General features: G+C 72.5%; 49 protein-coding genes. 29 read left to right on the top strand and 20 right to left on the bottom strand.

What is annotated here, in order from left to right; genetic code table 11:
• Positions 1 to 252: 252 nt before the first annotated feature.
• The 3 genes from AB0G35_RS03625 to AB0G35_RS03615 all read right to left on the bottom strand — a co-directional run bounded on the left by AB0G35_RS03625 (position 253) and on the right by AB0G35_RS03615 (position 2623).
• Positions 253 to 720: a cupin domain-containing protein gene (locus AB0G35_RS03625; protein ID WP_360943034.1), complete on the bottom strand. Its 468-nt coding sequence runs from the start codon at positions 718 to 720 to the stop codon at positions 253 to 255.
• Positions 717 to 1631, bottom strand: a complete 915-nt coding sequence (locus AB0G35_RS03620) for an alpha/beta hydrolase (protein ID WP_360943031.1) — start codon at positions 1629 to 1631, stop codon at positions 717 to 719. The genes AB0G35_RS03625 and AB0G35_RS03620 overlap by 4 nt, the downstream gene beginning before the upstream one ends.
• A gap of 236 nt (positions 1632 to 1867) precedes the next feature.
• The gene (locus AB0G35_RS03615; RefSeq protein WP_360943028.1) at positions 1868 to 2623 is read right to left on the bottom strand and encodes an SDR family oxidoreductase; all 756 of its coding nucleotides are present in this window, start codon (positions 2621 to 2623) and stop codon (positions 1868 to 1870) included.
• A 190-nt stretch (positions 2624 to 2813) separates the two neighbouring features.
• On the opposite strand from AB0G35_RS03615, the gene AB0G35_RS03610 reads away from it, so the two are divergent.
• Complete coding sequence (locus tag AB0G35_RS03610) at positions 2814 to 3191, top strand: helix-turn-helix domain-containing protein (RefSeq protein ID WP_360943025.1); 378 nt, start codon at positions 2814 to 2816, stop codon at positions 3189 to 3191.
• 819 nt (positions 3192 to 4010) lie between these two features.
• On the opposite strand, the gene AB0G35_RS03605 is transcribed toward AB0G35_RS03610, so the two are convergent.
• The 4 genes from AB0G35_RS03605 to AB0G35_RS03590 all read right to left on the bottom strand — a co-directional run bounded on the left by AB0G35_RS03605 (position 4011) and on the right by AB0G35_RS03590 (position 7442).
• Positions 4011 to 5081, bottom strand: a complete 1071-nt coding sequence (locus tag AB0G35_RS03605; RefSeq protein ID WP_360943022.1) for an alkene reductase — start codon at positions 5079 to 5081, stop codon at positions 4011 to 4013.
• A 248-nt stretch (positions 5082 to 5329) separates the two neighbouring features.
• Positions 5330 to 6121, bottom strand: a complete 792-nt coding sequence (locus tag AB0G35_RS03600) for an alpha/beta fold hydrolase (protein WP_360943019.1) — start codon at positions 6119 to 6121, stop codon at positions 5330 to 5332.
• A gap of 80 nt (positions 6122 to 6201) precedes the next feature.
• Positions 6202 to 6525, bottom strand: a complete 324-nt coding sequence (locus tag AB0G35_RS03595; protein WP_360943016.1) for a helix-turn-helix domain-containing protein — start codon at positions 6523 to 6525, stop codon at positions 6202 to 6204.
• 14 nt (positions 6526 to 6539) lie between these two features.
• A complete protein-coding gene (locus tag AB0G35_RS03590) occupies positions 6540 to 7442 on the bottom strand; it encodes an NADP-dependent oxidoreductase (RefSeq protein WP_360943013.1) in 903 nt (300 codons plus the stop codon).
• A 155-nt stretch (positions 7443 to 7597) separates the two neighbouring features.
• On the opposite strand from AB0G35_RS03590, the gene AB0G35_RS03585 reads away from it, so the two are divergent.
• The gene (locus tag AB0G35_RS03585) at positions 7598 to 8191 is read left to right on the top strand and encodes a helix-turn-helix domain-containing protein (RefSeq protein ID WP_360943010.1); all 594 of its coding nucleotides are present in this window, start codon (positions 7598 to 7600) and stop codon (positions 8189 to 8191) included.
• A 39-nt stretch (positions 8192 to 8230) separates the two neighbouring features.
• Here the strand turns inward: AB0G35_RS03585 and AB0G35_RS03580 are convergent, their stop codons facing one another.
• A complete protein-coding gene (locus AB0G35_RS03580; RefSeq protein WP_360943007.1) occupies positions 8231 to 8755 on the bottom strand; it encodes a DUF5994 family protein in 525 nt (174 codons plus the stop codon).
• Between the two features lie 302 nt (positions 8756 to 9057).
• Here AB0G35_RS03580 and AB0G35_RS03575 point away from each other — a divergent pair, with 302 nt between their 5' ends.
• The 5 genes from AB0G35_RS03575 to AB0G35_RS03555 all read left to right on the top strand — a co-directional run bounded on the left by AB0G35_RS03575 (position 9058) and on the right by AB0G35_RS03555 (position 11048).
• A complete protein-coding gene (locus tag AB0G35_RS03575; RefSeq protein WP_360943004.1) occupies positions 9058 to 9618 on the top strand; it encodes a DUF5994 family protein in 561 nt (186 codons plus the stop codon).
• A 4-nt stretch (positions 9619 to 9622) separates the two neighbouring features.
• Positions 9623 to 9793 carry a hypothetical protein gene (locus AB0G35_RS03570; protein ID WP_360943001.1) on the top strand — a complete coding sequence of 57 codons (171 nt, stop codon included), beginning with the start codon at positions 9623 to 9625 and terminating at the stop codon, positions 9791 to 9793.
• 140 nt (positions 9794 to 9933) lie between these two features.
• A complete protein-coding gene (locus tag AB0G35_RS03565) occupies positions 9934 to 10194 on the top strand; it encodes a hypothetical protein (RefSeq protein WP_360942998.1) in 261 nt (86 codons plus the stop codon).
• A 90-nt stretch (positions 10195 to 10284) separates the two neighbouring features.
• On the top strand, positions 10285 to 10557 hold the full coding sequence (locus tag AB0G35_RS03560; RefSeq protein ID WP_360942995.1) for a hypothetical protein: 273 nt from the start codon (positions 10285 to 10287) through the stop codon (positions 10555 to 10557).
• Between the two features lie 68 nt (positions 10558 to 10625).
• A complete protein-coding gene (locus AB0G35_RS03555; protein ID WP_360942992.1) occupies positions 10626 to 11048 on the top strand; it encodes a YjbQ family protein in 423 nt (140 codons plus the stop codon).
• Positions 11049 to 11279: 231 nt separating this feature from the next.
• Here AB0G35_RS03555 and AB0G35_RS03550 read toward each other — a convergent pair whose 3' ends face one another.
• On the bottom strand, positions 11280 to 12839 hold the full coding sequence (locus AB0G35_RS03550) for an IPT/TIG domain-containing protein (RefSeq protein WP_360942989.1): 1560 nt from the start codon (positions 12837 to 12839) through the stop codon (positions 11280 to 11282).
• Positions 12840 to 13296: 457 nt separating this feature from the next.
• On the opposite strand from AB0G35_RS03550, the gene AB0G35_RS03545 reads away from it, so the two are divergent.
• The 4 genes from AB0G35_RS03545 to AB0G35_RS03530 are packed head-to-tail and all read left to right on the top strand — an operon-like array spanning position 13297 to position 16240.
• Complete coding sequence (locus AB0G35_RS03545; protein WP_360942986.1) at positions 13297 to 13800, top strand: hypothetical protein; 504 nt, start codon at positions 13297 to 13299, stop codon at positions 13798 to 13800.
• Positions 13801 to 13815: 15 nt separating this feature from the next.
• Complete coding sequence (locus AB0G35_RS03540) at positions 13816 to 14262, top strand: hypothetical protein (protein ID WP_360942983.1); 447 nt, start codon at positions 13816 to 13818, stop codon at positions 14260 to 14262.
• Positions 14263 to 14273: 11 nt separating this feature from the next.
• On the top strand, positions 14274 to 14957 hold the full coding sequence (locus AB0G35_RS03535) for a response regulator transcription factor (RefSeq protein WP_360942980.1): 684 nt from the start codon (positions 14274 to 14276) through the stop codon (positions 14955 to 14957).
• A 5-nt stretch (positions 14958 to 14962) separates the two neighbouring features.
• Positions 14963 to 16240, top strand: a complete 1278-nt coding sequence (locus AB0G35_RS03530; protein ID WP_360942977.1) for a HAMP domain-containing sensor histidine kinase — start codon at positions 14963 to 14965, stop codon at positions 16238 to 16240.
• 12 nt (positions 16241 to 16252) lie between these two features.
• On the opposite strand, the gene AB0G35_RS03525 is transcribed toward AB0G35_RS03530, so the two are convergent.
• Both AB0G35_RS03525 and AB0G35_RS03520 read right to left on the bottom strand, forming a co-directional pair.
• On the bottom strand, positions 16253 to 17494 hold the full coding sequence (locus AB0G35_RS03525; RefSeq protein ID WP_360942974.1) for a serine hydrolase domain-containing protein: 1242 nt from the start codon (positions 17492 to 17494) through the stop codon (positions 16253 to 16255).
• Between the two features lie 241 nt (positions 17495 to 17735).
• On the bottom strand, positions 17736 to 18398 hold the full coding sequence (locus AB0G35_RS03520; protein ID WP_360942972.1) for a DUF4097 family beta strand repeat-containing protein: 663 nt from the start codon (positions 18396 to 18398) through the stop codon (positions 17736 to 17738).
• A gap of 262 nt (positions 18399 to 18660) precedes the next feature.
• Here AB0G35_RS03520 and AB0G35_RS03515 point away from each other — a divergent pair, with 262 nt between their 5' ends.
• Positions 18661 to 19416 (top strand): helix-turn-helix domain-containing protein, encoded by a 756-nt coding sequence (locus AB0G35_RS03515; RefSeq protein WP_360943101.1) that lies wholly within the window; start codon positions 18661 to 18663, stop codon positions 19414 to 19416.
• A gap of 121 nt (positions 19417 to 19537) precedes the next feature.
• Here AB0G35_RS03515 and AB0G35_RS03510 read toward each other — a convergent pair whose 3' ends face one another.
• Together AB0G35_RS03510 and AB0G35_RS03505 are read right to left on the bottom strand one after the other, a co-directional pair.
• Positions 19538 to 20572, bottom strand: coding sequence for a C1 family peptidase (locus tag AB0G35_RS03510; RefSeq protein ID WP_360942969.1), 1035 nt, complete (start codon positions 20570 to 20572; stop codon positions 19538 to 19540).
• A gap of 212 nt (positions 20573 to 20784) precedes the next feature.
• The gene (locus AB0G35_RS03505) at positions 20785 to 22458 is read right to left on the bottom strand and encodes a sigma-70 family RNA polymerase sigma factor (RefSeq protein ID WP_360942966.1); all 1674 of its coding nucleotides are present in this window, start codon (positions 22456 to 22458) and stop codon (positions 20785 to 20787) included.
• A gap of 476 nt (positions 22459 to 22934) precedes the next feature.
• On the opposite strand from AB0G35_RS03505, the gene AB0G35_RS03500 reads away from it, so the two are divergent.
• Entirely contained in the window at positions 22935 to 24149 is a 1215-nt protein-coding gene (locus AB0G35_RS03500) for a hypothetical protein (protein ID WP_360942963.1), read from the top strand.
• Between the two features lie 48 nt (positions 24150 to 24197).
• On the opposite strand, the gene AB0G35_RS03495 is transcribed toward AB0G35_RS03500, so the two are convergent.
• Positions 24198 to 25064: an AraC family transcriptional regulator gene (locus AB0G35_RS03495; RefSeq protein WP_360942960.1), complete on the bottom strand. Its 867-nt coding sequence runs from the start codon at positions 25062 to 25064 to the stop codon at positions 24198 to 24200.
• Positions 25065 to 25187: 123 nt separating this feature from the next.
• Positions 25188 to 25913 carry a TioE family transcriptional regulator gene (locus AB0G35_RS03490; protein ID WP_360942957.1) on the bottom strand — a complete coding sequence of 242 codons (726 nt, stop codon included), beginning with the start codon at positions 25911 to 25913 and terminating at the stop codon, positions 25188 to 25190.
• Positions 25914 to 26014: 101 nt separating this feature from the next.
• On the opposite strand from AB0G35_RS03490, the gene AB0G35_RS03485 reads away from it, so the two are divergent.
• Positions 26015 to 27181 (top strand): erythromycin esterase family protein, encoded by a 1167-nt coding sequence (locus AB0G35_RS03485; protein WP_360942954.1) that lies wholly within the window; start codon positions 26015 to 26017, stop codon positions 27179 to 27181.
• 274 nt (positions 27182 to 27455) lie between these two features.
• Entirely contained in the window at positions 27456 to 27800 is a 345-nt protein-coding gene (locus tag AB0G35_RS03480; protein WP_360942951.1) for a hypothetical protein, read from the top strand.
• 38 nt (positions 27801 to 27838) lie between these two features.
• On the opposite strand, the gene AB0G35_RS03475 is transcribed toward AB0G35_RS03480, so the two are convergent.
• Positions 27839 to 29968 (bottom strand): TerD family protein, encoded by a 2130-nt coding sequence (locus AB0G35_RS03475; protein ID WP_360942948.1) that lies wholly within the window; start codon positions 29966 to 29968, stop codon positions 27839 to 27841.
• A 503-nt stretch (positions 29969 to 30471) separates the two neighbouring features.
• Between AB0G35_RS03475 and AB0G35_RS03470 the strand changes: the two genes are divergently transcribed.
• The 10 genes from AB0G35_RS03470 (at position 30472) to AB0G35_RS03425 (ending at position 49373) form a co-directional block, all read left to right on the top strand.
• Positions 30472 to 31182 (top strand): Crp/Fnr family transcriptional regulator, encoded by a 711-nt coding sequence (locus AB0G35_RS03470; protein WP_360942945.1) that lies wholly within the window; start codon positions 30472 to 30474, stop codon positions 31180 to 31182.
• A gap of 163 nt (positions 31183 to 31345) precedes the next feature.
• On the top strand, positions 31346 to 32233 hold the full coding sequence (locus tag AB0G35_RS03465; protein ID WP_360942942.1) for a hypothetical protein: 888 nt from the start codon (positions 31346 to 31348) through the stop codon (positions 32231 to 32233).
• A gap of 5 nt (positions 32234 to 32238) precedes the next feature.
• Positions 32239 to 34749, top strand: coding sequence for a hypothetical protein (locus AB0G35_RS03460; RefSeq protein WP_360942939.1), 2511 nt, complete (start codon positions 32239 to 32241; stop codon positions 34747 to 34749).
• Positions 34742 to 35836 (top strand): hypothetical protein, encoded by a 1095-nt coding sequence (locus tag AB0G35_RS03455; protein ID WP_360942936.1) that lies wholly within the window; start codon positions 34742 to 34744, stop codon positions 35834 to 35836. The genes AB0G35_RS03460 and AB0G35_RS03455 overlap by 8 nt, the downstream gene beginning before the upstream one ends.
• On the top strand, positions 35836 to 36402 hold the full coding sequence (locus AB0G35_RS03450; RefSeq protein WP_360942933.1) for a Pycsar system effector family protein: 567 nt from the start codon (positions 35836 to 35838) through the stop codon (positions 36400 to 36402). The genes AB0G35_RS03455 and AB0G35_RS03450 overlap by 1 nt, the downstream gene beginning before the upstream one ends.
• Positions 36403 to 36542: 140 nt before the next feature.
• Positions 36543 to 38816 carry a VWA domain-containing protein gene (locus tag AB0G35_RS03445; RefSeq protein WP_360942930.1) on the top strand — a complete coding sequence of 758 codons (2274 nt, stop codon included), beginning with the start codon at positions 36543 to 36545 and terminating at the stop codon, positions 38814 to 38816.
• 126 nt (positions 38817 to 38942) lie between these two features.
• Positions 38943 to 42596, top strand: coding sequence for a tubulin-like doman-containing protein (locus tag AB0G35_RS03440; protein WP_360942927.1), 3654 nt, complete (start codon positions 38943 to 38945; stop codon positions 42594 to 42596).
• Positions 42593 to 45238 carry a hypothetical protein gene (locus AB0G35_RS03435; RefSeq protein ID WP_360942924.1) on the top strand — a complete coding sequence of 882 codons (2646 nt, stop codon included), beginning with the start codon at positions 42593 to 42595 and terminating at the stop codon, positions 45236 to 45238. The genes AB0G35_RS03440 and AB0G35_RS03435 overlap by 4 nt, the downstream gene beginning before the upstream one ends.
• Positions 45235 to 47340 (top strand): hypothetical protein, encoded by a 2106-nt coding sequence (locus AB0G35_RS03430; protein ID WP_360942921.1) that lies wholly within the window; start codon positions 45235 to 45237, stop codon positions 47338 to 47340. The genes AB0G35_RS03435 and AB0G35_RS03430 overlap by 4 nt, the downstream gene beginning before the upstream one ends.
• On the top strand, positions 47337 to 49373 hold the full coding sequence (locus AB0G35_RS03425) for a hypothetical protein (protein ID WP_360942918.1): 2037 nt from the start codon (positions 47337 to 47339) through the stop codon (positions 49371 to 49373). The genes AB0G35_RS03430 and AB0G35_RS03425 overlap by 4 nt, the downstream gene beginning before the upstream one ends.
• A 65-nt stretch (positions 49374 to 49438) precedes the next feature.
• Here AB0G35_RS03425 and AB0G35_RS03420 read toward each other — a convergent pair whose 3' ends face one another.
• The 3 genes from AB0G35_RS03420 to AB0G35_RS03410 form a co-directional block, all read right to left on the bottom strand.
• A complete protein-coding gene (locus AB0G35_RS03420) occupies positions 49439 to 49666 on the bottom strand; it encodes a chaplin (protein WP_360942914.1) in 228 nt (75 codons plus the stop codon).
• Positions 49667 to 49936: 270 nt separating this feature from the next.
• Positions 49937 to 50635: a DUF305 domain-containing protein gene (locus AB0G35_RS03415; protein WP_360942911.1), complete on the bottom strand. Its 699-nt coding sequence runs from the start codon at positions 50633 to 50635 to the stop codon at positions 49937 to 49939.
• A gap of 98 nt (positions 50636 to 50733) precedes the next feature.
• Positions 50734 to 51219, bottom strand: coding sequence for a DUF6153 family protein (locus tag AB0G35_RS03410; protein ID WP_360942908.1), 486 nt, complete (start codon positions 51217 to 51219; stop codon positions 50734 to 50736).
• Positions 51220 to 51508: 289 nt separating this feature from the next.
• Between AB0G35_RS03410 and AB0G35_RS03405 the strand changes: the two genes are divergently transcribed.
• Positions 51509 to 52423 (top strand): hypothetical protein, encoded by a 915-nt coding sequence (locus AB0G35_RS03405; RefSeq protein WP_360942905.1) that lies wholly within the window; start codon positions 51509 to 51511, stop codon positions 52421 to 52423.
• Positions 52424 to 52566: 143 nt separating this feature from the next.
• Here the strand turns inward: AB0G35_RS03405 and AB0G35_RS03400 are convergent, their stop codons facing one another.
• Positions 52567 to 53952 carry an MFS transporter gene (locus AB0G35_RS03400; protein WP_360942902.1) on the bottom strand — a complete coding sequence of 462 codons (1386 nt, stop codon included), beginning with the start codon at positions 53950 to 53952 and terminating at the stop codon, positions 52567 to 52569.
• Between the two features lie 137 nt (positions 53953 to 54089).
• Between AB0G35_RS03400 and AB0G35_RS03395 the strand changes: the two genes are divergently transcribed.
• From AB0G35_RS03395 to AB0G35_RS03385, 3 genes are all read left to right on the top strand, one after another.
• Positions 54090 to 55082 carry a LysR family transcriptional regulator gene (locus AB0G35_RS03395; RefSeq protein ID WP_360942899.1) on the top strand — a complete coding sequence of 331 codons (993 nt, stop codon included), beginning with the start codon at positions 54090 to 54092 and terminating at the stop codon, positions 55080 to 55082.
• Between the two features lie 141 nt (positions 55083 to 55223).
• The gene (locus AB0G35_RS03390; protein ID WP_360942896.1) at positions 55224 to 56414 is read left to right on the top strand and encodes a helix-turn-helix transcriptional regulator; all 1191 of its coding nucleotides are present in this window, start codon (positions 55224 to 55226) and stop codon (positions 56412 to 56414) included.
• 73 nt (positions 56415 to 56487) lie between these two features.
• Positions 56488 to 56871, top strand: a complete 384-nt coding sequence (locus AB0G35_RS03385; protein WP_360942893.1) for a DUF6415 family natural product biosynthesis protein — start codon at positions 56488 to 56490, stop codon at positions 56869 to 56871.
• Positions 56872 to 56991 lie beyond the last annotated feature (120 nt).

The following is a 56991-nucleotide window of genomic DNA, read 5'->3' as shown; positions in this document are numbered from 1 at the left end:
GCGCCTGGCCTCGTGCTCACCGCAGCCCATGTCGCATGTCGCATGTCGCATGTCGCATGTCGCATGTCGTATGTCGCCAGGGTCCAGACGGTCAGCCTGGGCCGTTCGGGGGCCGTGCCGCTGGTGGACCGGCCCCACGGTCTGGGCGACCTGCGGCGACGGATCGTCGCTCAGGCGGTGAGGGTGGGGCAGCCGGTGTATCCGCGGTGGTCGCCGCCGTAGAAGGTGGCCGGGCCCGGGGTGTTGAACGGCTCAGCGTGGTGGTCCGAGAAGGACCTGCCCGTAGCGGTCGGCGGCTTCGGCCAGCTTGTCGTGCGGGAACGTGAAGTCGTCCGGCCGGGGTGTGGTGATGTCACGGCCGGCGTGGCGGAACATTCCCTCGATGCCCGCGGGGGTGGCGATCAAGAGGAGGTCGGCGGTGTCGGAGGTGATGCGGTAGCCGTGCGGGATGTTCCTGGGCAGATAGACGATGCCGCCTTCGGACAGCTCCATCTGCTCGTCGCCGAGCCACAGCAATGCCGTGCCCTTGATCAGCATGAGGACTTCGTCCTCGCGGGTGTGCATGTGGAAGGGGGGTGCCTCGCCTTTGTTCACCGCGAAGCGCCCCACGGTGAGTTGGCCGTTCGTGGCCTGGCTGTCGAGGAGGACGGAGAAGGTGCCGCCGTCCAGCCACTCAAGGGTCTGCTGCTGGTCGGGTTGGGCAAGGTAGGCCATGGTCATGGCTGGTTCCCTTCGTGCTCTGCCACCTCGGGTGGCGGTGTGGTGGAGTGCGGCCGGGTGGCTGCGGTCGGCTGGGGCCTCTCGGCCAGGAATGGCGAGAGTGTGGTGAAAAGGGCTTCGGGGCGTTCGTCGGGGACGTAGTGCCCGCTGTCGGCGATCACGGCCTCCGTGAGGCGGGGCGCGACGGAGCGCAGGCTGTCCGCCAGGTAGCTCCCCACGCTGTGTTCACCCCCGACGGCCAGTACCGGCATGGGAAGGATGCCGCCGCCCTCGCCCCAGGCACGGTTGGTTCGACCGTCGTCGAGCAGGGTCCGGTAGTGCTCGAAGCCGCCCCGCAAGGTGCCCGGGTCGCGCAGGGACGCGGCGATGCGGTCGATCTCCTCCGGCGGGAAGGCGTGGGGAGCGGTGGTCATACGGGGGAACCACCAGCGCAGGAAGGCTTGTTCGTTGCCCTGGAGCAGCAGCTCCGGTGCCTCGGGGGCCATGAAGAGCCCGAAGTGGAAGAGACCACCCGTCGCCGGGTTCATGATTTCCTCCAGCCCGTACCCGGGGACGGCCAGGTCCACCAGGACCAGTTTGTGCACCTGCTCGGGATACAGGCGGGCGTAGGAGAAGGCGACCATGCCGCCGATGTCGTGTCCGATCATGCGTACCGGCTCGTGCAGCCCCACGTCCTGGAGCAGCTGGTGCACGTCGTGTGCCTGGTCGTCCTTGGCGTATCCGGTCTCCGCGAACGCTGAGCCGCCGGTACCGCGCAGGTCGGGAGCCAGGACGGTGTATCCCAGGTCGGCGAGGGGCCGCAGAAGGTGCCGCCAGGCCCGCCAGGTCTGCGGCCAGCCGGGCAGCAGTACGACGGGCGGGCCGGTGCCGCCCAGCACGCTGTGCATGAGTGTGCCGTTCACCTCTCGCACGACCCGGGTGAATCCTTCGGGCAGGTCTTCGTCGAGGTGCGGGCCGGCTTGCCTTTGCCGCGCTGCCGGCTTCGGGGGCTGTGGGGTGGTTCGGTTCACTGTTGTCTCCCATCGCTGTCGTGACCATGGGGTCCCTGGGCTGCCCGCGCTGGGGGGCCCGGCGGAGGGCACGGTGGGCATACGGCTCGGCGCGCGGTTCGGCCGGCCACGGAGGAGGGCATCCGCAGCGGCGGACGTCAGGCGCCGATCCGGTTCAACTCCCTGTCCAGGTCGTCGACGGTGTCGAGGCTGATGGACTCGTCCCGCACCGAAGGGTTGAGGGCCACGGCCACGGCTGCCTCACCGACTTGGTCGGCGGTGAGCCATGAGGGAGGTCCTGCCGGACGGCTGCGGTTGATGACCGGGCCGAGCACGAGGTCGTTGACCCGGCGCTGGCCTCCCAGTTCAGCGCTGAGGGCTTGGCGCATCATCAGCAGTGCGGCGCCGTGCATGCTGACGATGCCGGCTCGCGGATAGGGCTCGCGCGCCGAGATCCCGGTGATGAGGGTGAAGCTGCCCGCCTCGTGGAGCCGGGGCACGAAGGCCCGCGCCACGGCCATGTGCGACGTCGTGGTCTCGACGAAGTACTTCTCCCACTCGTCTTCGCCGGTCTGCCACAGTGCCTTGCCCATCCACCAGCCGCCGATGGCAGGCAAGACATGGTCCACTCGGCCGTGCTCGGCGATGACGCTTTCCGCGAGCTCCGTCGCCTCGGAGAACGTGCCGTAGCCGGCGGTCGTCCCGCGCAGCCGCTTGGCGAGATCGGAGCCGACCAGTTCGGCGAGGGCCTCCAGGCGCTCCTGGCTGCGGCTGGGCACGACGACGGTCGCGCCCGCGGTGAGGAAGGCGCGGACGATTCCCTCACCGACATTGCCCGTGCCACCCGGCACGAGGGCGACCTGGCCCTCCAGGGGCAGGGTGGTGGGCGTGCCGGGCGAATTTCCAGCGGTCATGGTTTCCCTTCCTTTCCTTCCTGTGCGATCCGCGGCAGTGCAGCGATCAACGGGTGCGTCGTCTTGGTGTCGTTGCCGCTCACACCGCGATGGAGGTGCCCAAAGAAGCACCACCAGGTCACTTGATGTCATCAGGTTACTTTTTAAAACCAGGTATCGCAAGCTAGGCAGGTGGCCTAGAATCGGAGGCATGCCCGAGACGCGCCTGCCGCTCCACGCCTGCTCCTACACCGAGGAGGTCTTCCGTCTGCTCGGCAAACGCTGGGTCGGCCTGCTGATCGACCTGCTGCTGCAGCGGCCCGCACGCTTCAGCGAGCTGGCCGAAGCCGTACCGGGTCTGTCGAAGAAGGTGCTCAGCGACCGCATGTCGGAGCTGCAGAGCGCGGGGCTGGTGGAGCGCGAGGTCGAACCCGGCCCGCCGGTGGCTGTCACGTACCGGTTGACTCAGCGCGGTCAAGGGCTGGGGCCCGCGATGGACGCCCTGCGGGTATGGGCAGGAGCGCCCGTCGACGAGGACGGGCAACCGGTCCCGTATGCGGACGTTGCCCATGAGCTGGAAGCGCGCTGACGAACACCACGGCGTTGCATGAGCGACCCGGCGATGCGACGGCCCCCGAGTCGGCCCCTTTCCTCACCCGTCCGCAGCCAGAAGCACTGCACGACCCGCTTCACGAGCGACCGTGCCCCATCCGTGCCCTTCAGGCCGGTCAACACCGGTCACGAGGGGCATGACGGGACACCATCGGACGATGGCGGAAATAGCGTTTCCCCAGGTCAGCCTCGACTGATCATGCAAGGCCCCGTTGATTCCCGAGCTCAGAGCGCGGGTTCGATTCCCGTCACCCGCTCCATATGGAAGCCCCAGGTCAGGGACCTGGGGCTTGTTTGTTGTGCCAGACGTCTCGCGGGGGGGCGTGCCCTCCGTGTGCTCCAACTCCCTGGAGAGTCCTACCTGATAGGGCATCCACGGGGGAGCGTTGCCGTCCGCCTGCACCGTGCATAGCGAGCGTTGCCGTTCGCCTGCACAGTGCGTCTCGAAGCGGAGACGCGCTCTTCGAGACCCACATCACCTCTCTTTCGCCGGGCGCGGATTCGCCGGTGGGAAAGGGAGGCGGCCCGGCGGGAAAGGGAGGCGGCGGCGTCGGTCGGGTGCCTTGCCGATTGCGGCGAACGGTCAGCGGTGTTCCGTCGGGTGCGGCGCGAAGCCGGCATGTGCCGGCCCCCTGTGCGTGGAGCAACACGGGCCGGCCGACCGGCAGATGCAGGTTGCCGTGCCGAGCAACGGTCTGGATCTGCGTCAGGAGCGGTGCCGGGACGCCGTTCGTGGGGCCGGGCCGCTGTCGGGCCGGCCCCACGGTCTGGACGGCGAGGGCGGCGGGGTGGTCGCTCAGGCGGTGAGAGGGGGGTAGTCGGTGTAGCCGCGGTGGTCGCCGCCGTAGAAGGTGGCCGGGTCCGGGGTGTTGAACGGGCCGCCGGAGAGGAGGCGCCGGGGCAGGTCGGGGTTGGCCAGGAACAGGGCGCCGTAGGCCACCATGTCCGCGCTGCCGTCCTCGATCAGCCTCAGCGCGTCGGGTCCGGTGGGGTCGGGGTGGGTGAAGGGGTTGAGGATGAAGGTGCCGGGCCATGCCTTGCGCAGGTGTGCGGTCAGGTCGCGGTCCGGGCCCTCCATCAGGTGCAGGTAGGCCAGGTCCAGGCCGGCGAGCCGCTCCAGCAGCGCCCCGTAGACCTCGCCCAGGTCGTCCTCGGACATGTCGTTGAACGGGTTTCCGGGCGAGATCCGCAGGCCCACGCGAGCGCTGCCGACGGCCTCGGCGACGGCCGTGACGACCTCGATGGCGAAGCGCATCCGGCCCTCGGTGTCGCCGCCCCAGGAGTCGGTGCGCCGATTGGAGTTGGGGGCGAGGAACTGGTGGATCAGGTAGCCGTTGGCGCCGTGGAGCTCCACGCCGTCGAAGCCGGCCTCGATGGCATTGCGGGCCGCGTCGGCGAAGTCGGCGATCGTCTGCCGGATCTCCGCCTCGCTCAGCTCCTTCGGCGCCGTGAGGTCCTTGCGCCCCTCGTGGGTGTAGATCTGCCCGTTGGCGGCCACCGCCGACGGTCCCACCGGCTTCAGCCCGTCGGGCAGCAGGTTCGGGTGGCTGATCCGGCCGGCGTGCATCAGCTGGGCGAAGATCACGCCGCCCTCGCGGTGCACGGCGTCGGTCACCGTCCGCCACGCCCGCACCTGGCCAGGTGTGTGCAGGCCGGGGGTGTCGGGGTAGCCCTGGCCGATCGGCGAGGGCTGGATGCTCTCGCTGACGATCAGTCCGGCACTGGCGCGCTGCGTGTAGTACGTGACCATCAGCTCCGTCGGCTCGGCGCCCGGCCCGTAGGCGCGGCTGCGGGCCATCGGCGCCATCACGACTCGGTTCGCCAGGTGCTTGCCGCCCAGGACGATCGGATCGAAAGCAGTGGTCATGGTTGTGCCTCTTCCTCGGGGTGGTGGCGCTCCGCCGCACAGGTGGAGCGCAGTGGCAGGGCGGAGTGCGTGCGGAGGGGGGAGCCGCCGCGGACATGCTGGTGCCGGACACTGCGCCGCGGTTCTCGCTGCAGCGGGCCGGCCGCTGCGACAGACCGGCGCCGGGAGCGGGGGGATGCCGTGCGCGGGGGGATGCCGTGCGCGGGGCCGTGCCGCCGTGGCTGGGGACGGCCCCGCGAAGGTGTTGCTCAGGCGTTGTGCTGGTCGACGAAGTCGGTGATGAGCTTCTGCCACTCCTCGGGCCGTTCGACCATGGGCAGGTGCCCGGTGGGGATTTCCACGAGCTGGGCGCCGGGGATGGAGTCGGCGAGCTGGCGGTGCAGGCGGGTGGAGGTGAACCAGTCCTGGGTGGTGGATATGACCAGGGTGGGCACCTGGATACCCGGCAGGTCGTCGCGGACGTCGAGGCGGCCGGCGAGTTCGGCGTGCTCGGGGGTGCCCTCGGCGATGTTGGTGGCGGAGAACTCGACGACCTGCTGGAGCTGCTCGCCCGGCATCGCCTCCAGCGCGTCGGCGCCCAGGGCCATCATGACCAGGAACTGGGACAGCAGTTCCTGGTCGGTCTCGGCGAGCTTGCGCCAGATCGGAGCGGCGAGCGCGAGCCGGTTGTCGCGGTAGGGGAAGGTCGCGGTCAGCACGAGGGCGGTGACGCGCTCGGGGTGACGGGCGGCCGCGCGGATGGCGACCGGGCCGCCGAGGGAGTAGCCGTGCACGGCGAAGGTGTCCAGGCCCTCGGCGACGGCGGCGGCGACGAGCTGGTCGGCCAGGTCGTCCAACGACAGCGGCGCGGTGGCACGGGGGGTGGCGCCGCTGCCGGGGTAGTCGATGCCGACGACCTTGTGCCCGGCAGCCAGGGCTTCCAGGACAGGGCCGTAGGTGTTGTCGATACTGCTGCCGGCGCCGTGGGCCAGAGCAAGACCGGGGCCGGAGCCCAGGACGGTGCGGGCGAACGTGGCTTCCGGCAGGGGGTGCGCGGACATGGGGAGTTCCCTTCTTTACGGGGTAGCGGGATCAGGTCTTTGCGGGGTAGCGGGGATCAGGTCTTTGCGGGGTGACGGGATCAGGTGGTGCGGTGCCGGGCCCAGGAGCGGATGTGCTCCAGGGCGGGCAGCAGGGTCCGGCCGTCGGCGGTGAGCATGTAGGTCGCGGGCCCGGGCGGGAGCCGGTCGTGGGTGACGAGCCCGGCCTCGATGAGTTCGCGCAGCCGGTCGGCGAGCATCTTGGTGCTGATCGAGCCGATGGCGGTGTGCAGTTCGCCGTAGCGGGCGGGGCGGGTGGCCAGGGTGTGCAGGATGATGCCGTTCCACTTCTGGCCGAGGACCTCGAACGCGGCGGCGAGATCCGCATCGACCGTCAGCGGCACGTGGTCGGGTCGGGCTGCCATGGGTGTGCCGTCCGTCAGGGCAGGAGAACGACCTTGCCCTTGTTGCGCCGGGCTTCGAGGTCGGCGTGGGCGGTGGCGGCCTGGTCGAGCGGGTAGGCGCGCCAGACGGGCACGGTGATCTCGCCGGTGGCGGCCAGCCGCACCAGCTCCGGCAGGGATTGGGCGTCCTCGGCGGTACCGCCACTGAAGCGGACGCCGTGCTGCGCGGCGGACATGTCGGCGATGGTGATCACGCGCGCGCTGTCACCGGCCAGGGCGACGGAGTCGGCGAGCACGCCGGCGCCGGAGGCGTCGAGGACGACGTCGACTCCCTGCGGAGCGGCGGCCTTCACCCGCTCCACCCAGCCGTCGCCGTAGCGGACCGCCGTGGCTCCCAGTGCGGTGACGCGCTCGATGTCGTGCTCGCCGACCGTCCCGATGACGGTGACGCCGCGCGCCGCAGCCAGCTGCACCGCGACGGTGCCGACGCTGCCGCCGGCGCCGTGGACGAGCAGGGTCTGCCCCGCCCGCACGTCCAGCTGCCCGAGGACGCGGAACGCGGTCTGGCCGACCGTGACCAGGGAGGCGGCGACCTCCCAGGACAGGTCCCGGGGCTTGGCCACCGGCTGGTCGAGCAGGGCGTACTCGCCGTAGCTGCCGCCTGCCGCGGCACCGAGGACCTCGTCCCCCACGGCCATGTCGGCCCCCTCGCCGACGGCGTCGACGACGCCGGCCGCGTCCAGCCCCGGGATCACCGGAAAGCGGACGGGAAGCACGCCGTCCATCAGGCCCGACCGGATCTTGATGTCGAGGGGGTTCACGGAGGCGGCCCGCACCCGGACCCGGACCTGGCCCGGGCCCGGCTCGGGCGGGTCGACCTCGGCACGGGTGAGCACGTCGGGGTCGCCGTAGCGGGAGAAGGTGATCGCGGTGGACATCGAGAACTCCAGGCAAGAGAGGCGCGGCACACGCTGAATCACTCAGTTCGTGTGATTGCCCTTCCGGTGTATCACACAGCTCGTGTGAAACGCGAAGCCGGAGGGCGGTAATGTGCGTCACACGGTGTGTGTGATTTCTGGATAGGATGGACTCCATGCCGTCCAAGCCGCCCGTCCACCGCCGCCCGCCGGACCCGAACAATCCCCGCGTCCAGCGCACCCGCGCCCGCATCCTGGCCGTCGCCCGCGAGCTACTGCCCGAGGTCGGGCTGACCGGCCTGACCACCGCGTTCCTGGCCGAGCGGGCCGGCGTCACGCGCCAGACCCTGTACCGTCACTGGCCCCACCGCGCGGCCCTGCTCTCCGACATCACCCTGCAGGGCCCCGACGTCGGTTACCCCGAACCCGGCACGGATGTGCGCGCTGTCGCCACCGCCTGGCTGGTCAGTCTGCGCGCCGGCATCACCGTCCCCGCCACCCGCACCGCCGCACTGGCCATCGCCGCCGAAGCCGACCACGACGCGGACAGCGCCCAGGCCATGGCCCGGATCATGGCGGACCGCCGCGCGGCGCTGAACAAGCTCCTGGAGCCGTCCGGCCTGCAGATCACCGCGGAGCAATACGCCCTGCTCTACGGCCCTCTCCTCGCCCGCCTCTTCTTCGACCGGGCCGAAGCCACCGACGAATTCATCGACACCCTCGTCACCCAGTGGCTCACCACCGTCGGCCACGCACCCGGGCAGTCTTGAGGCACGGGTCGAAGGAGCGTCGAGGCATCGACGGTCTTCTCACCGCTCGCCGCGTTCGCGGCCCGTCCGGGGCTCTTCCGCCGGAACCGGGTGGGCGCGACGGGCGCCGGTGTCGATGAGGATCTGCTCGGCCTGGGTGACGTTGCCGGCCTCGACGGACCTGGCCATCGCGGCGCGGGCCGCTTCAGGTGTCGCGTGCGGCGGAACCACCAGCAGGGAGAAGTAGTCCTGGTCGCCTCGGGTGATGAGGACGGTGTCGTCACCGACCGGGAAGGAGTCGATGTGCACGACCCGGCCGTCGATGACCAGACGCGTCGCCAGTTCCTCCCAGGCGTCGGCGTCCAGGCCGACGCGCAGGACGGGGCCGAGATGCTCGGTCAGCGCAGCGATCAGACCGGGGAGCTCGGCACCGATGTCGCGCGAACGCGGCCACCACGCACCGTCGAGAACCTGCTCGCGGGTGTGCGTGGTCACCAGCCGCAAGAGCGCCGTCCCGGGCCTGACCGCCTGGTGGACCGCGTCCGGCAAAAGCTTCGGAACGCGGGGAGTGTCGGAGGCAGCCATAGGTGTTCACCCGCCTTCCGGGACGGTGCATCCGCCCGGCGAGGTGCATCCGCCCGGCGAGGTGCCCCCCTCGTCACTTCACCGTACTGCGCGGCCGGGGCACCGCGGGCGCGCCGCACGGCGGCGGAGCCAGACCCGCGTTCGCCAGGAAAGTTCCTGGTCACCCGCGCCTGCACGGACGACTGGCCGGAGTAGAGTGAAGACACCGGGAGTACCTCGTACACCGGCTCCCAGGTCGGTGCCGTTCTCGGCGAGCAACAACACCGGGACGTCGACGACGAGCCCGGAGACAGGTCCGCGTCATGACCGCGACCATCGACCGTACGATCATCAGCGAGGGCGTACCTTCGTCACCGGCCCGCCTCTCCTTCACTCCCGCGGGATCGCCTCCGGGTCTCCTGGACGGCGCCTGGTGGCCCCGCTCTCGCGATCTCTCCCGCGAACTTCCCGCTCTGACCGACGTGCTGGATGCGCGCTGGGGCCGGATCACCCATGTCACGGTGAACCCGACCTACTGGCCCGTGGTGCCACGGAAGGTGCCGGTGAAAGGGCACACGGTGCACGTCGGCTGGTTCGCCGAAGAGCAGGACCCGAACAAACTGATCCTCCTCTCCTACACCGCGGGCCGCTGGGACCTGCTGGTGATCCCGCCGGAGACCGACGCTGCTGCCGCCGCCCGGCTGATGTCCGCCGCGGCCACCCCCGGCGGCCACTGCACCGCCAGCGCGCTGATGGCAAGCGAAGGCACCGCCCATGACGCACGGGAGGCGCTGGGGCAGGAAGAAGAGTGGGAGACCGAGGGCGGAGCCGCCTCGGCGACGGGGAACCCGGCCGGGCCGCTGACCTCCGCCCGAGAGAAGTGAGGACGTGGAGACGATCATCACCGTAGCCGTGATCATGCTCCTGATCGTCGCGGGCGTGATGCTGATCGATCTGCTCAACGCACGGCACGCATCGCGGCGTTCCCCTGCAGCGAAGCCCTGCGGAGATCCGGACGGCGGACCCGCCCGAGCCCACACCGCCGACCGACCTCACTGAACCGCCCGTAGCCAAACGAGCACCACGCCGGGGGCCGCAGATGACACCGACCTTTTCCTGACCGGGGGCGGTGGGTGTGACGCGACGGCATCACACCCATCGACACGTCGTCCTGCCGTCCCTGAAGGAACGAGGCCACCATGAAGCCACCAGAACTCCCCACGGCCGGGCGCGCCGACGTGCGCATCGTCGCCGCGTCCCCCGAAGCCGCCCGTCAGGTCGCAGAAGTTCTCCGTCATCACTTCGCAGCCACCGAACAGCGCAGCTACCCCGTCGCCGACTCGGGCGGAACCCGCCTCCACCTCACCGTCGACACCACCCACACACCAGAGCCGGCGCAGCCCTGGCTGGTGACGAGTCGGTCCTCCGGGGACGCCCGCACACAGACGGACGAAGTCTGAGGCCAGAGCCGGCAACGGGCGGCGGGGCGGGCGTACTGCGGCGCCTGTTCCGCACGCTCCGAGGCGGCGCCGGCACGAGTGGAAGCGATCATGGCAACACTGCAAGAGCGGAAGCACTACCGCGAGGCGGTCATGAAAGCCCTGTACGAGACCACGGAGGGCAACCGCCTCCTCGGCGTCACCGGGGCAAAGCTGCGCGACGGTCTTCAGATCCCCGCGCAGGACCTGGCCGCCGCCTGCGCATATCTGGTGGGCGAAGGGCTCGTCACCGTCGACTGGGAACAAGGAAACACGCCCATAATGGTCACGCTGACGCACCAGGGGATCCGGCTCATGGAAGCCGAAGAGGAGAAGCGGGGCTGACGCGCAGCGAAGGCCGTTCACCCGTCCGGCCGTCAGCGCTCAGGCTCCGCAACGGGTACCGGTGAACCATGGCTGGCACCTTCACCACCCGCACGATCAACGTCACCACCGGCTCCACGGAGACCCTGCACGACCTCACGAACGCATGCTCCGCGTTCCTCCGGGAGGCCGCCCACGGGCGAAACGGACTGCTGCACGTCTTCACGCCCCACGCGACGTCCGGCCTGGCCATCATCGAGACCGGCGCGGGGAGCGACGATGACCTGTTGGCGGCCCTCCGCGCCCTTCTTCCGGCGGACGACCGCTGGCAAGACCGCCACGGCAGTCCGGGCCACGGCAGCGCCCACATGCTCCCGGCCCTGGTCCCACCGCACGCCACATTGCCCGTGGTCGACGGTGAGCTGGAGCTGGGGGAGTCACAGTCCGTCGTGCTGGTGAACACCGACCGGGACAACCCCGAACGCCAAGTCCGGCTGTCCTTCCTCAGCTGACCACACGGGCCTGCACCTGACCTTCGGGCTATTGATGGGGCGTCAGGTCATGTCCGTGCCGCGCATCTTCGGGTGCCGGAAGCGCTGGCGGGCCTCACGACTCCTCTGCCGGCCGCTCCCTGCTGGTGCCGACGGGGCAGGAGGCGTAGGGGCCCCGGGAGACCCTTCCGTGCGCTCCTGTTCCGGAGCGCACGGAAGGGTGGCGGAGCCGTCCCGGTGACCGGCTGGAGGTCAGGGTTCGATGACCGGTGCGCTGGCGCTGGACGGGGACAGGATCGCCGTCGGGGTGACCGCGCCGGCGAAGCTGACCTCATAGCCGCCGTGCAGGAGGATCAGCGTCAGGGTGAGCGTCTCGTTCACCCGCGCGACACCCTGGGCGTCGGTGGTGGCGATGCCCAGGACGTTGCTGCCGGCCTTGAAGAGGATCGGCTGGCCGGGCACCGGAAGGCCGGTGACCTGGTCGGTCAGCGTGGCGGTCAGGAACGGGAAGTACACGTGCGGCGGGAACAGCTTCGTCAGCGCCGGGGTCGCGGTCAGCGAGGTGGCGTGGACCGGGACGAAGTAGGTGAAGCCGCCCATCAGGGTGACGCTGCCACCAGGGGTGGTGACGGTGACGTCCGCGGGGCCGGCCGTGCCGGGCGGAGTGGTCGCGGTGAGCTGCGTACCGGTGGCGTTGACCGTGACGCCGGTCGCGGGGTTGCCGCCGATGTCGACGCTCGCCCCGGTCAGGTTGGTGCCGGTGATCGTCACCACCGTGCCGCCCGTGACGGGCCCCTGGTTGGGGGTGATGGTGCTGATCGTCGGGTCGAACTGGATGACGCTGACGCTGGCCGAGGCGATGTTGCTGACGTAGACCTTGTTGTCGGGGGCGACCACCAGGGCGATCGGCTGGCTGCCGACCGGGATCGGGGCGCCGACGACCATGTTGGTGGCGGTGTCGATCACCGACACGTTGTTGGAGCCGCGGTTGGCCGTGTAGGCGTTGCCGTCCGGGCCGACCGCGATGCCCCACGGGTTGGTGCCGACGGGGATCGTGGTGGTGATCGTGTCCGTGGTCGTGTCGATCACGGACACGTTGTTCGACCCGATGTTGGCGACGTAGGCGTCCCCGTTGGGGCCGATCGCCACGAAGTTCGGCTGGCTGAGGCCGGGGATCGTGGTGACGACGGTGGCGGTGGCGGTGTTGATCACCGTCACGCTGTTCCCGTTCCGGTTGGCGACATAGGCCTTGCCGTTGGGGGCGACCGCGATGCCGACCGGCCCGCTGCCGGTGGGGATCGCGGGGCCGAGGGTGGTGTTGGTGGCGGTGGCGATCTCCTGCACGCTGTTCGCCCCGAAGCGGCTGACGTAGACGTTGCCGCTGGGGATGACCGCCGCCGCGGCGGGGCCGCCGCTGAGCGGGATGGTGGTGAGGACGGTGCTGGTGGCGGTGTCGATCACCGTCACGTTGTTCGAGATGTTGTTGGGGACGTAGGCGTTGCCGTTGGGAGCAACGGTCAGCCAGGCCGGTGTGGTGCCGGTGGGGATCGGTGCGCCGATGACGGTGTCCGTGGCGGTGTCGATGGTGAACACAGTGCTCGACCCGGAGTTGGCGACGTAGAGGTCGCCGTTGGGGATGAACGCCAGCCCGACCGGGTTGCTGCCGACGGGGATGGACGTGACCGCCAGGAAGGTGCGCACCGGCACCGCCGTCCGGTTCACCGCCCCCGCGTCGGTGGCCGGCTGCGCCTGGCCGGGGAGGAGAGCCGTGCACAGGAGGTCCTGGCACGGCGACGGAACGAGGGTATTCATGTGGACCCCTTCGGTGGGGGGCCGCCCGGAGCCTGGCACGCCCCTGCGCGGGGAAGAGCACAGGTCCGGTGATCCCTTGTCCGGGGCACCACACACCACAGCCGCGGCCACAGGCCGCAGAGCACCACAACACGGCGGGCTGCGCACCCCCGAGAAGGGATGGGCAGCCCGTTTGGTTCGGTAGCGGCTTCATCCCCGCCTCACGCCACAGCGAAACGTCCCCGCCCGCGGCCCCCGCTCCGCCGCCGGTTCCCGCCCTCACATTCGCCTCCACAACGCGGTGGTTGACCCGGCCGGTCCGCGGGCGCGGCGAGCAGGAGGCAGTGCGGAGGTCATGTAACGGCAATCGATGGACGGCTGTTACATGATCGGCAGGCCACCGACAGTCGTCGCTCCTAACTTCGGTTGCCGACCGATCCCTACGAAACAGGGACCACACGAAACGGGAGCGAAAGCTATGCAGCTCACCACGAACACGCCCCGGCGCCGCAGGAAGACCGTCATGGCGGCCGCGCTGGCCGGAGTCGCCGCCGTCGGCATGCTCGCCACCGCCCAGGCCGCCCACGCCTCCGCCGGTTCCGAGCACACCGCGCACGCCACGGGCGTCGCTCGTACCGGCACCACGCCCTACGTCATCAACCACTACGGCGAGGAGAACGCGGACAAGGGCCGCGCCGAACGCAGCCCCCAGGCCCTGGTGCTCTCCGAGTTCACCTCGATACGCGGTCTGCAGTGGAAGGAGTGGGGCACGAAGAAGGCGGTCGCCACCGGGAAGGTCACCGGCACCTGGTGCCTCGACACCTGCCTGGACAAGCCGCTGAAGGCGACCGTCACGCTCTCGGACCCCAAGACCGTGAACGGGAGGAAGGTCTTCTCCGCCTTTACCCTGAAGCTGGCGAAGGGTAGCGGGACGTACGACTCCGAGGACCTTCAGGGCAAGCGCCCGCTCGCCACCAGCTGACGAGAAGGGCCGCCGATGAACAAGCCCACGGCCGTGGCCGCGCTCTCCGTCGTGGCTCTGGCGGCCGTGGGCACCGTCGGCTGCGGCGGACCCGCCACGCCGCACACCGAGGGCGCCGCCCCCCGCCCCACCCGGGTCTCCGGCCCCGTCTACGTCTCCGACACCATGGGCCACCCACTGAGCCGCCCCACGCGCATAGGGCTCACCGAGTTCTCCACGCTCACCGGATTGACCTGGCGCTCCTGGGGAGGCCCGAAGGCCGTTGCCACCGGACGTCTGTCCGGAACGTGGTGCCTGCCCCGGTGCTCCGATTCCGGCTATCGGGCCACCGTCGAACTCAGCGGCCTGGTGCGCCAAGAGAACGTCTCCTATTACTCCCGCGCCGCCGTACGGTCCTCGCACCTCCCGCCCGAGGACTCGGACGACCTGAGCGCCGTGCACCTGCCCGTACCCGAGCCCTAGGACCGCAAGCGATGACCGACGTGCTGCTCGTCGAGGACGACCCCCTGCTGCGGGAAGCCACGCAACTGTCCCTGGAGCGCTACGGCTACCAGGTGCGCACGGCCTGCGACGGAAGCGCCGGGCTGGCCCAGTTCCAGGCGCAGGCACCCGACGTCGCCGTATTGGACGTGATGCTGCCCCGCCTCGACGGGGTCAGCCTGGTGCGCCGCATACGTGCGGGACGTGCCGGGAGGCAACTGCCGATACTGATGGTCTCCGCCCGTACCGACCCGGTGGACGTCGTCATCGGGCTGGAAGCCGGTGCCGACGACTACCTCACCAAGCCCTACGACATCCCCGTGCTGGTCGCCCGGATCCGTGCGGCGCTGCGGCGCACCACGGACTACGGCCGGAGCATCGAAGAGGAGCCGACACTGCTGCGGTTCGGCGACCTGACGGTGGACGCCGCCTCCATGGACGTCCGCCGGGACGGCCGGCTCGTCGACCTCACCCCCACCGAACGCAAACTGGTGCTGGAATTCGCGGACCAGCCCGGTGTGGCGCTCTCCCGGACCACGCTGCTGGAGCGGGTGTGGGACTACGCCTGGGGCGGCGACCCCCGCGTGCTCGACGCCCATGTGCAACGGCTGCGCGCCAAGATCGGCCGCGACCGCATCGTCACGGTCCGCGGCTTCGGCTACAAGTTCGCCCCCTGACCGCCATGGGACTGCGGACCAAGACGGCCCTGGTCATCGCGGCAACCGCCGCCCTCGTCGCCGCACTCATCGGCCTCCTGGTGCACCACCTCACCACCCGGGACCAGGAACGGGGCGCCGCACGCGCCGCCGACGCCCAGCTCATGGAGGCGGCGAGCGCCTACGCCGCCGGGACCGACAAGGGAGCCCTGATCAATCCGGGCGACCTGCCCGCCGCGCTGCGCAAGACGGTCACCGAGCGGCCCGTGCGCGCCACCCTGCTCCAAGAACACGACCGTTTGGGAGAACCGGTGATGTGGGCGGCCACCCGCAGCGGCGGCGACCTCCTCGCGGTACGGCTCTCCTACGCCCCGCAGGCCCGCACCCTGGCCGACCTCGACCGGGTGCTGCTCATCTCCGGCGGGGTGGTGACCGCGCTCGGCTGCGTGCTGGGCGTGGTCGCGGCGGCCGGTGCGGGACGGCGGATCGCCGCGTCCGCGCGCACCGCGCAGCGGATCGCGGGCGGCGACCTGACGGACCGGGTGCAGCCCAAGGGCAGGGACGAGATCGCCCGGCTCGGCACCGCGGTCAACACCATGGCGGACGCGCTGAGCGCCCGGCTGGAGGCCGAACGGCGGGTCACCGCCGACATCGCCCATGAGCTCCGCACCCCGGTGGCGGGCCTGGTGACCGCCGTCGGCCTGCTGCCGCCCGGCCGCCCGACCGAGTTGGTCCGCGGCGGCGTTGCCACCCTGCGCAATCTGGTCGAGGACGTCTTGGAGGTGGCCCGACTGGATGTACCGGGCGTCGAGCAGGCACAGCGCCAAGAGGCGCTGATGAGCGAGCTGGTCCGGCAGACCGTGGCCAGGACGGGCGTGGACGTCGAACTGCGGGTGCACCGCGATGCGGAGGTGGTGACCGACCCCCGCCGCGCCGAGCGGATCCTGGCCAACCTGATCACCAACGCCCGGCGGCACGGCTCCCCGCCCGTGGCGGTCGACGTCGACGGTGCGGTGATCCGCGTACGTGACCACGGCCCGGGCTTCCCCGCCGACCTGCTGACGCAGGGTCCGCAACGGTTCCGCACCGGGGCCCGCGAACGGGGCAGCGGCACCGGTCTGGGCCTGACCATCGTCGACGGCCAGGCCCGGGTGCTCGGCGCGGAGGTGAGCTACGAGAACCCGCCGGGCGGCGGCGCACAGGCCACCCTCGACCTCGCACCTCCCCGCTCCTCGCCCCGGGATGCGCCGACCGGTTCCGCGTCCGTGTCCGTGTCCGTGTCCGCGAGGGGTTCCCGGTCCTGACGACGGTCGAGGTCAGTCGTCGATCGCCTGGTAGAGCGTGGTCCAGAAGTCGTGGATGAGCTGTGCCGGGGCCGGGAGGGAGAGCCCGACCTGGGTGAGCAGGACGCCGACGAGCCCGTTGTGCGGGTCGGCGTAGGCGGAGGTGCCGGTGCCGCCGTCCCAGCCGAACTGGCCGATGGGCGCGTAGTCGCCGCGGTAGGTGCGTACCGCCATGCCGTAGCCCCAGCCGCCGTGCTGTCCCTGGCCGAAGGAGAGGTGGACGTTGTTGCGGGCCAGGGCGCTGCGGGCGGCCTGCTGTTCGGGGGTGAGGCAGTTGGTGGTCATCAGCTCCACGGCCGGCCGGGACAGGAGGCGTTCGCCGTCGTGCGTCCCGTGGTTCAGCAGCATCCGGAAGTAGGCGTGGTAGTCGTCGACGGTGGAGACCAGGCCGCCGCCGCCTGACGGGAACGCCGGAGGTGCGCTGTACTGCCCGCCCACCGCCTCGTCCCACACGGTGAACTCCCCGGTCTGCGGATTCGGGGTGTAGCAGGGCGGCAGCCGGTCGATCTTGCCGGCGGGGACGTGGAAACCGGTGTCCTTCATGCCCAGCGGGCCGAAGATCCGTTCGCGCAGGAACGACTCGAACGACTGCCCGGTGACCCTGGCGACGAGGACACCGAGCACGTCGTGGCTGATCTGGTACTGCCAGTGCTCTCCGGGCTGGTGCATCAGCGGCAGTGTGCCCAGGCGGCGCATCCACTCGTCCGGCGCGGCAAGCGCTGTCGCACCCTGGCTGAAGATGCCCCGCTCGAAGACCGCGTCCATGATCGGGGTGCCCAGCGCGGTCAGGTCCATGCCGAGCCCGAAGGTGGAGGTCAGCAGGTCCCGTACGGTGATCGGCCGCCGTGCCGGCACGGTGTCGTCCAGCGGGCCGTCGGCCCGCTTGAGCACCTGCCGGTCGGCGAGCTCGGGCAGCCACGGCTCCACCGGGTCGTCCAGCCGCAGCCTGCACTCGTCCAGCAGGACCATCGAAGCCGCCATCGTGACCGGCTTGGACGTCGAAGCCATCCGGAAGATGGTGTCCCGGCGCATCGGCGCGCCACCGTCATGGCGCATGGTCCCGACCGCTTCGACGTGGGTCTGATCGCCCCGGCTGATCAGGGCGACCAGTCCGGGAATCCGTCCGGACTCCACGTGCCGTGCCAGCACGTCGCGGACTCTGCGCAGCCCTGTCACGGAGAAGCCGCTGTGCCGGCCGGTGAGGTTGGGGGACATGGCTGTGTGCTCCTTGTGGGGTGTGTGGGTGGGTGGTCGGCCCGGTGGGTGTGGTGGCCGCCGGGCGCATCCCGGGCGGTGGCCGTGCGCTTCAGGGCGGCCGTGCTGCGTTCGCCCGTGCGGGACACCTCCCCGGCGCGGCATCGGGTGCGCTTTCGCCTGCCGGCCGGGTCGGTGTCGGGAGTGCTCCTTCGGCGGGAGCGGGTCAGAGGCTGCGGGCGGGTCAGAGGCTGCGGGCGGGTCAGAGGCTGCGGGCGGTGATGTCGCCGTCGGAGGTGGTGGCGCGGATGTCGAGCTCGGCGGGGCCGTCGTTCTTGAGGGCGTTGCTGATGCGGCCGTGGGTGGTGCCGGCGTCCAGCGTGGCCGACACCCCGGCGGCGGCGCCGACCGTGATGTCGCCGGACTGGGTGCTGAGGACGACCGTGCCGCCCATGGCCTCGGCGATCCGGATGTCGCCCCGCGCGGTGCTGATCTCCGCGGGGCCGCCCAGCCGGCCGATCTCGACATCGCCGTCGACCGCGGTGAGGCGGACGCTCGCGGCCTCGTCCAACTTGATCTCGCGGTACGCGCCTTCGAAAGCGATGTCGCCGAGACGGCCGACGGTCCGGAGTTCGGCGCTGGCCGTCTTGGCCTCAACCCGGGAACCGGCGGGCAGCTTGACCGTCACCTCGATGGATCCGGAGGGGCCGAAGTACTGGTTCTTCGCCGCATTCTCGATCCGCAGGACGCCGTCGGCGTATTCGACCGTGGTCTGCTCCGCCGCCTTCACGTCACGGCCCTTCGCGGCGTTCGCCGGCAGGACCTCGATGGTGGTGTCGGCCCGGTCCGCGGCGATGAGCTGGACGCGTCCCGCGGGGACGGCCAGGACGGCGGAGATCGGGGCGGGGGTGTCGAACTTCTGCATCGTGCTCTCCCTTGTGGTGGCGACTCGTCGTTTCCGAACGATGGAAACGCTACGTTGCTTTCCTGTTCTAGGCAACGCAATCGTTGCTTAAGAGGCGCATTTACGCAGGTAGATGGGCCATAATCGTTGCAACGCCGTCTCACTTAACGCAACGAGGGAACCGCTGGCCGTTGCAATGCATTGAAGGTGAACGCTATGCTGGAGGCGTCAGGGAACACCGAGCAGCGCCATGGGGCACCCGTGGGGCAGGAAAGGGGTCATGGTGCCGGGAGGCAGGCTCACCCAGCAGGAGCGCCAGCAGATCGCGGTGGGGCTGGCCGACGGCCTGGCCTATGCCGAGATCGCCCGCCGTCTCGACCGTCCGACCTCCACAATCACGCGTGAGGTGATGCGGAACGGCGGCCCCACCGGCTACCGTGCCGACCTGGCCCACCGCGCCACCCAGCAGCGCACCCACCGGCGCACGCAGGCTGCACCCCAGGGCGCGCAGGCGCTCCCGCAGCCCTTCGGACGCGACGCCGAGGCCGTCCGCGACTACCAGGAGAGCCTCACCACCGTCTTCATGACCTCGGGCCTGCCCAAGATGATGGCCCGGGTGCTGGGCTGCCTCTACACCACGGACGCCGGCAGCCTGACCGCCTCCGAACTCGCCCAGCGCCTCCACGTCAGCCCCGCGTCCATCTCCAAGGCGATCACGTTCCTTGAGGGCCTGGCCCTGGTCCGCCGGGAACGCGACCAGCGCCGCCGCGAGCGCTACGTCGTCGACGACGACCTCTGGTACCAGTCGATGATCCGCAGCGCCCGGGCCAACGACCAGTTCATCGAGACCGCACGGCAGGGCGTCGGCATCCTCGGCCACGGGACCCCGGCCGCAACCCGCCTCGAAAATGCCGCCCGCTTCCTCGACTTCGTCAGCGAAGCGCTCATCCGCGCCGCGGAACAGGGCCGCGAAGTCCTCTACACCAGAACCGAAACGGCACCGGACGACACTGCCACGCCACGTTCGGAGCGCGCCTAGCCAGAGCCGCCTGGAGCACTTCGTTGCCGGGGATACGCTCCACGGCGAAGGCCCCGGTCGGTGACCGGGGCCTTGCTCGTGGTGGGGGGTTGGGGGGAAGGGGTGAGGTGGGGGCGCGGGGTCAGCGCTTGATGAGCTTGCCGACCGCGTCGGCCTCCCATGCCTGGTCGGTCAGGAACTTCCAGGACAGGTTGATGAATCCGTGGTCGCCCCAGCCGGAGCCCCAGGAGTTCTCCACCCGTACTCCCTTGCCGTTGTAGCCGACGATGGCCATCGCATGGCCGCCCGCCATGGGGTCACCGGCCGTCGGGTAGTAGGTGTAGGAGGCGGCCGTCCGGGGAGTGACGGCGAAGAAGCTGTTGTGCACCGGCACCGCGACGGCGACCGGCAGCCCCTTGGCGAGCGCCGCCTTCACCTCGTTCTTCAGCCGGCTTCCGGTGTGCAGCGGGGTGTAGCCGGACAGCTTCCACTTCGCGGCGTTTCTCGTCTCGCCGGCGGTCGGCTGGGTGGTGTAGTCGAAGTCGCCCTGCCAGTAATGGGACTTGGCGTCGACGCCCTGCTTCATCGCGATCCTGAAGTGATCGGCCAGGGAGGTCCCCCGCTGCTGCCCCTTGACGACCTGCGCGTAGGTGAACATGGGTGCCTGGGGCCCGCCGGAGATCTTCTGCTCGCGCTCCAGGACGCCGTAGGCCGTGTAGTCGACGGCCCAGGCGGCGCAGGAGCCGACCTGGCCCTGGTTGCCGGGCGCGGGCGCGTACTTGCTCAGGTCGACGCTCTCGGGCAGGGCGGCTTGCGTCGCCGAGGGCTTCGCGCCGACCACGGCCCCGGGCGCGAGCGCCGCCAGCCTGGGCTTGAGGGCCTTGCCGAGCGCGGTCGTCCGCCCGTTCTCCCGGGACGGCACCGCGCCCATGGCGAAGCGTCGGGGCTTTCCGGCCGCCGTGGCCGGTATCTGCGAGGAGCCGGCGGTGGCCGCGGGGTTGTCGGCGGTCTTCCGGCCGGCGGTCGTCCGGTCCGCGGTCGTCCGGTCCGCGGTCGTCTGGGTGGCCGCCGAGGACACGCCTACGGTGACGGCGCCGACCACACCTGCCGAGGCGAGCGCGATCACCGCGCGCGACCTGCCGCTCATCGCCTTCCACCGGTGCGAACCGTGGCTCATCGAATTCCTCATTCCTTCGGGGGGAGGCTGTGGGGTGTCAGGTACCTGACACCTATGGAGATGCTCCAGGTCGCGGCGGATAACAGGAAAACGGCGACCCCGGTTTTCCGGGGAGGTAAATCCCCTGGCGGGGAGCCGAGTTGGTGGGGGAAGGCGGACGGGTGGCCGGCTTTGACCGGGGGGTGCGGGCAGTCAGTCGGAGAAGCGGGCAGTCAGTCGGAGAAGTCCTGAGTGAGCCAGACGGTGCCGTCGGCGTTCCGGTGGACGCCTATGCCGACGTGGTGGAACGTCGTGCTGAGGATGTTCTGCCGGTGCCCGTCGTTGGGCGGCTTCTCGTCCAGCATCGACTGCGTCACGCTCACGGCAGCGGCGGCGATCTGCTGCGGGTCCGGTCCCGCTGAGGCCTGGCCGATGTTTTCCCCGGCCGCTCCCCAGTGCACGCCCTGGGCCGTCTCCCGTTCTCCCAGGGCCGCTTCACCGGGGCACTGGTGGGACAGACCGCAGCCGTCGCCCATCACGGCGTTGTGGGCCTGTGCGCTGCGGGTGAGCCCCGAGGTGAGGGTGTAGGGCGGCAGACCGTGGTCGGCCCGGGCCTTGTTGATCAGGGCGAGGACCTGCTGGGCGGGGTCGACCGTCCGGCTCGGCCGGGGCGTCGGGGTCGGCGAGGGGGTCAGCGGGGGACGGGCGGGCCGTTCGTCGCGGCTCGCCGCGGTGGTCGCCCTGCGGGTCGGCGCGGCCTTGGGACGCGCGGGAGGCGGGCTGGTGGAACGGTGCGCCGAGGGTTCCGGGCCGGGCGAGCTCGCCGATGCCGTCGCGGGCACCTTGCGGGGCGCGGCCGCCGCGCTCGGGGTGTCGTGGCCGCCGGAGGGGACGAGGGCGAGGGACAAGGCGGCTGCGGCGGCGGTGGCGGTCACCGCGGCGCCTCCGGCGACCGCACCCGCGCCCCGGGGGCGGGCCTGCAGGATCCGGCGGACACCGCGCGGCTTGTGCGCGCGATGTGCTCCCCGCCGTACCGCCGCCCTGACCACCTGCCCGCTGCCGCCGCCCGAAATGCTCTGCTGGGAGGCGACGGAGGCGATGTTGACGACGGACGCGCCGTGCGTCCCGGACACCAGCCACATCAGACCGGCCGCCGGCGGCACCAGGCCCAGACCGACGAGCAGCCCTTCCGCCGGGACCAGGCCGATCCAGTACCCCGAACACGCCGCGCAGCCCCGCGCGTGCCGGGCTATGCGCTTACGCCACAGTGCGGAGGGGACGCCGTCCCAGTGGGCCACCATCGCCAGCAGTTCCTCGCAGCGCGGCTCGGCCGACAGGGCCCGCACGACGACCCTGGCCGTCTCCAGCTGGATCTTCATCCGCTGCACCCGTACCGCCGTGTGCTGCTGCGACAGCTCCAGGGCGGCGGCCACCTCTTCACGGGTGAGCTCGCCCGCGGCCTCCAGCCACCACAGCGACAGCAGGGCGCGGTCGTTCTCGTCCAGCCAGCGGGTCGCCTCGGCGACCTCCCTGCGCTGACCGGCGAGGCCCAGGCGGAAGATGGTCAGATCGACGAAGTCGGTAGCGGGGTCGGCGACGTCGGCGACGTCGTCCACCCTGGTGTCGGCCGGTGACGCCTGCCGGCGGTTCCAGTGGCGGCGTATCTCGTTCATCGTCACGGCCACCAGCCAGGACCGGAACCGGTCGGGATCGCGCAGCCCGTCGAGTCCCTGCAGCATGCGGAGCATGACCTCCTGCACCACATCGTCGACATCGGCGTGGCCGCGCAGTGCGCGGCCCACGATGTTGTAGACCAGCGGCAGAAAGCCGGTCACCAGCTCGTCCTGCGCCTGCTGATCCCCCGCACGCGCGGCCACCACAGTCGCTGCTCCCGGATGTGGGTTCACGTTCCGGCTTCCTTCCTCGCTGTGCCATCGGTCTCGTGCAATCGATCGTGCGATCGGTCGTGCTATGCCTGGGGATCTTCCCTCCCCGGCCGGATAACGGAAATCCTCGGGTCGTTTCCCCGAAGGCGGAGCGCGACCCGGGCGAGGGCCGGCCGGTGCCCCGCCCTGCGCCGTCCACAGCTGTGGACGGCGGCGCCGGCCGTGCGGCGGCAGCGGCTGTTAGTGGGGCGTTACCGGTGCGCTAGTGATCGTCGCGAGAGTCGTACGCGTCCAGGGACGTGGGTGCGGGTCACTGCCGGCTTCGGCTTCGCGCCCCGTCCGTCGAGCAGGGGGAGCACACGGTGCGAAAGACGACGTCGGACGCGGCGAACGGCGAGTGACGCGAAACCTCGGTGACCGCTTCTCCCTCTCTTCGGGTGTCCCACCTCGGTGGGCGCCCCCCTTACCGAACGTCGAACCAATGCGATGGGATCGTCATGCGTGAATTCAGCCGCCGCCGGATATTCGGGCTCGGAGCAGGCGCGGCAGCGGCGCTGTCCGTCGCGGGCTGCTCCACCTCCGGGTCGTCGGGCTCCGACACGGTCGGGACCGAGTTCGCAACGCAGCCCGGAAAGGGGCCGCGGAGCAGGCCGATAGGCGACGGCTCGACCGCGTACACCGGGAAGCAGCCGCACCAGCCGCCCAGGCCGGAGCGGCTGGAGCCGGGGCAGAAGCCGCCGCAGTTCGTGGTGTTCTCCTGGGACGGTGCGGGGGAGGTCGGCAACGGTCTCTTCCCGCGGTTCCGCAAACTCGCCCGCGATCACAACGCGTCGATGACCTTCTTCCTCTCCGGGCTGTATCTGCTGCCCGAGTCGAAGAAGCGGATGTACCGGCCGCCGAACAACCCCGTCGGGGCCTCCGCCATCGGCTACCTCTCCGACGACCACGTCCGGGCGACGCTGAAGAACGTGCGCGGGGCGTGGCTGGAGGGCCATGAGATAGGCACGCACTTCAACGGGCATTTCTGCGGTGAGGGCAGCGGCTCGGTGAAGCACTGGACGCCGGCCCAGTGGGACGACGAGATCGAGCAGGCGGTGTCCTTCGTCACCAAGTGGCGGACGAACACCGGCTTCACCGACCTCGAACCTCTTCCCTTCGACTACGGCAAGGAACTGGTCGGCGGCCGTACGCCGTGCCTGCTCGGTCAGGAGAACCTGCTGCCGACGGCGAGGAAGCGCGGCTGGCGGTACGACGCCAGCTCGCCCGGCGGCCTCCAGGTCTGGCCGGACAAGAAGCAGGGGCTGTGGAACTTCCCGCTGCAGCAGATGCCGTTCCCCGGCCACTCCTTCGAGGTGCTCTCGATGGACTACAACATCCTGGCCAACCAGTCGAAGGCCGCCACCAAGGCCCCGCCGGCCAACTACCCGGGCTGGCGCAAGCAGGCCACCGAGGCGTACATCGCCGGCTTCCGGCGGGCCTACGAGACCAACCGGGCGCCCTTCTTCATCGGCAACCACTTCGAGCAGTGGAACGGCGGCATCTACATGGACGCCGTCGAGGAGGCGCTCAAGCACATGGCCGACGACAAGCGCAAGGACGTCCGGCTGGTCTCCTTCCGCCAGCTCTGCGACTGGCTCGACGCCCAGGACCCCAAGGTCCTGGCCGACCTGCGCCGACTCGGGGTCGGTCAGCCGTTCACCGGGCGCGGATGACGGGAGACCACGGCGGCATCCCGGGCGGGACACCGCCGCGCCACCCGCTCAGCCCCCGGTCCGCTCCACGGGGATCCACAGCTCCGCGTCCGCCCGCGTCCCGTCCGGCGAGGGGCGGACGCGCAGGATCTCCGGCCCCGGCCTGCTCTGGTACGGGTTGGACGGGAACCACTGCGTGAACACGTCCCGCCAGAGGTACTGGAGGGCCTGCGGGAACGGTCCGGAGTTCTCGAAGACGGCCCACGCCCCGGCCGGGACGGTGAGTGCGTCCAGGTCCTCCGGCGCGTCGGCGCCGGTCACCACGCCTTGGTAGTAGTCGAGTTCGGTTCCCTCGGCCCGGCTCGGGTCGAGGTCGTCGCTCACCGAGACGATGCCTTCCGGCTGCTGGTCCGACAGCGCGGCGATGCGCCGTATCGTCGCCCGGTCGATGCCACGGACGAACGCCGCGATCGCCGGATTCACCCCGGTGTGCACCAGCGGAACGCGGGCCTTCCTGCCGACGACACGGAACCCTTCCTTCTCCACGATCCGGTATCGCATGCTGCTGCTCCCTTCGACGACGAGACGGAAGGACATCCGGGGCTGGGAGTGCAGCGCCGCACCCGTGCGCCGGGCCTCGCCCGGTCCGATGCCGTGCACGGCCCGGAACGCCCGCGCGAACGCCTCCCCCGAGCCGTAGCCGTAGCGCACCGCGATCTCCAGCAGCGTCCGCTCCCCCGCGAGCACCTCGGCCCCCGCGACGGTGAGCCGTCTGCGCCGGATGTACTCCGACAGCGGGAGCCCGGCCAGCGCGGAGAACAGCCGGCGGAAGTGGTACTCCGACGTCACCGCGATCCGCGCCAGTTCGGCCGCCTCGATCCGCTGATCGAGATGCGACTCGATGTGTTCCAGGGCCTCGTTCAGCCGCTCCAGCACCTCGGTCTCCTTCCCCTGCGCGCCTCACGTTAGGAAGCGCGCACGGTGCCGGACCCGACATCCTGTGCCCGGTCCGGTCGGGTTCCAGGCCGGTCATGACGTGCGGCGGGGCGGCCGCGGTGCTCATGGCGCCGGTGGTGTGGGGGCATCCCGCACGGCCAGATAGTGGCTGAGGTGCGTGGACGCACGGAGCATGGCGAGGCCCTGGTCGGTGAGCCTGTGCTGCCAGTCGGCCAGGGCGGTGGAGAGGGTGTCGGTGTCACCGGCCGTTCGGATCTGTCGGACCACGGTGGAGATGTGCTCCAGCGGATAGCCACCGCGCCTGAGGAGGTGGGCGAATTCGGCGTCGCGGAGGTCGCTCGGGCGGAAGACGCGGTGTCCGGTGACCGGGTCGCGGGCGGGGGTGAGAATGCCGGCGTCCTCCCAGTTGCGCAAGGTCGCCGGGGTGACGTCCAGTTGGTGGGCGAGTTCACCGATGGTGCGGGTGCCGGAGCCGGCTGTCGGGGGGTCCGGAGGCGCGTCCCACTCCGCCGTCAGGTGGTCCACCGCTTCCCGCACCGCGTCGAGGGTCTCCCGGTCCCGGAGCAGCCGGCTGTGGCCGCGGTCGATGACTTCGAGGGCGCCGTCGAGGTCGTCGCGGTGGAGGGCGTTCATGATCCGTCCGCCGGCCGCGTGCCCGTAGGCCGGGACGAGGGCGAGGAAGGCGCGGAGCGCTGCCGCGTGCACCTCGGTGTAGATCCGGTAGCCGCTGGCGGTGCGCTCGGCGGGCGGGAGGAACCCGTCCCGCTCGTAGTTGCGGACCGCCTGGGTCGAGATGCCGTGCTCACGGGCGAGGTCGGTGGGTCGCATGGTTCCCGTTGCTTTGAGACTTTCAGAAGATCCTGCCCGCACAGTTTGCGGCACGAGCGGCATAAGTCTCAACCGACCTTTCAAGGTTACGATTGAGGCTCATGAGTCAGGACATCCAAGACTTCGTACCAACGTCATGTGAACTGCTGGCGCTCGGAGAGCCGACGCACCTGGAGCCCGCCTTCGGGCGGATCCGGAACGAGCTGTTCGGCCGGCTGGCCGACCGCGGCTTCCGCTCGATCGCCCTGGAGACCGACCGGGTGGCCGCACTCCGCGTGGACGACTACGTCCAGGGGGGACCCGGAACCCTCGATGAAGTGATGGACGAGGGCTTCTCGCACGACTTCGGAGAGCTGCTCGCCAACAGGCAACTCATCGCCTGGATGCGCGAGTTCAACGAGAACCGGCCGGCGGCGGAGCGTCTGGTCTTCCACGGCTTCGACGGTTCGATGGAGACCACCCACGCACCCAGCCCGCGGCGCTACCTGGAGTACGCGCGGGACTACCTGGGCCTCGACCTCGACCTCGGGAGCCTCGCCGGGGACGACGAACGGTGGAGCCGCACCGAGGCGATCATGGATGCGGCCAGCTCGATCGGCGCCACGGCCGAGGCCGAGCGGCTGCGGGTGATCGCGGACGATCTGCTCACCTCGCTCCACATCCGCGCACCGGAGCTGATCGAGGCCACCTCACGTGCCGAGTGGTACCGGGCCAGGACCCACCTCACCGCCGGTCTCGGCCTGCTGCGCTACCACCAGCAGTCGGCGCAGCGCATCGACGAGACCGCCCGGGTCACCGGACTGTGCGCCACCCGGGACGCGCTGATGGCCCAGAACCTCCTCGACATCCGGACCGTCGAGGCCCGGCGGGGCCCGACCCTGGTCTCGGCCCACAACCTCCATCTGCAGCGGAACCGGAGCCATATGCGCATGGGGCCCATGGGCATCGACTGGTGGTCCGCCGGCGCCATCGCGGGCGCCTTCCTGGGCGAGCGGTACACCGTCGTCCTCGGCACCTTGGGCAGCAGCGAAGTCATCGGGCTCGGGGAGCCGGAGGCGGAGACGTACGAGGCGATTCTGCAGCGTCGCACCACCGGCTGGGGGCTGACCGCGGCCCATACGGTCAGCCCCTCGGCCTCCGTCGTGACACGGGCCGACACCACCCCGCAGCAGGGCTACTTCCCTCTCGACCGGGCGGTTCTCGACGGAGCGGACGCACTCCTGCACGTCAGCGACGGGGCGGCGGCCGTGCGGGCGTTCCGCCCGTAGGCCCCCGGCGAGCGGGGCGCGGCGCCGGGTGTGACGAGGGGGACCCGGCGCCGCGATTGCACGCTTGCGCATAAATCTCCCCGGAGCCTGAAAGATGCCTGCCGAATACCGGACACGGCAGGCGAATGAGCGGGCTCACAAGTGCGCGGCGGGAGAAGGGAGTTCGATTCGGCCCGGGAAAGATCTTGGAACCGATATGGAATCGCAGGTTTGGCAGAGGTTTCGGGTACTCGGGCGAGGCAAGTAAGGGGGCATGAACAGCCCTCATGAACCCATGCCGATAAACGACAATTACGCCCCCTACAGCACTCATCCCGACATCCACCGGCGCAGCCGGGACGGCTCCGGAGCAAACCGGACAGCCTTGGTCATCCATACGATCGCGGACATCGCCGCGGGAATTCTGGCCCTGTGGATCCTGCTGTACCTGCTGGAGGCCAACCGGGGAAATGTCTTCGTCGGCTTTGTGCACGGTATGGCCGACTGGCTCGCCGGCTGGTCCCAGGACATCTTCACCATGGACGTCGAAGGACTGCGGGTATTCCTCAATTTCGGTCTACCCGCAGTGATTTACCTTCTGCTCGGTCATGGCATCGCTGCGCGGATACGCCGCCTCTGACCGGAATTCCGGGCGGGGTTCCGGCCGGGGCCTGCCCGTTACGTCCGGCGGGGCGCACCCCGGTCGAGGTGGGCGATGACATCGGCGTGGAATCGGTCCACGGCATTGTCGACGCTGCGGATGAAGCCCGATTGGGCATTGCCACGGCCGCTGCCCAGGCCGGTGAACAGCGACAGACGGAAGCCGGTGATCTGCGCACCGTCCTTCGGGAGGATGTCGGCGGGCTCCGGCCGCAGCCGTTCCAGGGTCCCGCGCGGACCCGCCCCGGCGCCTTCGACCAGGGTTTCGACGTGCAGATCCGCCGGCGCCGCCGCGAGCCGGCGGATCAACCGCTTGGCCCGGGTGAGCGGATAGCCCTGCTCGGCCGCCGCCACCTCGATCGACGTGCGCAGCTTGCCGGTCCGCAGATCGGCGGCGAGCGCGAGGGGGCCCGGTGTGTCCTCGATGCGTAGTTCGGCGTGCAGCCGCCCCTCGGCGCACAACTGGTCGGCCAGCGCGGCCCGTCGGGCCCGGGGGTCGGTGCCGCGCCGGGCGCGCTGAACGGGCAGGACCTTCCGGCCGAGTTCGCCGCCCAGCCGCAGACAGACCTGCCGGACCAGCCGCTCCCAGCTCTCGACCACGTCGACGGTGCGCGGATCCCCCTGGCACAGCGTCTCGTCGTCGATGGCGTTGCGCACCGGCACCCAGGCGGAGCCCATGTTCTGGAAGCCGTGGCAGCCCGAGTTCTCGTGCTGGAGGTAGTGCAGCAGTTCCTGGAGCAGCCACGCATGGGCGGCGTTGCCGACGCCCTCGTGGTGGATCAGCATCTGTGCCTGGTGCGCCACCTCCGCCCAGGACAGGTGCCACAGGGCGACCTTGTGTTTGCGGCGGCCGTCCGTCTTCACCTCGACCAGCGGGCTGCCTTCCAGCGCCACGTCGTTGGTCAGGGTGATCACCGCCTCGTAACCGCGCCGGGCGGCGATGTCCAGGTACGCCTGCACCTGCTCCGGCTTGAGCGGGCGGCCGTTCGTCTTCGTCTCGATCAGCGCGGTCCACAGCTTGCCGGCGCGTTCCACCCGGACCACCCCGTCCGGGCGCTTGGGAGCGTCGCCGTGCGGCAGCAACACCTCGGTGAACGTCTCCATCCGGCCGGCGGGTGCGCCGAAGGCCGCCGTGAGGCGCCGGCCGAACTCCGGTACCTGGGACATGACCGCCAACAGCACGGACGTGGCCCGCACTTCACGCTCCCGGTCGCTCCGGAGGGCCGTTACGGGGAAGAGCCGGGCCGCCCGCCAGCTGTCGTTCTCGGCGAGCGGTTTCCTCGGCTGCTGGGGAAGCGTGACCTTCTTGCGGGCGGTACGGGGACGGGTGGTCCTCTTCTGCTCGGCCGAGGCGGGTGCTTCGGTGGGGGCGGTCGTCCCGGCCGGGGTGGGGTGCCCGCCCGGGGTGGATGCCCGAGCCGGCGCGACCCCTGAGCCGCCCACGGGTCCGCTCCCGGACCCACTCCCGGACTGCCGGGGGGACGGAACGGGCGCGGCCTCCCCGACCGCTTCCCCGCCCCCTTCCCCGACCGCCTCGCTCTCGCTCTCGCTCTCGCTCTCGCCCTCGCCCTCGCCCTCGCCCTCGCCCTCGCCCTCGCCCTCATCGTCGTCGATGTTCACCCCGAAGTCCGTCGCCAGACCGGCGAGGCCGGAGGCGTAGCCCTGTCCGATGGCGCGGAACTTCCATTCGCCGGCCCGCCGGTAGAGCTCGCCGAAGAGGAACGCGCTCACCTCCCCGGCGTCTTCGGCGGTGAACCGGAGCACGTTCTCGCCCGTGCCGTCGGCCAGCGTCAGGTGCAGGTCGTTGAGGTCCCCGAACCGGGCGCCGCCGTAGCGGCTCGCGGCCACGACCACCCGCTCGACCTCCGGCGGGATCGCGTCCAGGTCGAAGCTGATGCGGTCCTCGTTGCCGTCCCTGGCCGGCGTTTTGCCCAGGAGCTGGACGCTGCCGTCCGGGGCGACGGGGTGGTTGTAGAAGTAGAAGTCGGCGTCGCTGCGCACCTTGCCGTGTGCGTTCAGGAGAAGTACGGAAACATCCGCATCACCTTCCCCGGAAGTGCTGTTCCACCCCAGGCGCATCATCACGGAACCGATGTTCTCGCTGAGTGCCGACAGGCCGATATTCGCACCTTTGTTCATCGTGTGCATAGGGCCCCCAGATTGCATACGGCCGCGCCGGGACCGAATCCCGGCAGCCCCCTGTACGGCGTGTGCACTACGTCACATACTCGCCATGTGCGGGGAACCCTAGTGGGCGGAGCGCGGACAGGGCGGTGAAGTGCGGAAACTCAGGGTTTTTCGATCTTGGAGGTGGTGGTGTGGGGGAAGGAGTGACTCCTCTTGTGTGGAATGGAATTACCGATCCGTTGGCGGAAACCTGAGTTCTGGCCAATTACGAGCGGCTGGCGCGGCTCGGCCGAGCGGGGGGCCTGACCTCCGGGTCGTTGGCCGAGAGGTGGGGGTCGATGGCTGGATGGGGAGGTCGGCGGGCGGTGGGGATGACTCGGGACCGGGCCCTTCACCTGGGAATTCGGAGAGTACTGCGGAGTATTCGGAGTGTGGCGTAATCCACTCGACCCAAAGCATCACTCTGCGACCATCAACGCCTAGGAAATCCGGCCATACGGACTGCTGCCGTGGGGGGAGTGGCCATGGGGCTGCTCGGCGACGAGCTGGCTTTTGCGCGGGCCCTGACGGCCCAGGAGAACGAGAGCGTGATGGCTCTCGGAAGCCGGAAGCGCTATCCGGCCGACGCCCACCTCCTGACGGAGGGCGACCGGACCAGTCACGTCATGATCCTCCTGCGCGGATGGGTGACCGTTTCGGTGGCCACGGACCGGGGTGCCACCCGGCTGATACTCGGCCTGCGCGGCCCAGGTGAACTCCTCGGGGAGATGGCCGCGTTGGACAGTCATCCCCGCAGCGCCACCGTGCGCGCCCTGGGGCCGATCGAGGCCCAGGTCATCTCCGGTGACGCGTTCCGTCGCTTCCTCGCCCTGCACCCCAGGGTCAGCGGACTGGTGATCCGCCAGCTCACCTTCCGGCTCCGCAGCGCCGACCAGGAACGGTCCGCGCTCGCCTCGTCCACCGTCCTGCAGCGACTGGCCGCCCGGCTCAGCGAGTTGTCACAGGTCGAACCGGCCGGCCCCTACACCCCGTCCGTACCCGGCCGTTCCAGACCCGGGACCGTCGTCCACCTGGCCCAGGACGAGCTGGCCGCCACCGTGGGGGCCACCCGCGAAGCCGTCGCCAAGGCCCTGCGGCTGCTGCGCAAGCAGAACGTCGTGCGCACCGGCAACCGGATGGTGGAGATCCTCGACCCCGCGCTGCTCGCCCTCCTCGCCGAGGGCCATCAGGAGTGAGCACGGCGGGCACGAGCGCCGCGGGGGCGGGCGCGGCGGGGGGCGCGGACCTCACGAGAAGAGCGCACGCCCGGCGTGTGTAAACGGCTACAGACGGCCCCGGTCCCGGGCCGGAAGCTATGGGGACGGCAACCGAACAGAACGGCAGGACAGGGGGTTCGGGGTGGACGACGGCGCGAGGGATGTCGCGGACGCGCACTACGAGTTGGTGATCAGCGTCGACGCCCGGCGTTCCGGGGAGTACGACGACGTGGACAAGCCGCGGATGCGCGCCCGGATCTACCGGGTCCTGGAAACGGCGTTCAACCACGCCAAGGTGGCGCGGGACGCGGTCCACATGGAGGACCGCGGCGACGGCGTACTGCTGTCGGTGGCCGGCCGGATCGCGGTGACCCGGCTGCTCGGCCTGTGGATGGTCGAGGTGCACGAGAACCTGCGGGACGAGAACCGCGGCCTGCGGGTCCCGTTGGGGCTGCGGGTGGGCATGCACGTCGGCCCGGTACGGCGCGACGGCCGCGGGATCAGCGGGCGCGCGGTGGACCTCGCCTGCCGGCTGGCCGACTCCCCCACCGGGCGCCGGCTGCTGGACGCCGAGCGGGCCGATCTCGTGCTGGTGGTGTCCGAGTCGCTGTACGAGGACGTGGTCCGCAGCGGCGGCAAGTTCATCGAGCCGACGCGCTACTCCCGGGCCCGGCTGGCGCTCAAGGAGGGCGAGGTCACCGCCTGGTTCCACCTTCCCGGGCGGGACGCGCCGGTCGTACCGGACGGCCCCGGTCCCGGAGCGGGCCGGACGCGCCCGGCGGCGGACGCCGGGGCCGCGGGGCGCGGGGGCGGGGCCGCCGAGCCGGCGGACCGCGACGGGGACGTTCACGACGACGAGGACGACGCGGACGACGAGGACGACGGCGGTGGCGCCGCGGGCAAGGGGGACCGGACGTCCGGCGACCGGTATGTCGTCCGGGGCGACATGTCCCGGCACCACGACAACGTCTACCAGCAGGGCGTGCACATCGGGCGGATCACCGATGACGCCGAGCAGCGGAAGGGCTGAGGCACGTGGCCGAGGAGGAGCAGGCGGGGGGAGCGGCCGAGCCCGAGGCGAAGGCGGCCGGCGGGCCGCCCCCGGGAGGTGAGGCACGGGCCCGGGGCAAGGACGGTGACGACCGGGCCCGCGGGGCGGACGACAAGGGGGACGGCGGGGAGTCCGCCGACAGTGAGGCCGCGGAGCGGGAACGGGAACGGGAGCGCGCCGCGGGGCGGTTCAAGGAGCACACCGGCAATCCGCTCGCCGGAGAGGAGAGCGAGGAGGAGCCGACCGACCTCGCCGCCGCGTCGCGGACCCGCCGCGCCACCCGGATGCTGTTCGACACCGGGCGGGACCTGAACAGCTTCGACCGTTCGTACATCCAGAGCGCCCACATCGGGGACATCCACCTGCGGATGGACGCCCGGCAGGCCGGGGCGGGGATGCGCAGCGGGCCGGTGCCGGACGAGGAACTGCGCCGGCTCCGGCAGGTGCACGTGGAACCGGAGGGGTACTTACGGCTGCGCAACGCGCTGCGGGCCCGCCGGCTGCTGGTGCTCGGCGCGGCACCCGGCACCGGGCGCACCAGCACCGCGCTGGCCCTCCTCGACGAGGTCACCGCCCTGACCGGGGACGGTCCGGGCGAGGAGTCCGGGTCCGGGCCGCGGGTGCTGCGGGTGGACATCGAGACCGACGGCGGCGTACCGAAGCTGGCCGGGTCGCTGGAGGAGCGGCACGGCACCGGCTATCTGCTGGAGCTGTCGCTCGGCAGGCCCGGTGCGCTGCCGCCGGACGCGATGGACCTGGACGGGCTGGCCGCGGCGCTGGACGAGCGCGCGTCGTTCGCGGTGATCGTCGTGACGGTCGGATCGGCGGCGAATCCGCTGCTGGCCGGGCGGTACGGGATGCACTGTCCACCGGTGCCCTGGCAGGAACTGCGCACCGCCCGGCTGCAGGAGCGGCTGGAGGAGCATGTCGCGGCGGCCACCGGCGACGGGCCGGACGGCGGTGCGCGGGTGGCCGAACTCCTGGCACGCGCCGAGGAGTTGGCGGAGAAGGAGGAATTCAAGGACGCGGTCGGGCTGAACGACCTGCGCCCCGCCGAGGCCGAACTGCTCGCCTCGCTGCTGGCCGGGCACCTGCTGGACGACGTCTCCTACGAAGAGCTGCTGACCGGCTGCCGGAGCCTCGCGGCGGACCAGGCCCACGAGTGGTTCGCCGGTGTGGACCGGGCGCTGGCCGCGCCGCCGCCGGCCGCGGACGGGAGCCCGGGGCGGCGGCCGGGGACGGCGGCGCTGTTCCACCCGGTGGCGTTCCGGATCGCGCTGGCCGTCCTGGGCGGCGCCTCGCACAGCACGGTGGCCTCCGCCGCACACCTGCTGACCTGGGAACTGTCCGTCCAGAGCGATCCGGACCACACCCCGGCCCGGCCGCTGTTCTGCGACGACCCGGAGTCCGACCTGGCGCTGTCGCGGGCCGAACTCACCGACGGCACCGTCGAGGTGGCCGGTACCGAGGTGCCCGCCCAGCTGATCTGGTACCGGGGGGCGGCGCTGCCCGGCGCGGTGCTCAGCGAGGTCTGGGACCGGCACTTCCCGGTCCGCGGCCCGGTGGTGCGCTGGCTGCGGCTGCTGGCCGACGATCCCCGTCCCCAGGTGTGGATGCGGGCCGCGGTGGCCGCCGGGGAGCTGTGCGTACGGGACTTCGACCACGGTTACGCGGAGCTGATCCGGCCGCTCGCCGAGGCGGGCAGCACGCGCCGGCGGATCTTCGCGGCCACCACGATGGACCAGGCGGCCGGGCACGCCTCGCACCGCAAGGCGGTGCGGCGGCTGGTCGACGACTGGAGCCGCTACGGGACGAAGTCGCTGCGCTGGACCGCGGCGATGGCACTGGGCTACGGGAACGCCGCGGCCACCACGGACGACGCCCTCGACGCACTGGCCCGGATCGGGGTCCGGGACGACGGGGAGCAACTGGCGGTCGCCTCGTTCAACGTCGTCCGGCTGCTGGCGCTGCCGGACGGGGCGGCGGTGCTGCGGCGGATGGCGGAGTGGACGCAGCACAGGCGCGAGCCGTACCAGGACCTCGGTCTGGTGACCACGGTCCGGCTCGCGGTGACCAAGGTGGACGAGGTACTGGCCGCCGAGCCCGACTCCGGGCTCGGGGACCGCGGTGACTGGCCGCTGCCGCTCGCCCTCGCCGTCGCCCACCCCGAACTCGTCGCCCCCATGGCCGACTTGATGTGGACCGCGCTGAACACCGCGCGCTCCCAGGAAGTGGCCATGGACGCGCTGGAGGCCCTGCTGCGCACGGCCGTGCGCAAGGACGGCAGGGAGTGGACCCGGCCGGGCCTGGCGGCACTGCTGCCCGCGCTGGCGACCGAGGAGCACGACCGGCGGCGGCTGGACTGGCTGCTGCGCCGAATGATGAAGGATCCGGACAATCCGCTCCCTGACGCGCAGGCGCGCTCCTTGTGGTGGCTCGCCGTCCCGCCGCGGGACCGGACGGGCGAGAGGTACCAGGAGGAAACGCATGGCTGACGACCAGCGCGTGGCGGGGGACGGGGCCGCGGGCCCGGGGCCGGCGGGTCCGTTCCTGCGGGAGTACGCGCCGACGGGCCCGTTCCGGCACACCAGCGCGCGGACGGCATCGGTGCTGTTCTACCGGAACGGCGGCTACAGCGTGGCCACCGTCCGCGGCACCGAGCACCACGACAAGCGGGCACTGGCCCGGCCGCACACCATCTGCGAGATCGCGCTCGGCACGTTCGTCACCACGCTCCAGCTGGAGCTGCCGGCCGCGGGGGGCACCACGTTCTTCAAGGCCGAGGTGGAGATCCACTGGACGGTGAGCGATCCCCACCTGGCCGCCACCGAGGTGGTGACCGATGTCGCCCAGCGGCTCACCGCGCCGACGCTGGAGCGGCTGCGGGAGGTTTCCGCGGAGTTCCCGGTGAACCAGGCCGAACAGGCCGACCGCGCCATCACCCGGCAGTGCGCCGGCGGGCGCTGGGACGACCTGGGCGCCGATCTCGGGCTGCGCGTGCGGCTGTACGTACGGCTGCGGGTGGACGACCGGACGATCCATCACATGGACGACATCCGGGACGCGCACGCGTCGGCGGAGCTGACCCGGGTCCACCAGAACACGTTCCGGGACATGCTGCAGGGCGGCGAACTGGACCAGCTCAGCTACATGCTGGCGGCCGAGCCCGAGGCGGCCAAGGACTTCCTGGAGAAGATCCGCCAGGAGGGCCGGGCCGACGAGAAGGAACGCATCGACCGGCTCTTCGACATGGTCGACAGCGGCCAGATCCACTCCAGCGAGGTGGAGATCCAGGCGCTGGAGCTCCTCAACCGCGGCCGCCACCGCGTCCAGGGGCCGATCGGCTCGCTGCCCGCCCGCCGGGACACCCCGCAGCTGGGCCCGGGCACCTCCGGGCCCGGCCGGTCCGAGCCGTTCACCCCGGACTGGATCTCGGACGAGCCGCCGTCCCGGGCCGGACGCCCGTCGCATCTGGACAAGGACGACCCGGCGGACGACGGTCCGGTGGTCGCCGAGCCCGAACCGCCGCGCCGCCGCCGGCGCAGCCGCGACGACGGATGGTCCTGGGCGGAGGAGGACTGATGACGGCCGACGGGGGGACGGCGGCCAGGGGGGCCACGGACTCCCCCGACCCGGTCGTGCCGGTGCCGGACGGGGGTCGGCACGGCCACGACCGGGCGGGGGAACGCATCGCCGAACGGCTGTTGAACACGGTCCGGGAGGACCTCGGACGGGCCGACTCCAAAGCGGCCGTGCTGCTCTCCGGGGCGCTGGCGCTGCCGGCGTTCCTCATCGGGTGGCACGGCGCGCCCGACTGGCGCGGCCCGGCCGACCTCATGCTGGCCGCCGCCGGGCTGCTCTGGGCGGTCGCGGTGGCCGCGCTGGTCCGGGCGCTGATGCCGCGTACCGGCACGCTCCGTACCCAGGACGGGGTGACGTTCTTCGGCGATCTGCTGGCCCCCCACGACCTGCCCCGGCTGGCCGCCGAGGTCACCGCGGCCGGGCGGGACCCGGTCGGGTGGCTGCTCATCCAGGCCGTGGACGTCAGCTCGATCCTGGCCGCCAAATACCGGGCCATCCGCTGGGCGGTGGGCGCGCTGGCCCCTTCGGCGGCGCTGGCCCTGGCCTGGAGCCTGACCGCGCGCTGACCGGCGGCCGGCCCGGCGCCGCCGGTCAGCGGCGCACCACCAAGCACACGACGCAGCAACGAAATAAGGGGACGGCCGTGGGAACAGTGTGGGGAAGACGGCGGAACGGAAGGGGCTGGGCGCGGCGTGGCGCGGTCCGTGTGCTGGGCGGCGCCGCGGCGCTGATATCCCTGCTGGCGTCCGCCGCCCACGATCCGGTGCCGGCGGCCGCGTCGAAACCGGCCTTCACATCGGTCAACTACGCGGTGGCGGTGGACGAGTCGGCCAGTCTGGCGGCCGAGGACATGCAGGCGGAGAAGGCCGCCGCCGCCCGGATCGCGCTGGGCGACGTCTCCTCGGCCTCCCACGTCACGGTCTTCGGTTTCGCCGCCGCCGAGTCCGGTGACCAGCGCGCGGTGGACCCGGTGTGCCCGCGGACCACGCTGGACGCGGCCGGGCGGGAGTCGATCGGCGGGTGCGTCGGCAAGCTGCGCAGCCGCAAGAAGAGCGAGGGCACCGGCACCGACTTCCCGAGCGCGATACGCCAGGGCGTGCACGAACTGAGCTCCGGCACCGACCCGTCGGTGCCCCGGGTGCTGTTCCTGCTCACCGACGGGGAGATGGACGTCACCGGCAGCCCCCAGTACGGCGACCCCGCGCACCGCAAGGACGAGGGCGAACGGCAGCTGGACCGGGAGCTGAAGAACGCCCGGGCACAGGGCGTGCAGATCTGGCCGCTGGGCTTCGGGCCCGCCCCGGACAAGGCGCAGCTCGACCGGATGGCCGCCGGCGGCTACCAGAAGGGCTGCGTGGAACTGCCCTCGGCCCGCCCGCAGGCCGACAAGGTCTCCGGCGCCAAGGACCTCGGCCCCAAGCTGGAGAAGATCTTCGCCGCGGCGCACTGCCTGCGCTACGAGCCCGGCACCAGCCCCAAGCGTCCGCCGGCGACCCTGGAGGTCGGCATCTCACCGCTGGCGACCGTGGGCAGCATCGTGGTCGACAAGAGCGATCCCAAGGTGACCATCACCTATATCGACCCGAACGGCCACCAGGTGCCCACCTCGGGCACGTACCACAAGTCGCACTTCGAGCTGGCGGGCGCCGGTGACACCGTCGAGGCACTGAAGATCATCGACCCGGTGCCCGGCACGTGGCAGGTCAAGGCCGAGGCGCCCGAGGGGCACCGCTCGCTGCCGGTCGGCGTCAGCGTGCTGTGGCAGGGCGAGCTGCGCGGCGCGATCACCATGGACCCGCCGTCGCCGCAGGCCGGCCAGAAGGCCACGGTGACCATGCGGCTGCAGACCCGCGAGGGCTACCAGATCAAGGACCCGCGGGACTACGCCGGGCTGCGGGTCCGCAGCGAGCTGACCGGCGACGGCTTCGCCGCGATGCCGGTACAGCTCACCGACGACGGGAAGGGGCCCGACCCCACGGCGAGCGACGGCTCGTTCACCGGGTCCGTCACGATCCCGCGGAGCGCCGACGGGGCACTGAAGGTGAGCGGCACGCTGACCGCCTCGGGGCTGAGCGCGGACACCCGCAGCGAGAAGGGCGTGGTCGCGCCGGACGTGCTGCCGGTGGCCGGCACGCTGCGGCTGCCGGACGCGGACGCCCACCCGGGGGACGAGGTCACCGGCACCCTGACGGTCCACAACACCGGCAAGACCCCGCACACCCTGCGGCTGTCGGTCGCCGACCTCCAGCCGGGGCTGGTGTCGGTCAGCCCGGCCGAGATCGAGGTGAAGCCCGGTGACTCCGAACTCCGGACGGTCACGGTCCGCCTCGGCCCGGCCGACGCGTTCGGCGACCGGCTCGACGACGACGGGCTGAAGCTCGGCGGCACCGTCACCGCCGTCGACACCACCGACCGCAACCGGACGCTGGCGCGGTCCCCGCTGTCGGTGACCGTCACGCCGGAGCCCGGCATCTGGGAGACGTACTGGTGGGCGTTCCTCATCGGCGCCGTGGTGATCGCCGCGGTCGTCGCCGTGGTCCTCGCCTGGCTGCGGCAGCGGCGCAGCCGCCGGGACCCGTACGGCCTGGTGCTGCAACTGCTCTCCGAGGACGGCGACGTGGTCGCCACGCACCCCGCCGGGCACGGCCACAAGCAGTGGTATGAATTCTCGCTCGTCGAACCGCACCGCAGCCCGCGCATCGAGCGGCGCAACCACGGCATGTACGCGATCCAGCGCAACCCCGAGGGCGGCGCGTGGCTGCGCGAGAAGGGCGCCGGGCGGACCCGCCTGAAAACGGGGGAGACCGCCCCGCTCTCCGACGGGCTGAGCCTCTCCCTCGGCGAGGAGACCCGCTCCCCCAGGTCCCGCCGCAACCGGACCGGTCGGAGCTCCCGGACGCGGACCGGCACGACCCCCACCAGCACCCCGACGGCCGCCGCCGAGGACGGCGGCACCAGCGCCTACGAGTCGTACCGGTGACACGCGGGGCGGGCCGGTCGCGCACCGGCCCGCCCCGGCACACCGCCCCGCGGCCGCCGTGCCGCGCGCCTTGCACACAGATCGACGACGGACCGGCCGCCGGTACGGCCGCAACGGGAGGAACCCATGAAAATCTTCCAGCCGATGCTCTTCGTCGGCCTGGGCGGCACCGGTGGCCTGGTCGGCGCCGAACTGGAGCGCCGGCTGCGGGCCGAGCTGTGTGGTCCGGACGGCGTCGCGCTCAGCCACCTCAGCGGCCACGCCCCCTACCAGCTCCCCGACTGCCTGCAGTTCGTGTACGCCGACTACAGCGAGACCGACCTCCAGCGCCTGCCGCAGTTCAACGTGGACCCGTCGCTGCGGGCCGCGTACGCCCGTACCTCGCGGGCCACCCACAACCTGCTGCCGAACTTCGACAGTTCGCCGGAAGTGACCAAGATGCTCCGGGCGAGCCTGCGCGAGGAGGTCGCCGACTGGCTGCCGCCGCGCATCGACGAGCCGAAGGTCACCCCGCTCCACAACGGCGCGGGCCAGCTGCCCACCGTCGGGCGCGCCGCCCTGTTCGCCACCCTGCGGCACAGCCTCGCCCCGGTCCTGGAGCCGCTGCTCCAGGCGATCGACGCGATCGCCAAGTCGGCCGGTGAACTGAGCGAACTGGGCGGCGGCAAGGTCAACGGCTGCGACGTGTTCGTCGCCTTCTCGGTGGCCGGGGGCACCGGCGCCGGGATCTTCCTGGACTACCTGCACCTGATCAACCAGGCGTTCAAGATGCGCCGGTTCGACGGGGTGAAGATCTACCCGCTGGTCGTGATGCCGTCCTCGTTCTCCTCGGCCGCCGGCGGCGGGCGGGAGGCGGAACTCAACGCGGCCCGGGCGCTGGTCGACCTGTTCCGGCTGGTGGACGCGCAGAACGCGCCGACCGAGGGCGCGGAGATCGGCGACCTGGACCACGACTCCTCCGGCCTGGGCATCCGCTACCCCGGCACCACCCCGATCCGGCTGCGGACCGGCATCCTGCCCACCGCCTTCCTGTTCAGCCCGACCGCCGGCATCCGCCAGGACGACCTGCGCCGCTCCATCGTCTCCCTGGTGATGTCGCTGATCGGCACCGAGCTGGGCGACGGCCGGTCCCGGGGCCGCACGACCGCGGCCGACGACGACTACCAGACCTTCGCCGCGAGCTTCATCAACCGGGGCGTGCACCGCAGCGCGATGTCCCCCACCGGCATCGGCCGGCAGGGCGTCTCCACCAGCCTGGTGGCCTCCATGACCGCGCCGATGGACCAGCTGGCCGACCTGGTGGCGGGCCGGCTGCTGCGGGAGGCGGTCACCGATCTCGTCGAGCGGCCGCGCACCACGCTGCGGGACGGCGCGGTACCGATGATCCGGCAGCTGTTCGCCGACTCCGGCCTCGAACCGCTGTGGGAGCGGCAGCAGTTGCTGGTGTCCGACCCCGAGCCGCTGCCGCGCGGCAGCCGGGCCATCGAGCTGGCGCTGGGCGAGCGGCTCGCGGACATGCAGCGGCTGCTGGCCGACCTGCAGTCCGCCGCCGACCGCCAGGCCGCCTCGATGGCCGACCGGTTCTCGCCGCGCCCCGCCATCGACAAACTCCTGCAGACCGTCGACCCGTTCCTCGCCGAACGCGTCGTGCGCGGGGTCCCGGACAGCGACGAACCGATCGCCCGCCTGGGGTTCCTGGGCATGCTCAACAGCCGCGCGGTCGCCCCGCAGCGCCCGGCGGGGGTCACCGACCAGCCGCCCAAGACGCCGCACATCAAGGGCCGGCTGGCCGGTATGTCCCCGGCCCGCTGGGGCGACGACGATGTGCAGGCCGTCCTCCGGGCGCAGGACGCCTGGTACCAGTGGCGCAGCCGGATCGTCTGGCACGAGGCGTGGCGGGAGCAGCAGCAGCGCTGGCAGCCGCAGGCGGACGCGGCCGGCACCGACCTCGGCCGGCTGGTGAACGCCTTCCGCAAGCACTCCGAGCAGGAGCGGAAGGTCTCCGCGCAGAAGGGGCTCGAACTCTACGAGGACCGCACCGGCATCTCGTACCTGCTGCCGCCGCAGCGCACCCTCAACCACTTCTACGAGGACCTGGTCACCCGGCTGGTGCGCCGCGAGGGCCTGCGTGAGCACGACGACGAGGCCGCGCTGCTGCTCAAGATGATCGACGGGGACACCTGGCGCTCGGTGCACGCGCAGAGCCGGCGCAACCCGGACGGTGCGGTGGCGGCCGTCAAGGCCCAGCTGGAGGGCCGGATCACCCGGCTGTTCGCGGAGAGCGGCGAACACCTGGAGGAGCGGCCGCTGCTGCCGCCGATGAGCACCCTGCTGGCCGCCGCCGCGGGCGACGCGGACGCCACCGACCAGGTCAGCAAGGAGGCGCTGGAACTGTTCGGCCGCAAGCTGACCGGGCTGCTGCCGGTGGGCTTCACGCCGGAAGGCACCGGCCCGCTGCGGGTGCTGGTGACGTACCCGCGCGTCCAGGCCGTGGAGGAGGTGCAGGAGTTCCTCGGCAAGGCGCTGCGGCTGCCCTCCGACGCCAAGAACTCGGTGGAGTACCGCGGCGTGGAGAGCGACTCGATCACCGTGGTGCTGTTCCGCAGCGAGATGAGCCTCACCCAGGTCCCGGAGGCCCGCAAGGTGCTCCGCCAGTGGGCCCGGGCGAAGGACAACGAGCAGGCGCACGACGTGCTGCGGTGGCGGCAGCGGCTCGGGTACCGGGACAGCTGGATGGTGAGCGGCGAGGAGGACCGCCGCGCCATCCTGCACCGGCTGCTGTGCTGCATGTGGAACGGCCAGGTGGACGTGGTGGACGGCGATGTGTCCTCGCCCGAGCGGGTGCGGTTGCGGCTGTTCCCCGAGAAGGGCGAGAACGTGCCCGGCGTCCGGCTGCGGCTGGGGGACTTCCCCGGCGGGGTGTCGAGCTGGGCGGAGCTGCTCCGCTCGTACGAGCGCTGGACCGTCCTCGACGACGAGCGGATCGTCGAGGACTACTGCCGTGAGCTGATGGGGACCCAGCCGCTGGGACTGGCCCGCAGCGGCAGCGATCCGCATCCCCTGTTCGTCGAACTGGTCGAGAAGATCGCGCCGCAGCAGCTGAAGCTGCTGGCGGACCGCCGGGAGCGCGGCGGTGAGCGGGTCGAGGGCTGGGTGCGTCCGCTGTGGGAGTTCTGGGCGGAGACCCTGCCGGCCGCGCTGGACACCCAGTTCGGGGACCAGCGCGCCATTCAGCCGACCCTGCGCACCCTGCTGGAACACGTCCGCGGCGGCACGCCGGAGCCCCGGGCCCGCAAGGAGGCCCCGGAGCCCCGGCGCCGGGTGACCGAGGACGACGACTGGGGCACCGCGCCGCGGTCCTCGGGCGGGGCGTACCGGGACGACGACCCGTACGGGAACGACGCGGGTGGCGGTGACGCGCACGGGAGTGACGCGCGCGGCGACGACGCATACGGCGACGACTCGTACGGCAACGGCGCGTACGGCAACGACGCGTACGGCACCGGCGACCGGCGCTCGGCCGCGGACCGGGATCAGTACCGGGACCGGGACCGGGATCAGGACCTGGATCGGGACCGGGATCAGGACCTGGATCGGGACCGCGACCGCAACCGGGACCGCGACCGGGACCGCGACCGGGTCAACGGGCACGCCGCCGGTGACGGCCGGCCGTGGGCGCCCTGGGACGACGACGCCCGGGAGGACCGCTCGTACGGCGGTGCCGACGACAAGGGCCGGGACCGTGCGCGCCGCAACCCCTGGGACGGTGATGCGGAGTGAGCACGACGGAGGAGCCCACCGCCGTGGTCCACCTGGACCTGCGGACACAGGCGGGGCAGCTCGACACGGCCGCGGCCGTGCGGTCCGCGGTCGCCCGGCAGCTGGGCCGGGCCGGGCTGCCCGAGCCCGACCACCCGCTGTTCCTGGTGGTGGACACCCCGGCGGGACTGACCGAGCACCAGCGCCAGTACGAACTCCTCGCCGCCTACCGGGCGTTGGGCGAGGTCCGGATGCTGGTGCTGCTGGTGGGCAGTGCGCCCGGAGCGTACGCCGGTGACGAGGAAGTGCTGCCGCCGGACCGGCGGCTGGTGCGGCCCGCGGTGCTGCGCGGCTCCGGCACCGCGCTGCTGTGGGCGGGCGATCTGCGCTCCGCCCGGACCGCGCTGGAGCAGCCCGCCCCCGACGACCCGGCGGCGCTGGCGGTCGTGGTGGACCTGCTGTCGGTGCCGGACGTCTTCCAGCGGGTGCTCGACGACCTCGGGGCGCTGCCCGACACCGTCGCCGCGCCCGGCGTACGGCTGCTGGAGCAGGACCTGCCGCCCGAGGTGCGGGACCGGGCGTGGCGCGATGCGCTCACCCGGTTCGCCGGTGAGGACACCGACCACGCGCCGGAGTTGCCGGCCACCCGGTCCGGCGCCGATCTGCCCGAGCCGCTGCGCGGGCTGGTGGCCGGCCGGGGCGGCCGCGACCTGCGGCACCGCGAGACCGGCGGGGTGGCGGACGACGCGTACCGCGCGTGCGCGGAGGCGCTGGACGACGCGGAGGAGGAGCTGGCCGGGCTGCGGACCGTCTTCGGCCTGCTGCGGCCCGTCCACCGGGGGACGTTCGAGGCCGAGCTCGACCGGGCCCGGCAGGCGCTCGTCGACTACCGCGAACTGGTCGCGGGCGCCCTGCACGGCGGCGGCACTTCGGGCTCCTCCCCGTCCGCCGCCGAGACCGCCGACCGGCTCGCGGCACTCGGTCTGCGGGTGCCCTCGGCCGAGGGCGTGGGCGAGCGGATCGGTGAGGGGCTGCGGGAGTACGCCGGGAAGCTGCTGGGGCAGGGGCTGGCGCTGCGCGCGGTGGCCCGGCGGTTCACCGCGCTGGCCGGGCGGGTGGAGCCGGTGCCGGGTTCGGCACTGCTGCCGCGGCTCGCCGACCTCCCGATCGCCGACGCGGTGGCCCGGCGGTCCGGGGTGGCGGCGGACCCGCTGCCGGTGCCCCCGATCGCGGTGGCGGCGGCGGGCGGGGCGGGGCTCCTCGGCGCGCTGTGGCAGGGGCCGTTGATGGCCCTGGCGGTGCTCGTTCCGCTGGTCTTCGTGGGCCTGGCGGTGCTCGGCGCGACCCGGTTGCGGGGCGCGGAGCGGCCGGGCCGCTGGATCGTGGGGCCCCGGATCGCGGCGGTCGTCGGCGCGGCGGCCGGGGTGGTGCTGGCGTACGCGACCGCCCCGCCGCTGTGGCTGAGCACCGCCGCGGCGCTGGTGGGCGTCGGCACCGCGGTGGAGACCGCGCGCCGGCTCTGGCGGTCCGCGGCCGACGCCTGGGGCGCGGACCAGGGCACCCTCGCGCTGCGCCGGGCCCTGGCCGGGCTGGACGCACTGCTGGCCGAGGCGGTCCGGGAGCACTGGGCCGCCGACGAACGGCTGTACTGCGCCGACGCGGCCCGTTCCGTCGCCGGCATGCTCCGGGCGACCGCGGCCGCCGCGGACGCCGAGGCGGCCCCCGAGCCCGAACGGCCGGCCGGCACCGGGGCGTCCGGCACCGAGCCGCCGGCCGCGGACGACTGGCTGTCCAGCGCCTCGGCCCTGGAGACGGACACCTTCGCGGTGGTCGGCGACGACGCGGACAACGACTGGGCGAGCGCCTACGCCTGGGACGACGAGCCCTCCTGGGACGACACCGCCGGGCCGGCCGGGAAACAGGAGCCCTCCGGGCCCCTCGACCCGTGGGACGACCGCGCCGCCGGTGCTCCGCGCTGGCTGGACCGGGAGAGCGGCGAGGGCGGGCCGGAGCTGGTCGCCACCCTGGCCGGCGACCTGACGGACGCCGCCATGGTCGCGATGGCGCCGTACTGGGGCGCGGTCGAACGCGGCCAGGCCGGGGCGCTCGCCGTCCAGCGCACCGAGACACGGGTCCGCGAGCTGCTCTCGGCGGCCCGTCGGCACCTCCAGCGCAACGGGGTGCTGGCCGCACCGCCGTTCGCCGCCGGCCACCGCGTCCGCCCGTCCTCGGCGAACCTCCTGGGGACCGACCCGCAGCGGGTGGCCGAACTGGTCGGCGCGGAGGCCGACCGGCGGGCCGTGGTGCAGCTGTCCTCGCCCGAGCAGGGCACGCTGCTCAACCGCGACCCGGCGGCCGCGGTGTGGATCAGGTTCGCGCCCGAGGCGGTGCGCGGCGAGGTCGAGAAGACCTGGCGGACCGGCGGCACCGGCTTGTCGGCCGACGCGCTGTGGACGTCGTCGGGGCGGTACGCCGGGCTGATCCGGCTGACCCCGCTGCGGATGGGCGTGGTCGACACCGTCCGGCCCCGCGAGAGCCCCGGACCCGACGGCCCCGACGGCCCCGACGGCCGCCACGGCTTCGACGGGCTCGGCGGGTTCGCTGACTCCGACGGGTCCCCCCAGGTCGATGCGTACGAAGGAAGGGAGGGCGATGTCTGGTGACCAGCACCTCGCACCCCCATGTGGTGCAGCCGGACGGCACCCGGCGGGCCACGCTCGCCTTCACCGTCCCCTCGGGGCGGCGCCGGGTCGCCCCGGTCCGCTTCGGCCGCGAGTCCCGCCGCGATCCGCTGCTTCCGCAGCGCATCCGCAACGGCATGCTCGACGACGAGGGCCAGCAGTGCGTCCAGGTGCGGCTGACCGCCGCCGACGCGGCGAACCCGGCGGCCCGCGCCCTGCTGGACGCCGAGGCGGGCACCGCGCTGCAGCTGCACCGGCTGCTGGACGACCCGGAGCACGCGGCGCTCTTCCCGCAGATCATCGGCTACGAACTCGACACCGCCGAGCCGTTCCTGCTGTACGCCGCGCCGCGCGGCACCGCCGCCGCGCGCACCCATGTGATGTCCGCCAGCGACCAGCGGGTCTTCGCCCGTGACCTGCTGCGGGCGCTGTGCCTGCTGGACGGCCAGGGCCTGGTGCTGCGCGGCATCTCCCCGGCCACCGTGCTGTGGGACGGCACCTCCGTGCAGCTCTGGGGACTGGAGGGGGTGGCCCGCGTCGGGCGGCCGCGGACCCGCTGGGGGCGGGCCCCCTACTGCCCGCCCGAACAGCGCCGGGGCGAAGGGTCCGTGGACTCCCGGGACGCGGTGTGGAGCGCCGCGCAGGTGCTCTACCAGCTGGTGACCGGCCGGCCCGGGCCGCCCGACCGGGCGCCCGACGACCTCGCCGCGCACCGGGTGCTCGCCGAGACGCTGCGCGGCGCCTTCGCCCCGCGGGCCGCCGACCGCCCCACGCCGGCCGGGCTGCTCGACCTCCTGGCGCCGGGGGCCGCCCGGCAACTCGCGCTCGCCGCGCCCGCCGACGACGAGTCCCGCCCGGACCGGGAGGCGTTCGACCGGGCACTGCGCCTCAAACGGCAGGCCCCCGCCGCCGAACCCCGGGACGGCAGCGGCGGCGGGCGGGGCAACGGCGACGTCCTCTGCCCGTATTGCCTGGAACCCATCCAGCTCGACCTCACCGCGCTGTACGTCACCGACAGCCGGATGCAGTACCAGCAGCTGGACGTCAAAGGGATCACCAACGCCCTGCGGCGGCAGGACGTGATGCGGTCCGCCGTCCAGAAGTGCACCGCGGACCCGGACTTCCCCGAGCACTTCATCCCGGTGCCCTACCTCACCTACGGCCGCCCGCTGACCGTCGCGATGGTCGGCCAGTCCTCCACCGGCAAGAGCCATCTGCTGACCCAGATGATCGCCGAGATCACCGAAGGCGGCCTGAAGCCGTTCGGACTGGAGTGGCAGTCCGTCAACCCCGAGCAGCACGCCCGGTTCGTACGGGAAAGGGTGCAGCCGCTGCGCAACGGCAAGGTCCTCGACCACACCGGCGGGATCGGGCTGGACGGCTTCGCCCGCTTCGTGGAGTCGCTGCTGCTCACCGACGTCCGCGGGCAGGTCCGCCCGGTCGCCTTCTTCGACCTCGGCGGCGAGGACCTGGTACGGACCGATGCCGCGCTCCGCTTCCTGCTCGGGGTCGACGCCCTGGTCTTCGTCGTCGACCCGGCGCTGGCGCTCCCGCTGCCGCACCTGGACCACGCCAGGGAACGCTGGGGCCTGGAGGTGAACCGGGACGGCGATCTCGCCTTCGGCACGGTCCTGGACCGGCTGCCGAAGAACGGCCCGTATCTGGACGTGGCGGCCGCGATGGTGCTGGGCAAGGCCGACCTGCTGCGGTTCCAGCCGCCCGTCGACCGGTGGCTGGGCGAGGCGCCGCCCACCGCCCTCGACCCCGCGCGGGTGCGCGAGGAGAGCCGGGACGTCTACGGCCTGCTGCGCCGGCACGCCGGCCAGGCGTGGCTGCGCCCGTTCGACGCGATCCGCCGGTGCACCCTGCACGTCGCGTCGGCCACCGGCGGCCAGGAGGACCACGGCCGCTATCCGACCGGGGTGGGCCCCCGGCGGGTGCTGGCGCCGTTGGTGTCGCTGCTGGCGATGCACGGCGTCATCGAAGTGCCGGGCGGCGCCGAGGCGTTCGCCGTCGGAGCGGCGGCCGCGCGGCCATCGGCGCCGCCGGAAGCCAGCGGATCAGGGGGAGAGGAAGCGGAGTGAGCGACTTCACGGAGCGGAGACCGGCACACCGGCCACCGGCCGGTGACACCGGCGGGGACTCGGTGCACCAGGTGGTCTTCCGCTGGGACGGCAACCAGGGGCGCCAGGGCACCGGCATGAAGGCCGTCGCCTACTCCTGCCCGCCCGAGCGTGCCGAGGAACTGGGCCGGGAACTGGGCCCGTTGCTGTGGGTGTCCGGTGCGGCCGCGCCCCGGCCGAGCGTCGTCCGGACGGTCTCCCGCGACGGCGAGGTGATGCTCGTCCAGCGCTGGCCCACCACCGACCGGGGCGGCCGCCCCAGCACGGTCAGCCACGTCCTGATCGGCGAGCGGGGGACCCTGAAGACCCGTCAGTGCCTCGGCCTCGCGTACGGCGGGTGGGGGAGCCACCGGGAGTCCGTCGAACAGGCCGTCGGGCAGCTGCGCCCGGTGGCGTGCGAGGACCTGGACGCGCTGGCCCGACAGTCGCTGCCGGAGATGGTGGAGCGGCTGGCGACGGTCCAGCACTCGTTGGTCCTGGTCACCGCGGAGTGGCTGCGCGACCCGGCCCGGCGGATCTCGCTCCTCACGGAGGAGAAGGAACCGCCCGACCGGGACGCCGCGGCACTGGTCTACCTGGGCCTGTTCCTGCTCTTCGGCTCCTGGCTGGGGCACGAGTGGACGTTCGCCACGTACGACACCGTCGACAGCCATCCGCTGCGGCTGATGTGCGTACCGCGCTGGGAACCGGACACCGGCGGGCCGGGCCCGCTGGCCCGGATCATGGTCCGCACGCCGGCCCAGGCGGAGTTCGCGCACAAGGCCGCGCACCGGCTGGTGGAACACCTCCTGGCACACCCGCCGAACAGCCCCGGCCTGCCGCAGCTCGTCGACCGGCTGCCGAACGGCGCGACGCTGGACTGGCCGCGGCGGCAGGCCCTGCTCAACGACGTCCTCAGCGCCGACCGCCCGCCGACGTCTGCACCCGCGTCTACATCCGCGTCCACGCGCGTGCCGCCGCCCGCACAGGAGACGGCGGCGGTACGGGGAACGTCTCCGGTACGGGCCCGGGAAACCAGGGAGACACCGCCGCCGGCCCAAGAGACACGGCCGCCGCTCCGCGAAGCACCACCGGTCCGGGACACCCCGCCGCCGGTCCGGGAGGCGCCCCCTCACACGGCGCCCGAGCCGCCGCCCGCCGCCGCCGCTGCCGCTGCCGCCGCTGCCGCCCACGAGCCACCCGCCGTGCCCGCACCAGCCGTCGTGCCCGCACCACCCATCGTGCCCGGGCGGCCCGCCGACGACGCCCGGACGCCCACCGCCCGGCCGGTGCCCAGCGCCGTCGAAGTGGCCACGGTACGGGAGGAGTTACGTCGGCCGCTGCGCCGGAACGACCCGCGGTACGACCAGCTGAAGCAGCGGCTGCGCGACCTGCCCGACGAGGCGCTCCTGGACGTGCTGCGGTCCGGCGGGCTGCCGCCGGAGCCCCTGGGGCTGCTGCTGGAGGAGTTGGGGGACGCACGGCGGGTGCGGGAGCGCCGGCCCCAGGTGCAGCACGACCTGTGCCGGGTAGTGCTCGACAAGGGGCTGTACTTCGAGCCGCGCGGGCTGGACACGGACTCGATGTCCCGGCTGGCCATGGCGCGCCGGGCCGCCGAGCTCTACCTCTGGGCGGTCGCCCCGCTCACCAGGGACGCACGCTATCTGTCCGACCTGCGGGAGCTGCTGCACCGCATGTGCCGGGACCGTCACCCCGCCGCGGGCAACTGGCTCTGGGACAGCATCATCGTCCCGGCGAACGGCGTGGCCCCCGACCTGCCACCCGGCCTCTGGCAGCAGATCGTCCGGGACGTGCACCAGAAGACCCTGGCCCCCGCCACCACCACACCGGCAGCCGGCGACCGGTCGCCCGCCCCGGCTCCCACCTCGGCGGCACCGGATCCACCCGCCTTCGGCAGCCGGTTCAACGAGTTGACCTCCAGCCTGGGCTGCGTGGTGGGCACCGGCGTCGGCGTGATCCTGGTGCTGCTCACCATCGTGCTGATCTTCGCGTAGTCGGCAACGGGAGGGCCCCGGCCGGGAACCCGCCGGCCGGGGCCCTTCTCTGCTCGGTCAGTCGCTCAACAGCCGGGTCCGAAGGCCGGGTTGAACAACCCGATGACGTCGACGCTGTTGCCGCACAGGTTGATCGGCAGATGGATCGGGATCTGGATGGTGTTGCCGGAGATCACACCTGGCGAGCCCAGGGCCCCACCCCCCGCTCCCGAATCGGCGGCGGCGACACCGGCACCTCCCAGAACGGCGGTGGCGGCCAGGGCCGTGGCGGCAAGTGCGGTACGGATGCGCATGGTTCCTCCTGAAGGTGAGGTCACACTCGCCCGAAGCGTCTCCGCGCCCCGCACCGGAAAACACCCATAGCGCGAGCCAGGGAAGGAAACCCCCTATACGGGTGGGAGCGTCGCGTACCGTATGTCGCCGCGTACGCCGGCGCGCCACCGTAGCGAAGGCGCCTCGGCCTTGCCCCTGTCGCCTCTCCGGCCCACCCGAGCGAACGGGGCGGGCACCGGCGCCGCGCCTGGGTGCCCGCCCCGTTCCCTGGGTCCGGTGGGGACCCGGCGTCAGCCGAGCAGCTTCCGCATCGTGGCGATCTCCGCGTTCTGGGCGGTGATGATGTCAGCGGCGAGCTTCTTCGCCGGCCCGTACGCGCCCTGCTTCCGCTCGGTGCCGGCCATCGCGACCGCGCCCTGATGGTGCTTGACCATCAGCTTCAGGAACAGGGTGTCGAACGCCTTCCCGGTGGCGTTCTTCATCGTCGCCATCTCCTCGGCACTCATCATGCCGGGCATGGGCCGACCACCACCGTGGCCCATGCCCGGCATACCGTCCATGCCGTCCATGCCGTCCATGCCGTGTGTGCCGCCGTGCATCCCGGCCATGTCGTGATCCTGCGGGACCTTCTCGCCCCAGGACTTCAGCCAGCCGGACATCTTGGTGATCTCCGGGCCCTGGGCCTTCTTGACCGCGGCGGCGAGCGCCTTGACGTCTGCCGAACCGGCCCGGGTCGCGGCCAGGTCCGCCATGGCCACGGCCTGACGGTGGTGCGGGATCATCCCCTTCGCGAAGGTGACGTCGCCGGCGTTGTGCGTGCCCGTGGACGCGCCGGCGGTCGCGGACGGCTTGCCGCCCGGGGAGGCGTCGCCGGGCTTGCCGTCGTCGCTGCCGCAGGCGGACAGGGTGAGGGCCGCCGCGGTCACGGTGGCCGCCGCCAGCGCGGCGCGGCGGATCAGAACGGTTCGGGCATGACGGGTCGCGTGCATCACGCAGAGCTCCTGAGAGGTCGGTGGGTTGTGGGCGTGCTCGTGCGCGGCGCAGGCCTGCCGTGAGGGCGTACGGCGCTGCGCCGGGCGGGCGCGTCCTACAGCCGCAGGACCTGGAGCTGGGCGAGGGAGGGCGGGGAGCGGGCACCGGTCGTGCCGTCCGCCAGCCGGCCCGCGAGGGGCACCGCGTGGTCGGCGGCGCCCGTCAGGGAGGCCGGCAGCGCAGGCAGGACCACGGCGCCGGGCAGCGCGCCGGAGGCGCAGGTCGGGTCGGCGTGGTGGGTGTGCCCCTTGCCCCCGCCACTGTTCCGGGCGCCGTCGTCGGCGTGCTCGCCGTGGCCCTGCCAGGCGTGCTCGCCGTGGCCCGGGCAGGCGTGCCGCCCGGCGTGGTGGGCGACCGCGGCGGCCCTCACCATCGTCTGCCCGTGCTGGTGGGCGGCGTGCGGCCGGGACGGGGCGGTCGGCGGTGCACCGGTGTTCGCCAGTCCGTGCATGCCCAGCAGCCCCGCCAGCACGGTGAGGACGAGCAGCACCTTCAGCCGCAGCCGGGGCTGCGGGGCGGACGCGTGCTCGCGGATGCTCACGGGCCCATCGTAGGGAAGCCCGTACGGCGGGTCCGCGCCGGCACCGCGAGGGTCGTCCTGTGACCCGCGTCGCACAGCGCCGCCGCGAAGTCCCGCCTGCCCGTACCGGATTCATCAGGGCTTGTCGGTCATGCGGGGGCCGCCGCCCGGGAATCTGCACGGAAGCGTCACAACCTCTTCGTACCGCGTCCGGGGGGCGCCGTTAGCGTTGCTGGTCGCTCGATCCCGAGTGCGATGGTAATCCGGTCTCCGGCGCCCCTGGCGGCGCGACAGCACAGAAAGCTCGCAGATGGACTACTGCTCCTCGTGCCGCCGGAACCTCAACGGGGCCCTCGTCTGCCCGGGTTGTGGCGATTACGCCCCGGACATAGCCCCGCCCTCCCACCGCCAGGACCGTACGGGTGCCGAGGCGGCCGCGCTGTGGGAGTCCTGGCAGGCACCGGAGGCCACGGCCGCCGCCTCCTACGAGGACGTCATGACCCCGGCGCGGGCGGAAACGGCCGGCGGGACCGCACCGGAGGCGGGCCTCGCGGCCTCCGAGGGCGCGGACGTCCCGGCCGCCACCGGCACCGGACAAGGCCGCGCCGCCCGGCGCCGGCAGCTGGCGCGGTGGAAGAAGTACCGCCGCCGGGCGGTGGCCGCGACCGCGTTCGCGCTGGTCGGCGGCACGGTGACCGCGACGCTGCTGCAGAACAACCGGCCCGCCACCACCCACGCCCAGGCGTCCGCGGCACCGGACCCGGAGGCCGTGTCCGCACCTGGCACCCCGACCGCGTCGGAGGAGCCGGACGGGCGGGCCTCCCGGCACCCCGGCGACCGCGCTCCCCTGGGCCGCCACCGGAAGCCCGACGCGGGCGCCGGCCACTCCGCCGCCCCGGCGGCCCCGCAAGCGCACTCCGCCACCCCGACGCACCCCGCCGCGGCCCCGAGCACGGCACCCCACACCGCGGCCGCACCGGCGGCGGGCGGGCACTCCGGCCACACCGACACGGCACCCGCGGCCGCCCCGGCCTCCTCCGGGGGTTCCGACACGGGCTCGGGCGGCTCCTCGGCGCAGCAGCCCGCGGGCTCCGGCTCGGACTCGGGCACGTCCTCGACGACGTCGACGGCCCCGGATCAGCAGCCCTCGACGTCGCCGAGCTCGCCGTCCACCGAGCCGACCTCGCCGTCCCACCTCTGCGTGCTCGGCGTCGTCTGCCTCTGACCGGCCGGACCGTCGTTCAGCAGCCCCCGAGGTCCCGCCACGCCCCCTTCGCCGGTGGTGCCGGGCTCCTCGCCGGTCGTCCATGCGGATGCGGCGACGCTCCGGCCGGCCGGGGCCGGAGGGGCTGCGTCCCTGCCCGGCCGTCAGGCGGCGTCCTGGACCACTCGCCCACCCCGGACGAGGACGACGACGGCGAGCAGCCCGACGGCGACGAGCACGGCTCCCGCCACGGACAGCCCGGGCAGGGTGCCGAGGACGGCGACGCCGAGTGCGGAGCCCGCCTGACGGATGCCGTTCAGGGCCCCCTGGCCGGTCGCCGCGGACTCGGGTGGCGCGGCGACGGCCATCTCGGCCGCGGCACCGGGGATGGACAGGGTGCCGGTGGCGGCCAGCGCGAGTTCCGCCGCGATGAGGAGGGGCAGTGGCGGGTGCGGCCCGCTCACGCAGACCAGCAGCACTCCCGCCAGTGCGGCGGCGGACATGCCGGTCAGCAGGACCGGGCGCGCCCCGTACCGCGCCACCAGCCGCCCGGTGAAGAACGGCATCACACACACCGGGAAGGTGAGCGGCAGGACGGCCAGGCCGGCCCGGAACGGCGAGAGCGCGTACGCGTGCTGCAGCCACACGCTGAGCGTGTACAGCCCGCCGAAGTAGGCGAAGCAGGACACCGCCGCGGCCACCATGGCGACGCGGACCCGCGGCAGGGCGAACAGCGCGGGCGGGAGGACGGGGGCGGCGGCCCGGCGCTCCCACCGGGCCAGTACGGCGAAGGCGAGCAGCGCGGCGGCGATCGGGGCCCAGGCGGCGGGGGCGGCCCAGCCGTCGAGGCCCGACTCCACCAGGCCGAAGGTGAGCGCCCCGAGTGCGGCGGTGGAGAGCAGCAGACCGGTGCGGTCGACCGCCCGGCGGGCCCGGACCGGCGGGGCCGGCAGCCGACGGGCCAGCAGCAGGGCGGCCAGCGCGAGCGGCGGGTTGACCAGGAAGACCAGCTGCCAGCCGCCGAGTTCGACCAGGGAGCCGCCCAGGACCGGCCCGGCGGCCGCACCCAGTCCGCTCAGCGCCGCCCAGGCGCCGATGGCGCGGGTGCGGCGGGCGGGATCGGGGTGGAGCGCGATCAGCAGGGCGAGCGAGGCGGGCACCAGCCCGGCCCCGGCGGCACCGAGCAGTGCCCGGCCGGCGATGAGCAGACCGGCGTCGGGGGCGGCGGCGCAGAGCGCGGACAGCACGGCGAACGCGCAGAGCGCACCACGGTAGAGCCGCCGGGCGCCCCAGCGGTCGGCGAACACGCCGGCGGCGAGCAGCAGTCCGGCGAAGACGACGGTGTAGGCGTCGACGGTCCAGGGCAGCGCGGCGGGCGCCGGGTGGAGGTCGCGCTCCAGGTCGGGGACGGCGACGTTGAGGATGGAGGTGTCGAGGAGGACGAGCAGGTTCCCGGCCGCGATACCGGCGAAGGCGAGCCGCGAGCAGGGCGGGGCGGACGGCGGGGCGATCAGAGAAGTGTCTGCGGTCAGAGAACTGTCGGTGGACATGGGAGAACCGTCGCCCGGGGCCCGTTCGGCGCGCGACGACGCAATTCCGATGGGCCCATCGGGAATTCCGATGGCCGCCGTCACGGAGCCGGCCACCGCCCCCCAGCAGCGCCGGCGGCCGGTGGCATCCTGACCGCGTGGACACTCGCTATCTGCGTGCCTTCGTCGCCGTGGCCGACCACGGCGGAATCTCCGCAGCCGCCCAGCAGTTGGGCTACGCCCAGTCCAGCGTCAGCGCCCAACTCAAGCGACTGGAGTCGGAGTTGGGCACGACCGTGCTGACCCGCGGCGGATCCGCCGCGACGCTCACCGACGCCGGGCGGCGCCTGCTGCCGCATGCCCGCGAGGCGCTGGTGCTGGAGGACCGGATGCGCCGGGCCGCGCTCGGCGACCGCCCGCGGCTGCGGATCGGCGCCCAGGAGTCGCTGGCCCACGCCTGGCTGCCGGAGGTGCTGGCGGCGCTGGAGTACGGCGCGGGCGGGCCCGGCGCGAGCGCCGACATCGAGCTGACGGTGGCCAGCCGCAGCCGCCTCCACCCCGCCTTCGCCGCGGGCGAGCTGGACCTGGTGTTCCAGTACGACAACGGGGTGCGGGTGCTCGGCCCGCACGCCGTGGTGGGCCACGACCGCACCGTTCTCGCGGCCGCCCCCGGCCACCCGCTGGCCCGGCAGGACCCGGTGCCGCCCGCCGAGTTGCTCGGGTACGACTTCCTGGTCGCCGAGCGGAACTGCACCTCCGAGATGCTGGTGGACCGCTTCGGCCGGGATCTGCTCGCGGGGGCCCAGCTCACGATGGTCGTGGGCTCGCTGTCCGCACTGCTGCGGCTGATCGGGCACGGGCACGGCGTGGCACTGCTCCCGGAACTGGCGGTCGCCCGCGAACTGGCGGCCGGTGAACTGACCGCGCTGCGGCTGACCGAACGCCTCCAGCCGGTCGCCATCCTCGCCCAGTGGCACCCCCGCCTCGGCCTGGCCGAGCCCGCCGTACGGGCCCTGATCGACCTGGCCCGCCGGGCGGATCCGCTGCCCGGGGTCACCCACGGCGAGGACGACGCACGAACGGCCGGAGCGACCGGAGCGGCCGGAGCGACCGGAGCGGCCGGAGCGGCCGGAGCGACCGCGGCCTACTGAGCTGACGCGCCGCCGTGCCACAACTGCCCTTTCCAACACGGCAGTCACGCGAACAGCCCCCGACGGAGCGGGGGCCGTTCGATCGCTCACCCCCGGCTGCCGGGGGTACCGTTCTGGTGTCGAGCCAGAACGGAGTCGCGTATGCCCGAGCACGCCGACATGCACATCGGCGCCCGCGTCCGCACGATCCGGAAGCGCCGCGGACTGACGCAGCGAGAACTTGCAGATGCCTCCGGGGTGTCCGTGTCCCTCGTCCGGCAGTTGGAACAGGGCACGGCACCGGGCACACGCATGGAGACTGCCCACAAACTCGCGGCCGCTCTCCGTGTCACCACCACGACACTGCTGGAGCGCGACGACCAGCCCGGGGTCGAACCTGCCGAGCAGTGGCGTTCTCTCCAACTCGCCGTCCAGCTCGGCGCCGGCGGTCCCGCGGAACCGCCGACGGTGAAGGGCGTGGAAGCACTGTTGCCCAGCGTACGCAGTGCGTACTTCAGCAGCCGTCTCGCCGACCTCTCGGCGCTCCTGGCGCCGGCATTGCGCGATGCCGACGCGCTCGGGGACTCGGCCGTTGCCCGCGGGGTGCGCGCCCATCTGCTGCAGATTGCGGGGTCGGTGCTGACGCAGGTGCGCGAATTCGACGCCGCGGAGACCGCGCTGCAGCGCGCCTTGGACGACGCGCCTGACCGTTTGCGCGCAGCGGCGGTGGTCACTACCTGGAGCTGGCTTCTCGTCCGCCAAGGTCGACTGCAAGCAGCTCGGGAGCTGGCGACGCGTTGGGCCGACGACGTCGAGCCACGCATGTCGAGGGCGACGCCGGAGGAACTGGCAGCGTGGGGTTGGCTTCTGCTGCAGGCCTCGGCCGCGAACCTGCGGGACAACCGGCGTGGCGAGGCAGCCGACACCATGCGCCTCGCGCAGTCGGTGTCCGTCATGCTCGGCCGTGAGCTGCCGCGCGGTACCGAGCGGCTCACGACCTGGGGCCCCACGACCGTGCGCTACAAGGCGGCCGAGCGGCACATCGTCCTTGACGAGCCGGACAAGGTCCTGCGCGCGGCGAAGCGGCCCCGCCGCACGAGCGCTCGACAGCGGCCGGCGCTGGCGGTGTCGACGGAGTACCACCGGCACAGGCTGGACGTGGCGAAGGCGCACACGATGATGAGGCAGTACGGGGAAGCGGTCGACGTACTGGCCGACGTGCACGCGAACGCGCCCGAGTGGCTGGCCAGCCAGCGTTACGCGCAGGACATCTTGGGCGACGTGGTACAGAAGCGCCGGACGCTGACCCCGCGGATGCGGGAGTTGGCGGACGCCTTGTCAGTCCCGTTGTAGCAGCTGGCACTTCGGCTGCCGGGGCCGGGAAACTACCATTGAGGCGCTGGTCACACGCTCCTACCGTGACAGCATGGACACCGAGCGTGTACGGCTGGCGGCGTCTTCCGTCATCGGCGGCGACCCGGTCGACGTAGAGACCATCAGCGAGACGATCCGGCGCGCGCTGCGCCTCGGCAGCGGACGGCCGGATCGTGCCGAGCTGGCAGCGGCCCAGGAGGAGTTACGGGGGCACATCGCCCTCCTCGTCCCCCTCGCCCGGCAGGAGATCCGCCGTCTCAGCCGCCGCGGGGACGAGACCCGGGCGCGTGAGCTCGCGGCCCGACTCGACGGTACGGAGCACCGGGCCGGGCAGCAGCTCCGGCCCGACGTCCTCGCCGCGCACGTGCAGATCGGGCACCTCACACGGGACTGCCAGTACCTGCTGGCCACCCACACCGCGAGGGACTGGCGATGAGCCCGGCCCCGTTGGCGTTCGTCCGAACGGCGGACACGGCCCCCTGAGACGATCCGCCGCCGTGCCCAACCGCCCCTCCCTGCAGGGCAGTCACGCGAACGGCCCCCGACGGAGCAGGGG

It is taken from the genome of Streptomyces sp. NPDC021749 (genome assembly GCF_040640655.1).
Lineage (GTDB): Bacteria > Actinomycetota > Actinomycetes > Streptomycetales > Streptomycetaceae > Streptomyces.
Note: the sequence above shows the minus strand (reverse complement) of the source record. Positions and strands in the feature narration are given on the sequence as shown.

Excerpts from the sequence above, each read along its gene's own strand:
- AB0G35_RS03625 (WP_360943034.1), bottom strand. The coding sequence starts at position 720 with ATGACCATGGCCTACCTTGCCCAACCCGACCAGCAGCAGACCCTTGAG.
- AB0G35_RS03615 (WP_360943028.1), bottom strand. The coding sequence starts at position 2,623 with ATGACCGCTGGAAATTCGCCCGGCACGCCCACCACCCTGCCCCTGGAG.
- AB0G35_RS03610 (WP_360943025.1), top strand. The coding sequence starts at position 2,814 with ATGCCCGAGACGCGCCTGCCGCTCCACGCCTGCTCCTACACCGAGGAG.
- AB0G35_RS03605 (WP_360943022.1), bottom strand. The coding sequence starts at position 5,081 with ATGACCACTGCTTTCGATCCGATCGTCCTGGGCGGCAAGCACCTGGCG.
- AB0G35_RS03600 (WP_360943019.1), bottom strand. The coding sequence starts at position 6,121 with ATGTCCGCGCACCCCCTGCCGGAAGCCACGTTCGCCCGCACCGTCCTG.
- AB0G35_RS03595 (WP_360943016.1), bottom strand. The coding sequence starts at position 6,525 with ATGGCAGCCCGACCCGACCACGTGCCGCTGACGGTCGATGCGGATCTC.
- AB0G35_RS03590 (WP_360943013.1), bottom strand. The coding sequence starts at position 7,442 with ATGTCCACCGCGATCACCTTCTCCCGCTACGGCGACCCCGACGTGCTC.
- AB0G35_RS03585 (WP_360943010.1), top strand. The coding sequence starts at position 7,598 with ATGCCGTCCAAGCCGCCCGTCCACCGCCGCCCGCCGGACCCGAACAAT.
- AB0G35_RS03580 (WP_360943007.1), bottom strand. The coding sequence starts at position 8,755 with ATGGCTGCCTCCGACACTCCCCGCGTTCCGAAGCTTTTGCCGGACGCG.
- AB0G35_RS03575 (WP_360943004.1), top strand. The coding sequence starts at position 9,058 with ATGACCGCGACCATCGACCGTACGATCATCAGCGAGGGCGTACCTTCG.
- AB0G35_RS03565 (WP_360942998.1), top strand. The coding sequence starts at position 9,934 with ATGAAGCCACCAGAACTCCCCACGGCCGGGCGCGCCGACGTGCGCATC.
- AB0G35_RS03560 (WP_360942995.1), top strand. The coding sequence starts at position 10,285 with ATGGCAACACTGCAAGAGCGGAAGCACTACCGCGAGGCGGTCATGAAA.
- AB0G35_RS03555 (WP_360942992.1), top strand. The coding sequence starts at position 10,626 with ATGGCTGGCACCTTCACCACCCGCACGATCAACGTCACCACCGGCTCC.
- AB0G35_RS03550 (WP_360942989.1), bottom strand. The coding sequence starts at position 12,839 with ATGAATACCCTCGTTCCGTCGCCGTGCCAGGACCTCCTGTGCACGGCT.
- AB0G35_RS03545 (WP_360942986.1), top strand. The coding sequence starts at position 13,297 with ATGCAGCTCACCACGAACACGCCCCGGCGCCGCAGGAAGACCGTCATG.
- AB0G35_RS03540 (WP_360942983.1), top strand. The coding sequence starts at position 13,816 with ATGAACAAGCCCACGGCCGTGGCCGCGCTCTCCGTCGTGGCTCTGGCG.
- AB0G35_RS03535 (WP_360942980.1), top strand. The coding sequence starts at position 14,274 with ATGACCGACGTGCTGCTCGTCGAGGACGACCCCCTGCTGCGGGAAGCC.
- AB0G35_RS03530 (WP_360942977.1), top strand. The coding sequence starts at position 14,963 with ATGGGACTGCGGACCAAGACGGCCCTGGTCATCGCGGCAACCGCCGCC.
- AB0G35_RS03525 (WP_360942974.1), bottom strand. The coding sequence starts at position 17,494 with ATGTCCCCCAACCTCACCGGCCGGCACAGCGGCTTCTCCGTGACAGGG.
- AB0G35_RS03520 (WP_360942972.1), bottom strand. The coding sequence starts at position 18,398 with ATGCAGAAGTTCGACACCCCCGCCCCGATCTCCGCCGTCCTGGCCGTC.
- AB0G35_RS03510 (WP_360942969.1), bottom strand. The coding sequence starts at position 20,572 with ATGAGCCACGGTTCGCACCGGTGGAAGGCGATGAGCGGCAGGTCGCGC.
- AB0G35_RS03500 (WP_360942963.1), top strand. The coding sequence starts at position 22,935 with ATGCGTGAATTCAGCCGCCGCCGGATATTCGGGCTCGGAGCAGGCGCG.
- AB0G35_RS03490 (WP_360942957.1), bottom strand. The coding sequence starts at position 25,913 with ATGCGACCCACCGACCTCGCCCGTGAGCACGGCATCTCGACCCAGGCG.
- AB0G35_RS03485 (WP_360942954.1), top strand. The coding sequence starts at position 26,015 with ATGAGTCAGGACATCCAAGACTTCGTACCAACGTCATGTGAACTGCTG.
- AB0G35_RS03480 (WP_360942951.1), top strand. The coding sequence starts at position 27,456 with ATGCCGATAAACGACAATTACGCCCCCTACAGCACTCATCCCGACATC.
- AB0G35_RS03475 (WP_360942948.1), bottom strand. The coding sequence starts at position 29,968 with ATGCACACGATGAACAAAGGTGCGAATATCGGCCTGTCGGCACTCAGC.
- AB0G35_RS03470 (WP_360942945.1), top strand. The coding sequence starts at position 30,472 with ATGGGGCTGCTCGGCGACGAGCTGGCTTTTGCGCGGGCCCTGACGGCC.
- AB0G35_RS03455 (WP_360942936.1), top strand. The coding sequence starts at position 34,742 with ATGGCTGACGACCAGCGCGTGGCGGGGGACGGGGCCGCGGGCCCGGGG.
- AB0G35_RS03450 (WP_360942933.1), top strand. The coding sequence starts at position 35,836 with ATGACGGCCGACGGGGGGACGGCGGCCAGGGGGGCCACGGACTCCCCC.
- AB0G35_RS03440 (WP_360942927.1), top strand. The coding sequence starts at position 38,943 with ATGAAAATCTTCCAGCCGATGCTCTTCGTCGGCCTGGGCGGCACCGGT.
- AB0G35_RS03420 (WP_360942914.1), bottom strand. The coding sequence starts at position 49,666 with ATGCGCATCCGTACCGCACTTGCCGCCACGGCCCTGGCCGCCACCGCC.
- AB0G35_RS03415 (WP_360942911.1), bottom strand. The coding sequence starts at position 50,635 with ATGCACGCGACCCGTCATGCCCGAACCGTTCTGATCCGCCGCGCCGCG.
- AB0G35_RS03405 (WP_360942905.1), top strand. The coding sequence starts at position 51,509 with ATGGACTACTGCTCCTCGTGCCGCCGGAACCTCAACGGGGCCCTCGTC.
- AB0G35_RS03400 (WP_360942902.1), bottom strand. The coding sequence starts at position 53,952 with ATGTCCACCGACAGTTCTCTGACCGCAGACACTTCTCTGATCGCCCCG.
- AB0G35_RS03390 (WP_360942896.1), top strand. The coding sequence starts at position 55,224 with ATGCCCGAGCACGCCGACATGCACATCGGCGCCCGCGTCCGCACGATC.
- AB0G35_RS03385 (WP_360942893.1), top strand. The coding sequence starts at position 56,488 with ATGGACACCGAGCGTGTACGGCTGGCGGCGTCTTCCGTCATCGGCGGC.